Below are 55,587 nucleotides of genomic sequence, written 5' to 3' on the forward strand. Positions count from 1 at the left end.
GGATCATCGGCGATAAAAGCAGCCTCGAACACGCCATCATGGTCGGCGGGTCGACGGCCCCAGCAGGTGTTCGCAGTTTTGTACGCAAATGGCGCGCCAAATTTTCCCGATTATTTTCGGTAGTCGAATTATCGCCCGTTCCGCAGTGCGGTCGCTGCGCATCGGTGGTATTCGGCCGTGCGATCTCGATACCTGCCGCAAACGATATCCGCTTGCGGCCCATCGGGAGGTCCTGTCCACACCCGAGTGTCATTGCGATGCGGGATGCACGACCCCTGAAAACCCTCGCGATTTTAGCGATCCGTCCTCGCTCATCGCCATTCTTGTCGCAGTGCGGCGAAAGAAGTTCCGTGCACGACTTCCAGGCCGTCTTGCGTAGTCTGAACGTCGGGTTAACATCGCCTACGTAGTTCGGGTGAAGCGACTCAACGAACAGGCGGATTGACAGCCATGCCCAACATGATTCGCGTACGTCCGACGCAGGACGGCACCTACACGGTCTATCTTGGCACCACCGTGCTCATCAGCGGCCTGAGCCGGCTCCAGGCCGAACGTTACGAGGCAGCCTTCCCGATTCAGCGACCGGACTTCTCGGCCGACGCCGCGCAACCATAATCCGCCCGGACTCGATGGCCTCTCATGAGGTCGGCGCGCGATGAAGTCGGATCGCGCCGATCTCGCCAATGATCCCGGCAGGGGTCAATCCGCGCTCGTGCCCGGTGATCGCGTAGCCGTCGGAGGCTTTTGCGATCGTGTAGAGATTGTAGCTCGCACGATGATGCGAGAACCCATCCCTCGCCGAAGCGGACGGCGCTCCGATGATCGGGACGAAGCGGCCTGCCGGCCCGGCGATGAAGTTCACCATGCCGACATGGTTGTGGCCGTGCAGGATCAGGTCGGCGCCGGCACGCCCGATCATCGCGGTGAAGGCGGCTGCATCCTTCAATTCCCTGCCCGGCTTGGCGCCGCCGGGATGCGGTGGATGGTGGATCATCACCACGCGCGCGGGCGGCTCGGCTTCGGCGGCGAGGGTCGTCAGAAGCTGCTCCGCTGCCGCAATCTGCGCCGGGCCGAGGCGACCGCTCGCCACGAACGGCTTCGTGGGGATCGCCGAGGATAGCCCGATCAGCGCCACCGGTCCGCGCCGGCGCAGGTAGGGAAACACCCCCTCCGTACCGTCATCGCCTGCCGTCCAGGCGCCGCAGGCGGCGAGCAATCCTTCGAGGGAGCCGCGCACGTAGGCGTCGTGATTGCCCGGTACGAAGCTGACGGCCTCAGGGGCGCCGAGGGCCTCCAGAAAGACCTTCGATGTCGCCCACTCGCTCGGCAGGCCAATATTGCACAGGTCGCCGGTGCAGGCGATGTGGTCGTAGGATTGAGCGTGCAGGTCGGCGACGAGGGCGGCCAGCAGATCCATGTCGTGGGCATGCCTGCGGCCCCGGCGCCAATTCACGTAGCCGGTGGCCCGCTTGCTCAGGAGCTGGCGCAGGCGCGGGCGCGACAGGGGCCCAACGTGCGGGTCGGTGAGATGAACGAGGCGGAACATCGAGGTCCGTGGTGAGGCGGGCTTTGGCACCCGCCAATCGCAACAAGCCGGCCCGAGGGTCAACCCGGCTGTCGCGCCCGGCCTGAGAACCGCGCCCGTTCAGGCGTTGCCGATGACGATCCCGGCGATCAGGACGAGCGCGCCTCCGAGCACCACCTGCAGCGAGGCACGCCAGAACGGTGTCGCCATGTAGCGGGTGCGGATGGCCGAGATCACCAGCAGTTCGATGATGACAACCACGATGGCGATCCCGGTGGCGAGCGCGAAGGCGTTGGGCCAGGAATCGGGAATCGCATAGGGCAGTGTGTGGCCGAGGCCGCCCACCGTGGTCATCACGCCGCAGACGAGGCCGCGCATCCAGGGCGTTCCGCGTCCTGTGATCGATCCGTCGTCGGACAGGGCCTCGGTGAAGCCCATGCTGATGCCCGCCCCGATGGAGGCCGCGAGCCCGACGAGGAATGTCGCCCAATTGCTGTGCGTGGCGAACGCCGCGGCGAAAATGGGTGCCAAGGTCGACACAGACCCGTCGATCAGACCGGCGAGCGCCGGCTGGACATAGCGCAGCACGAAGGCGCGGTGCTCGTCGCTGGTGCGGTCCAGCGCGATTTTGGCGCCCAGAATTGGATTATCCATCATGTTTGATCCACCTTAGATTGATTCTAATTTATATATTGGAATTGATCTAAACAAGCGATTTTATGCGATTTCTCGAATGGCGTTGCCGGTTCGCCAGTTTGCTCGCCGTTGCGTCGCTGAGCCGATCGGAGCTAGACACCCGGCGGTACCGCCGACCTGCGCTCGGACGGCGGGCCGGGTCCGCGACGCGCCATTCGGTCGGTGTGCCTCAGCGGGCGGCCCGCGAAGCGAAAAGCGAAGATATGAGCCTCGTCAAAAGCATCGGCCGCTCGGCGGCTGTGCAGCAGAGCCTCGGATTCCTGGCGGGTCAGTACCTGCGCCTCGTGCGCCGGACCAATCGCTTCATCGTCGAGCCCGTGAACCCCGATCCGTGGCTCGACGAGATCGGGCCGTTCATCGCCGGCATGTGGCATGGCCAGCATACGATGATCTCGTTCATGCGCCGCCCGCACGACCGTATCGCGACGATCATCTCGCGATCGGCGGACGGAAACGTCAACACCATCGCGCTCGCGCGTATGGGGGTGCGGGTGATCCGTGCGTCGGGCGCGCGCGGACGCGCCGTGCGCGACATCCGCGCCAAGGGCGGGGCCGAGGGCCTGCGCGCCATGCTGCGGGCCCTGAAGGACGGGGAGACCGTGGCGTTCAGCGCCGACGTACCCAAGGTCTCCCGGCGCTGCGATGCAGGAATTCTCACCCTGGCCCGGTTCTCCGGGCGGCCGATCGTGCCGGTGGCCGTCGTGACGAGCCGCCACCTGCGCTTCGACAGCTGGGACCGCGCCTGCTTCGGCCTGCCCTTCGGCCGGGGCGCCATGGTGTTCGGGACCCCGACCTACGTACCGCGCGACATCGAGCCCGACGCGTTCGAGGCGCTGCGCCTCACCGTCGAGGCCGAGATGAACCGTATCCACGACCACGCCTACACGCTGGTCGGGCGTACCGACCGGGTGGGAAACCCGGCATGAAGGCGCCGCCTCTCACCGCGGCCTTGCGGGCCATCCGCTACGGGCTCTATCTCGGTGAGCCGGCTTTGGCCGGGCTTCTGGCCTGGCGTGCGCGCCGCGGTAAGGAAGATCCGGGCCGGCTCTCGGAGCGCCGCGGCCTGCCCGGCCGAGCCCGGCCCGTGGGCCGCCTGGTCTGGATGCACGGGGCCAGTGTCGGTGAGGCGTTGTCCCTGGTCGGCCTCATCGATGGCATGATCGCCCGCGGTTTCTCCGTCCTCGTCACCACGGGCACCCGCAGCGCGGCCGACCTGATCGGGCGCCGCCTGCAGGCCGGCGCGGTGCACCAGTACATGCCCCTCGATGCTCCGCGCTGGATCGGGCGCTTCCTCGATCATTGGCGGCCCGATCTCGCATTGGTGGCCGAGTCGGAGATCTGGCCCAACACCGTCGTCGCCTTGTACGAGCGCGGGATTCCCCTCCTGCTGGTGAACGGACGCATGTCGGAGCGGTCGTTCCGGGGTTGGGGGCGCACACCGCGCACCGCCGAGGCGTTGTTGTCCCGCTTCGCCATCTGCCTCGTCCAGACGCAGGACGATGCCGAGCGGTTCGCCAAGCTCGGTGCCCCGCGCGTCAGCCTCGCCGGAAACCTTAAATACGATTCCGAGGTGCCTCCGGCCGATCCGCAGCAGCTCGCGCATCTGCGCGACATCATCGGCGATCGTCCGGTCTGGGTCGCGGCGAGCACCCATGTCGGCGAGGATGCCCTGGTGGCGCGCGTCCATGCGGCGTTGAAGGGCCGCTGGCCGCGCCTCCTCACCATTGTCGTTCCGCGCCATCCCCATCGCGGCGGCGATGTTGCCGCCTGTGCGGCGGCCGAAGGCCTGCGCAGCGTGCGGCGCTCGCAGGGCGGGCGCCCGCACGGCGCCGTCGATGTCTACGTCGCCGATACCCTCGGCGAACTCGGGCTGTTCTATCGGTTGGCGCCGCTGGTCTATCTCGGCGGTTCGCTGGTGCCGCATGGCGGCCAGAACCCCATCGAGCCGACGCGGCTGCGGGCTGCCGTGCTGCACGGGCCGCACGTCCACAACTTCACGGAAGTCTATCGGGCCCTCGATGCCGCCGGTGGTGCGCTCGCCGTGGCCGATGCCGACGCTCTCGCAAGCGCCCTCGCCGATCTCCTCGCCGACCCGCCCCGCATCGCCGCCATGGCGCGGGCCGGCGAAGCCGCCCTGAAGCCGTTCGAGGGCGCCGTCGAGCGGACCCTTGCGGTGCTCGATCCGTTCATCGCTCAGATGCGGCTCGACGCCATGGCGGCATCGTGAGCGGCCGCTGATGCGGCCTCCGGCCTTCTGGGATGCGGCGCCGACCCATCCCGTCGCACGGGTGCTACGACCGCTCGGCGCCCTCTATGGCCGTCATACCGCCGGGCGGATGGACCGGGCCGGGCTGCGGGCGCCCTGCCCGGTCCTGTGCGTCGGGAACTTCACCCTTGGCGGTGCCGGCAAGACCCCGACCGCGCTGGCGCTGGCCGGGCTTTTGCGCGATCTCGGGGCCAACCCCGCCTTCCTCACCCGCGGCTATGGCGGGAGCCTCGCCGGCCCGGTGGTGGTCGACCCCGATCGGCACCGCGCTGGCGAGACCGGCGACGAACCGCTGCTTCTCGCGCGGCTCGCGCCGACTATTCTGGCGCGCGATCGGCTCGCCGGAGCGCGGCTCTGCGTCGCCCAAGGGGCGGATCCTGTCGTCATGGATGACGGCCTGCAGAACCCGAGCCTGACGAAGGACCTCTCGCTGGCGGTGGTCGATGCCGGCGTCGGTGTCGGCAATGGCCTGTCTTTCCCAGCCGGCCCCTTGCGGGTGCCGTTGGCTCGGCAATGGCGCCACGTGAACGGTCTCGTCCTCATCGGCGAAGGCGCAAAGGGCGAGGATGTGGCGAAAGAGGCGCACAGGCGCGGCTTGCCAATTCATCGTGCCCGTCTGATCGCCGCTGCAGGATTATCCAAGCGGCGCGTGATCGCCTTCGCGGGCATCGGCCGGCCGGAGAAGTTTTTTGTGAGCCTGCGTGAGACCGGCGCCGAGATCGTCGACACCCGCGCCTTTCCGGATCACCACCCGTATCGGGCCAGCGATCTCGAAGACCTCGCGGCGCGTGCGGCGCGGGCCGGAGCGGACCTCGTGACGACAGAGAAGGACCATGTCCGTCTGCCACAACTCTTTGCGGCCCGCGTCGGCGTGCTGCCCGTCACCCTGCGGTTCAACGATCCCGGCCCTCTGATCGCGCAGCTGAAGGCGCTGGTTTCGGGATCGCAGCTCTGAGGGTCGATGTTCGGATCACCCGGTTTTCGGTGTGATGCGCTAGCCGTTCGTGCGTGCCGCGTCGGCGAGTCGCCGGATCACCGCGTCGGGTGTGGCATAGGCTTCCTGGAAGGTGGCGCTCCAGTAGCGCAGCGCGTCGAGGGCGATGGGCTCGCCCGTCACGGCGCAGCGCACGAAACTGCCGGGCTTCACCACCCGCATGGTGCCGTCGCCGTATTCCACCGTCGCCTCGCCGGAGGCTCCGCGTTCCAATCGTCCCAGCATGGTCTTCGAAGCCTCCCGGCCCTCTCCATCCTCATCACCGTCGCGTCTTAGAAGGCCGATCCCGCCTTGTCGATGCATCCCGCCCCTCGACAGCCCCGAGCCCTTGGTGCCTATGCTGGATCGTGCCGATATGCCGGATACCCGCATGAGTTCCGAACTCGCCCGCCTGTTCGAGGCTGCCCGCGCGGCCCGCGACCGGGCCTATGCGCCCTACTCGGCGTTCCAAGTCGGGTCGGCCTTGCGCGACGAGCACGACCGCGTCCATGCCGGCTGCAACGTCGAGAACGCGGCCTATCCGGTCGGAACCTGCGCCGAGGCCGGAGCCATCGCGGCGATGGTGGCGACAGGCGGGCGCGCCATCCGCGAAATCCTCGTGCTCGGCCCTGGTCCCGGCCTGGTGACCCCGTGTGGTGCCTGCCGCCAGCGCATCCGCGAATTCGCGAGCCCGGATGTACTGGTCCACGTCGCCGACTTCGACGGGATACGCGCGAGTTTCACCCTCGGCACACTTCTGCCCGACTCCTTCGGCCCCGAAAACCTGGTTCACGATGCGTGATCCCGATCCGATGATCACGGCCGCCGCCGAGACCCTGCGCGCCCGCGGCCTTGGCGGGCCCTATGCCTGCGCCATCGTCACCGGGACCGGGCTCGGCGCCCTGGTCGACCGTCTCGATGGGGTGGTCTCGGTGCCCTATGGCGAGATCGCCGGCTTTCCCCCACCCGGCGTCAGTGGCCATCGCGGTCGGCTCCACGGCGGTACGCTCGCCGGGCGGCGCGTGCTGCTGTTCGAGGGGCGGGCCCATGCTTACGAGACCGGCAACGCCGCGGTGATGCGCGTGCCGGTAGGCGTGGCCCAGGCGCTCGGTGCCGGTGCGCTGCTGCTGACCAATGCGGCGGGCTCGCTGAGACCCGAGATCGGCCCTGGCCGCCTCGTGGCGCTCAACGACCACATCAACCTGTCGGGCCTCAATCCGCTCGTCGGCGAGACGAGCGACGCGCGCTTCGTGCCGATGGTCGGGGCCTATGACGCGATATTGCGGGCCCACCTCGCCGAGGCCGCAGCCGAATGCGGCATTTCGCTCGCAGACGGCGTCTACGCCTGGTTCTCCGGTCCGAGCTTCGAGACCCCCGCGGAGGTGCGGATGGCCGCGCGGCTCGGGGCCGATCTGGTCGGCATGTCGACGGTGCCGGAGACCATCCTCGCTCGCTTCTTCGGCCTGCGGGTGGCCTCCGTTTCGGTGGTGACGAATTTGGGCGCCGGTATCGGCGACGGCGATCCCCACCACGCCGAGACTAAGGCCGTCGCCGCCCGTGCGGCGGACGATCTCGCCCGTCTCGTCATCGCCTTCGTCCAACGTCTGTGAGAAGCCGCCGATGACACTTTCGTTCGATCCGGCCGCGATCGCCCGCCGCGCCCTGCCGCTCCTCGATCTCACCGATCTCGGCGATTCCTGCTCCGCCTCGGCGGTGGAGGCTTTGTGCGCGACGGCGCGCGCGCACCACGTCGCGGCGGTGTGTGTCTGGCCGCAATTCGTCACCGCCAGCGCCGCGGCGCTCGCCGGTAGCCCGGTCCGGGTCGCCACCGTGATCAACTTTCCTGCCGGTGGCGACGATGTCGAACGGGCCGTGGAGGATACCCGCGAGGCGCTCAACGACGGCGCGCACGAGATCGATCTGGTGCTGCCCTATCGCGCCTTTCTCGCTGGAGACGAGGCGACGCCGCGCGACATGCTCGCCGCCGTTCGCGAGGTCTGCGACCAGGGACGTCTCCTCAAGGTCATCCTGGAGACCGGCGCCCTGCCCTCGCCGGAGCGGATCGTACAGGCGAGCCGCCTCGCCATCGCGGCCGGCGCCGACTTCATCAAGACATCCACCGGCAAGAGCGCGATTTCGGCCACGCCGGAGGCCGCCGAGGCAATGCTGGTGGCGATCCGTGACCATTCCGGGCCCCATTCGGTAGGGCTCAAGGTCTCGGGCGGCCTGCGGACAGTGGCGGACGCCGCCCTCTATCTTGCCCTCGCCGACCGGATCATGGGGCCGGGTTGGGTGACGCCCCGGACCTTCCGCCTTGGGACGAGCAGCCTGCTCGCCGAACTCGTCGCTGCGCTGGAGCACAGCGCATGATGCTTCCGCAGGAACTGATCCGGGCCAAGCGCGATGGCGCCAGCCTCGACCCGGCGGAGATCGAACACTTCATCGCCGGTCTTACCCAGGGGCAGGTCACCGAGGGGCAGGCGGCGGCCTTCGCCATGGCGGTGTTCTTCCGCGGGCTCTCGCTCGATGAGCGCGTGGCGCTCACCCGCGCCATGACGCATTCGGGCACAGTGCTGCAATGGGATCTGCCCGGTCCGGTCCTCGACAAGCATTCGAGCGGTGGGGTCGGCGATGCCGTCAGCCTCGCTCTCGCACCGATGGTGGCGGCCTGCGGCGGCTACGTTCCGATGATTTCGGGGCGTGGGCTCGGCCATACCGGCGGCACCCTCGACAAGCTCGGCAGCATTCCCGGCTACGATGCCACGCCCGATCTCGACCGGTTCCGACGTGTCACCCGCGAGGTCGGTTGTGCCATCATCGGCCAGACGCCGGATCTGGCCCCGGCGGACCGGCGCCTCTATGCCATCCGCGACGTCACCGGCACGGTGGAATCCCTCGACCTGATCACGGCTTCGATCCTCTCGAAGAAGCTTGCGGCGGGTCTCGACGGTCTCGTCATGGACGTGAAGACCGGCGCGGGCGCCTTCATGGCGGACTTGGCCGATGCGCAGGGCCTGGCACGCAGCATCGTCGGCGTGGCGCAGGGCGCCGGCTTGAAGACCGTGGCGCTGGTGACCGACATGGATTCGCCGCTGGCCTCGGCCGCCGGCAACGCCATCGAGATCGCCTACACCATCGACTATCTCACCGGCCGGGCCCGCGAGCCGGCTTTCCACGCCATCACCGTCGAACTCGCCGCCGAGATGCTGGTGCTCGGTGGCCTCTCGCCCGACCTCGCGGCGGCACGTGGCCGCCTCGTCGAATGCCTCGAAACCGGGCGTGCCACCGAGGTTTTTTCGCGGATGGTCGCGGCGCTCGGTGGCCCGGCCGATCTGGTGGAGGTGCCGGAGCGCTATCTACCGACAGCGCCCGTGGTCCGGAGGATCGTCCCCGAGGAGAGCGGCTTCGTCGCGAGCGTGGCGACGCGGGAGATCGGCCTTGCGGTGATCGCCCTGGGGGGCGGCCGCACCCGACCCCAGGACGATATCGACCCGTGCGTCGGCTTCACCGGCCTGCCGAGAGTCGGCGATGCGGTCGGCCCGGATCGGCCGCTCGGCACGATCCACGCCCGCGACGAGGCGGCCGCCGATCACGCCGAGGCGGCTTTGCGGGTTGCCTATAGGATCACGTCCGGGTCGTGCGATACGGCGGCTTTCGTTCGCGACCGCATCGCCTGACGCAGTGGGCTCTGTCTGTGCGGAGTCGGCTTGTCGTTACGCGAGCCGGAAGCCGCCTCCCGGGAAACCTGCGTCAGTAGGGGTAATAGCCGCGATATCCGCCGCCGTGATGGCGATGGTGATGGTGGCCCCAGCCCTCGCGACGATGACCCCAGCCGTGGCGCTCGCCCCTGCCCGAGTGGTGATCCCAGCCGCGGTGTCCGCCGCCCCAGCCACGGTCATAGCCCCGGTCGCGGCCGCGATGGTGGCCGCCATATCCGTAATCGTCATGCACGCGGGTGATGACGGCGTCTGGCTGTCGGGCGAAGCCCTGTGCGAACGGAGCCGCCTGCGCATTGCTCGCAGACAGACCGCCCACGACCGCGGCAAACGCCGCCGCCAGGATGCGGCCGCGACGAGACGAGAATGCCGGACGAATAGCCATGGAAGTCTCCCGATCTGTGAGAGCCGAGGAAGCCTCGGCGCTTGATCGGGAACCTAGACAGGAGCCTCTGAATACCGGCCGCGGCGCCTATTCAGGTTGGCGTCAGGGAGATTTCGGGTCAGGGAAATTTTCGGTCAGGGCCTGCGATAGACCCAGACGCGGGCCGGGGGCAGGTTCAGCCAGACGCGGTTGGAGCGGCTCGCCGTGTAGGTGCCGGCATCGCAGCGCGCCGGGATCGGTGGCACCACCGCGTAGGTGAACTGCACGAACGGCGCATCCGCATGCATCATCGCGTGCGCGGCGTTGAGCAGGTCGAGGCGCTGCTCAAGCGGCTTGGTGAACAGCGGAAGGCTGGAGACCATCGCCGCCGCCTTCTCGGTGATCAGAGCACCGAGCGTCGTCGTAATATCGTAGGCGTCGCCCCGGACGATGGTGGCGCGCGGAAACCGCTTCTGGAGAAGCTTGCAGAAATCCGGGTTGTATTCGACGAGAACCAACCGCTCCTGCTCGATCCCGCGCCGGATCAGGGCTTCGGTGACGGGGCCGGTTCCGGGTCCGAGTTCGATCACCGGTCCGCTCACCCGCGGATCGACATACGACGCCATGGTGCGGGCGAGCATCTTGCCCGACGGGGTTACCGCGCCGGTGACGAGGGGGCGCTCGAACCAGGAGCGCAGGAAGCGCGCCTCGTCTTCCAGCGGGTCGCGCCGCTTGCGGAGGTCACCGAGTGCGACATCGGCCTTGGCGCTGGAGCGGCGTAGCGGCGGCAATACCCTATGTCCTCAGATCACGGGTTGGGAAGGAAAGGCTAGACGACGAAGCCTTGCCCCAGTCAAGAACGCATCCACGTTTCGGACCGGAGACCGGCGTGCAAACGGCGCAGCGATGCTGACCCGCCACATCATACGCCGGGTCGTCCGCCGAAGCGCTATCAAGAAAAATCACGTTCTGGCGGCTCCGCCGAGGCCGTCGAAGAACTCCCGGACCTTGGAAAAGAACCCGGCACTCTCCGGATGGTTCTCGTCCGAGGCCGATTGACCGAACTCCTGCAGCAATTCGCGTTGGCGCTTCGACAGGTTCTGCGGTGTCTCGACGAAAACCTGGATGTAGAGGTCACCGACATCGCGCGCGCGCAGCACCGGCATGCCTTTGCCTTTGATGCGGAACTGCTTGGCGGTCTGCGTGCCGGCTGGGATCCGCACCTGCGTCTGCGAGCCGTCGATCACCGGCACGGTGATCTCGCCCGAGAGGGCCGCCGTCACCATCGAGATCGGGACTCTGCAGAACAGGTCCGCCCCGTCGCGCTGGAAGAACTCGTGCGGCTTGATCGAAAGGAAGACGTAGAGGTCGCCGGCCGGCCCACCGCGCAGGCCGGTCTCCCCCTCGCCGGCGAGCCGGATGCGCAAGCCGTCATCGACGCCCGCCGGGACGTTGATCGAGAGCGTCCGTTCGCGGGTGACCCGTCCGGCGCCGCCGCACGAGCCGCACGGGTCGTCGATCACCTCACCGCGGCCGTGGCAGTTCGGACAGGTCCGCTCGATGGCGAAGAATCCCTGCGCCGCCCGAACCCGGCCATAGCCGCCGCAGGTCTGGCACGGCCGCGGCTTCGAGCCGGCCTTGGCGCCCGAGCCCGAGCAGGTCTCGCAAGCGACGGAGGTCGCCATCTTGATGGTCTCGGCCTTGCCGGCGAAAGCGTCCTCCAGCGATATTTCGAGATTGTAGCGCAGGTCGGCACCGCGTTCGCGGGCCGGACCGCCGCGCCCGCCACGGGCGCCAGCACCCGGTGCCGCACGGCCGTCGCCGAAGAAATTGTCGAAGATGTCCGACATGAAGTCGCCGAACTCGTTGCCGAATCCGGGACCGCCGGCGCCACCGCCCTGCTGGAAAGCCGCATGGCCGAAGCGGTCGTAGGCCGCGCGCTTCTGGCCGTCGGTGAGGGTCTGGTAGGCCTCGTTGACTTCCTTGAACTTGACCTCGGCCTCCGCATTCCCCGGGTTGCGATCGGGGTGGTAGGTCATGGCGAGCTTGCGGAAGGCGATCTTCATATCGCCGTCGGTCGCGGTCTTGGAGACGCCCAGGATCTCGTAATAGTCCCGCTTCGACATACCGCGTCCTTAAAAGTCCCTTGGCGCGCCGGCCTCCACCGAGGATCGCGCCGTCGTCACCCTGGAGAGCATCGCCGATCCGAAAACCGGTACCCACCGCCCGGGCCGATGCTCCCGACATGACACAGGGCCGGATTGCTCCGGCCCTGTGTTCGGAAGCAGGCTTTATGCCCGCTTCTTCTGGTCCTTGTCATCGACTTCCTGGAAGTCGGCGTCGATGACGTCGTCCTTCTTCGCCTCGTGGCCCTCGCCTGCCGCGGCACCGGCCTCACCGGCCTGGTTGGCGGCATACATCGCCTCGCCGAGCTTCATCGACGCCTGCATCACATCGGTGGTGCGGGACTTGATGACCTCCACATCCTCGCCCTCGAGGGCGGTGCGCAGGGCGGTGACGGCGGTTTCGATGGCGCCCTTGTCGTCGGCCGAGACCTTGTCGCCGTACTCCTTCACCGATTTCTCGGTGGCGTGGAGCAGGCTCTCGCCCTGGTTCTTTACCTCGACGAGCTCACGACGCTTCTTGTCGGCCTCGGCATTCGCCTCGGCGTCCTTCACCATCCGGTCGATGTCGGCGTCAGACAGACCGCCCGAAGCCTGAATGCGGATCTGGTGCTCCTTGTTCGTCGCCTTGTCCTTGGCCGTCACGTTGACGATGCCGTTGGCGTCGATGTCGAAGGTCACCTCGATCTGCGGCATGCCGCGCGGAGCCGGCGGGATGCCCATCAGGTCGAACTGGCCGAGCATCTTGTTGTCGGCCGCCATCTCGCGCTCACCCTGGAAGACCCGGATGGTGACCGCGTTCTGGTTGTCTTCCGCCGTCGAGAAGGTCTGCGACTTCTTGGTCGGGATGGTGGTGTTGCGGTCGATGAGCCGGGTGAACACGCCACCCAGGGTCTCGATGCCGAGCGACAGCGGGGTCACGTCGAGGAGCAGCACGTCCTTGACGTCGCCCTGGAGCACGCCGGCCTGAACCGCCGCACCGATAGCCACGACCTCATCGGGGTTGACGCCCTTGTGGGGCTCCTTGCCGAAGAACGACTTCACGACTTCCTGGATCTTCGGCATGCGGATCATACCGCCGACGAGCACGACCTCGTCGATCTCGGAAGCGGAGACGCCCGCATCCTTGAGCGCCTTGCGGCACGGCTCGATGGTGCGCTGGACGAGATCGTCGACCAGCGACTCGAACTTCGCCCGGCTGAGCTTGAGCGCGAGATGCTTCGGACCGGACGCGTCTGCCGTGATGTAGGGCAGGTTGATCTCGGTCTGGGTGGCCGAGGACAGCTCGATCTTGGCCTTCTCGGCAGCTTCCTTGAGGCGCTGGAGCGCGAGCTTGTCCTTGGTGAGGTCGATGCCCTGCTCGCGCTTGAACTCCGCCGCAAGGTACTCGACCACGCGGTTGTCGAAGTCCTCGCCGCCGAGGAAGGTGTCGCCGTTGGTGGACTTCACCTCAAACACGCCGTCACCGATCTCGAGGATCGAGACGTCGAAGGTGCCGCCGCCGAGATCGTAGACCGCGATGGTGCCGGCCTTCTTCTTGTCGAGGCCGTAAGCCAAAGCCGCGGCGGTGGGCTCGTTGATGATGCGCAGCACTTCAAGGCCGGCGATCTTGCCGGCATCCTTGGTCGCCTGGCGCTGGGCGTCGTTGAAGTAGGCCGGTACCGTGATGACGGCCTGCGTCACCGGCTGACCGAGATGAGCCTCGGCCGTCTCCTTCATCTTCTGCAGCGTGAAGGCGGAAATCTGGGACGGCGAATACTTCTTGCCGTCGGACTCGACCCAGGCGTCGCCGTTGTCGCCGCGGACGATGTTGTAGGGCACCAGGCCCTTGTCCTTCTGCGTCATCGGATCGTCGTAGGTGCGTCCGACCAGACGCTTGATCGCGAAGAAGGTGCGCTCCGGATTCGTCACGGCCTGGCGCTTGGCCGGCTGGCCGACGAGGCGCTCGCCCTCATCGGTGAAGGCGACGATGGACGGCGTGGTGCGCGCGCCTTCCGAATTCTCGATGACCTTAGGCTGCGTGCCTTCCATGACGGCCACGCACGAATTGGTGGTGCCAAGGTCGATACCGATAACCTTACCCATGGTGGGATCCCTCTGTTTTCGTTTGGTCAAGCAGACCGCCGAGCCCCGAAGCAGCTCGGCCCATGGCGGTGCAAAACTGAAAGTATGAGAACGGTGTCCGGCCCGGACCGAGCACCGGAAACGCGCTCATCCGGGTCTTAATCCCGCGTCCCGCCGGATATAAGAAGGCCGGTGCGGAGCCGCAAGACGATGCGGCCCGTATCCTCGGCGCCAGTGTTATCCCCTTCTCCCGATTGATGATCACGCCGTGATCCCTGGGAGATGCGCCGTCAACGCCTGCAACTATGTTGCATGGGAGCCACGCTCGCACCATCGATCGCATGATAGGTTTCGTCAAATTCAACCTGCCTCGCTCTCGCGAGCCCCGGTCCGGGGCCGCGGTCCGGGGTGCCACGCCGTCCGGCCTGAAAGTCTCGATGCGTCTGATCCGCGTCCTCCCGGTCCTGTCCGTTCTGTCCGCGGCGGCCTTCGCTCCGGTACCTGCGAACGCTCAGTCGTTCTTCGAGGAATTGTTCGGGATCGGTCGCGCGGCCAAACCCCCCGTGCCACCACGCGGCGTTCCCGGCGGCGTGCCGGCACCGGCTCCCGGCCTGCCGCTTCCCGGCGCACCGGGGGCGCCCGGCGAGCCGACGGTTGAGGCGCCCAAGCCGGTGGTTCCGCGCCAGCCCGTGGTTCTGAAGGCTCCGGCCGAAGACAACGTGATCGGCCAGGACCTGATGCTCAACGGTCTGACCGGGAGCCTGAAGCTCGAGAAGGGGGCGTCCGGCACCACGGCCCGCATCGTCCTGCCGGGGACCAAGGTGTCCCAGCCGAGCGAAAGCTGCAAAGTCCCGCTCGGCGGCGGTGGACCGCTGGCGGTGACCGCCGATGGGCGACCGGAGGGCGTCGGTCGCTTCGAAATCCCCGGGGGCGAGTGCCCTCTGCGCTTCGACGTGCTCGACGGTGCCGTATTGGTCACGCCGTTGTCCGGCAGCCCGCTCTGCACGTTCACGGCGGCCGATTGCGCCACCACCCCGTCTGGCCTGTGGGGGCCGCCCGCCGCCACGCTGATCCCGCGTGCGGCCGAGTTCGAGAGCGCGCGGGGCACCGCGGATCGGGCCGTCCGCGAAAACTACAAGCTGATGACGCAACGCCTGCGCGGGCAGGACGTGCGGCCGGTCGTGACCGAGCAGGCGGCCTTCTCCTCCGATCGCGAGCAACTCTGCCGGACCTATGCCCGCGAGGGCGCCCACGGCTTCTGCAATCTGCGCTTCACCGAAAACCGGGCGCTCGCCCTGGCGACGCGGCTCGGCGTCAACACCGCCACCGCGGCGCCCTCGGCCTCGGCGGCGCCGCGCCGTCGCAGGGCCCCCAGCGCGACCCCTTCCGTCGATGGGATGAACCCGGATGCCGGCGGAGCTCCACTCGCCGAGTGATCGCGATCAGGCGTGGCCTGCGCTGAACGAGAGCATCGCCGGATCGATGCCGTTGCTGCGCAGGGTGCGCTCGTATTTCGTGTCGAGGGCCGGGTGGAAGATCAGGGCCGGGTCGGCCGGGCAGGTCAACCAGCCATTGGCGAGGATCTCGCTTTCCAGCTGTCCCGCCTGCCAGCCGGCATAGCCGAGGGCCAGTACCGCGTTGGCCGGGCCGTCGCCGCTGGCGATCGCGCGCAGGATCTCGACGGTGGCGGTGAGGCAGATGCCGTCGTCGATGATCAGCGTGGAGTGGTCGATGTGGAAGTCGTCCGTGTGTAGCACGAAGCCGCGCTTGGCATCGACCGGCCCACCCATCAGCACCGGCATGTGGCCGACCCGCTCGCGCAGGCGGATGGCGTCGGTCTCTTCGGCGATGTCGAGCTGGATCAGCAGATCCGGCATGTCGAGGTCGGTCACCGCCTTGTTGAGGATGATTCCCATCGCCCCGTCCGCGGAATGCGCGCAAAGGTAGATTACCGATCGGGCGAAGCGCGAATCCGTCAGCCCCGGCATCGCCACCAGGAACTGACCTTCGAGATAGGCGGAATGCGCCGCGCGGTTCTGGGACATCTGCATCGCGCCATGCTACGCGCGCCGCCCGCCTTGTCCAGCATCCCGTGTCGGCAATGCACCTGCCAACGGTGGCGCCTGCACATCCGCATGTGCACGGTGTGAGGCGCCAACTCGACAGGTTCGACCCCGCGGGCTAGAGGCTTTTTCTTACGGCCGGCACAGGATGTCGGCCCGGAAAACCGCTTTGTGGCGCATGAACCGGGTTCGGGTTTTCGTCGCAGGCCCCGGCGATCGAGGACATCACGGATGACCATTCAGGTTGGCGACCACCTCCCCCAGGTGACCTTCCGCGTGAACGGCGCGGACGGGCCGGAGGCCAAGACCACCGACGACATCTTCAAGGGACGTCGCGTCGTCCTCGTCGGCGTGCCGGGCGCATTCACGCCGAGCTGCCACCGCAATCACCTTCCGGGCTTCGTCGAGAAGCAGGCTGACATCAAGGCGCGCGGCGTCGATGCCATCGCCATCACGGCGGTCAACGACGTGTTCGTGCTTGAGGCCTGGCAGAAGGCCAGCGGCGCCGAGAGCCTCGAGTTTCTCGCCGACGGCAATGCCGAATTCGCCAAGGCGATCGGCCTCGACATGGACGGTGCCGGCTTCGGCCTCGGCCCGCGTTCCAAGCGCTATGCCATGCTCGTCGACGACGGTGTGGTGCGGGTGCTGAACATCGAAGAATCCCCGGCCAAGACCGAGATTTCCGGTGTGGACGCTCTGCTCAAGGTGATCTGAGCAGCCCTCATAATTCGATGCAACGTTTCGAGCCCGGGGCCAGCCCCGGGCTTTTTTGGCGAACTGCCTTCGCTTTGATCGACACGCGTCAAGGATTTGCGGACGTACTATTGGTATTGCCGGGAGCCGGTATCCGAGTGGGGCTGTCCTCGAACAAAAACCGACTCTTTCGAAAGCGATGGCACCATTGCTGTGCCGCTTCGAAATCCGCGCAATAAGCCCAACGGCTTTGCCGACCACACCGTCGCGGTTCAACTAGCGACGGCGAAGGGCGACCTTGTGATCGCCGCCGGCCGCTGGGAGGCGAGCGGGTCCGGGGACGGTGGAACCAGGAAGACGTTCAGCGGGAACCGTGTGACCATCATGGACCGCCGAGGCGACGATTGGCGCAGCGTGCTGGACACCTCGAACTGAGCGCGGCGACCCGAACGGGATCAGGCGTTTCGCCCGTAATCCGCCGCCCGCGTCGCCGTGCGATGGAACGTCAGACGCCGATCGTATTCCAGCGGGTCCTTTGGCTGCACAAGGGCACCGGGCGGTACGTTCAGCCAGTCGACGAGGCGGGTCAGCAGGAAGCGCAGGGCTGCGCCCCGGCACAGGATCGGCAGGGCGGCGACTTCTCGCGGGTCGAGTGGCCGCACGGCCTCGTATCCGGCGATGAGGGCCGTGCCCATGTCGCGGTGATAGGTGCCATCGGCATCGAAACACCAGGCGTTGAGGCAGATGGCGAGATCGTACGCGAAGGCGTCTGTGCAGGCGAAGTAGAAGTCGATCAGCCCCGACAGCTCGTCGCCGATGAAGAACACATTGTCGGTGAACAGGTCGGCGTGGATCACGCCCGAGGGCAGGCCGCGCGGCCAGCCGGCCTGAAGCACCGCGAGATCGCCGCGGACACGCTCGGCGAGGCCCGGCGAGACGCTGTCGGCCTGGCCTTCCGCGATCCGGAACAGCGGCTCCCAGGCCTCCACCGAGAGGCTGTTGTCGCGCCGCATGCCGAAGTCGCTCCCGGCCGCATGCAGGCCGGCCAGGGCCTTCCCGAGTTCTCCGCAATGATGAATCCCGGGCCGCTTGACCGAGAAACCGTCCAGGAAGCTGACGATCACCGCCGGGCGTCCGCAAAGCTGGCCGAGGGCCGTGCCTTCTCGGTTGCGAATGGGCTGCGGGCAAGCGAGCCCGCGCATGGCGAGATGCTGCATCAGGTTGAGGAAGAACGGCAGGTCGTCGGCCCGCACCCGCTTCTCGTAGAGGGTGAGGATGTAGGAACCGGCGGTGGTGTGCAGAAAGAAATTGGTATTCTCGACGCCCTCGGCGATGCCCTTGTAGGACAGCAGCGTGCCGATCTCGTAGGCGGCGAGAAAGCTGGTCAGCGCCTCGTCGGAAACCTCGGTATAGACGGCCACTGGCTTTTCGCTCGATCGCTGGAGGTCGAAAACGACAAGGGCGCCGAAGGGCGCCCTTGCTGACGGCTCGAACGGGCGCCTTGGGTTACTCGGCGGCTTCGCTGCGCAGCTCGCGCGGCAGCGGGAAGGACATGTCCTCGACCACCGTGGAGATCGTGTCCACCGTCACCGTGTAGCGGGCGGCGAAGGCGTCGATGATCTCCTCCACCAGCACCTCGGGTGCCGAAGCGCCGGCGGTGAGGCCGAGCTTGCGGATGCCCTCGAAGGCCGGCCAGTCGATCTCCTCGGCACGCAGGACGAGGCGGGTGATCGGGCAACCGACGCGCTCGGCAACCTCGCGCAGGCGTTGCGAATTCGACGAGTTCGAGGAGCCGACCACGATCACGGCATCCACCAGTGGTGCCACCTGCTTGACCGCTTCCTGCCGGTTGGTGGTGGCGTAGCAGATATCGTCCTTGTGCGGCCCGGTAATGGTCGGGAACTTCTTCTTCAAAGCCTCGACAATGTGGTGGGTATCATCCACCGACAGGGTCGTCTGCGTGACCCAGGCGAGGTTGTCGCGGCTCGCGGGCTCGAGCGCCGCGATCTGCTCCAGATCCTCCACCAGGGTGATCGAGCCCTTGGGAAGCTGGCCCATGGTGCCGACCACCTCCGGGTGGCCGGAATGGCCGACCAGCAGCACGTGGCGGCCGCGCTTGTGATGAATCTCGGCCTCCCGGTGGACCTTCGTCACCAGCGGGCAGGTGGCGTCGATGGTCGTCAGGCCACGCGCATCGGCGTTGTTCGGCACGGTCTTGGCCACGCCATGCGCGGAGAAGATCACCGGTGCGGCACCATCCGGCACCTCGTCGAGTTCGCGCACGAACACCGCGCCTTTGCGCTTCAGGCTCTCGACCACGTATTTGTTGTGGACGATCTCGTGGCGCACGTAGACCGGAGGCCCGTAGATGGCGAGCGCCCGCTCGACCACGTCGATGGCTCGCACCACGCCGGCACAGAAGCCGCGCGGGGCGCAGAGCAAGATTTCGAGAGGCGGCTTGGCCGCGTCGGGAATGGTGGTCGGGGTCGTCGAGAGTGCTTCGCTCATGATAACCGGGATGTGGCGAGGCGGGGCCGCCCCTGTCAACCGCTCTTAGCCGAAAACTGCGTCGCCGGCACCGTCGTGTCATTCGAAACACCGGCACAGTGACATGAAGGACGGCCATTTCAGCCAGACATCGCGCTCGCCAGAACTGAGAAGATACGCGGATCGCCGCAATGGGCCACGTTGAAGCGCAGGAATTCCTGGCCCAGCGGAGAGGTGCTGAAGACCACGCCCGGCGCCAGCACCACCCCCTTGGCGAGGGCGCGGCGTGCCACGTCGGCCGAATCGAGTCCGCCCGGCAGGCGCGCCCACAGGAACATGCCGCCCCGAGGCTCGATCCAGGGTTTGAGCCCGCAGGCTTCGAGGTGCCGTGCCGCCTGTCCCATGTCGCGGGCGAGCTTGTCCCGGACGTCCGCGAGGTGGTGGCGATAGCTGCCGTCGGTGATGAGACGGTGCATCAGGACGGCGGCGAGATGGCCGCTGCCGAGGCTCATGGCCAACTTCAGGTCCACCAGAGGCTCGACCCAGTCGCCCCGCGCGGCGATGAAGCCGCAGCGGACGGCCGCCGACAGGGTCTTGGAGAAGCTGCCGACCTGAATAACCCGCTGGAGACCGTCGAAGCCGGCTAGCCTCGGCGCCGCTTCGGGTTCGAGATCGCCGAAGATATCGTCCTCGATGATCAGTGTATCGTGGGTCTCGGCGAGCCTGAGGACCCGGTGGGCCACCATCGGCGCCAGCGTCGCGCCGGTCGGGTTATGGAGCGCCGAATTGGTCAGATAGAAGCGCGGTCGGTGCGCGGCGAGGATCGCCTCGAACTGCACGAGGTCCGGACCCGTCGGGGTGTAGGGCACGCCCACGATCCGCACGTGATGCGAACGCAACAGGGCGTGGAAGTTGAAGTAGCAGGGGTCGTCCACCACCACCGTGTCGCCCGGGCTGAGCAGGAAACGGCCGAGAAGATCGACGGCCTGCGTCGCCGAATCGACCAGGATGATCTGGTCGGCATCCGCCGCCACGCCCTTCTCATCGAGCCGTCGCGCGATCTGGCTGCGCAACGGCGCAAAGCCGAGCGGCTGATCGTAGGATGTCAACTCGGCATGGGCAGTGCGGGCGAGCTGGCGCAGGTTCCGGCGGATGGCATCTTCCGGCAGCCACGTGGCCGGAAGCCAGCCGGAGCCCGGCATCAATAGGCCCGGCCCGGCCTGCATCGACTGTCGGGTGATCCAGAGCGGATCGACGGCGCGGTCGAGTTCCGGTCCGATCACCTTGAGGCAGAGCGGTCGGGTCTTGCCGGCGACGTAGAAGCCCGAGCCCCGGCGCGCGACGATCGCCCCCTCGGCGCCGAGCCGGTCATAGGCCTCCACCACCGTCGATTTCGACACGCCCATCGCCTCGGCGAAGGCGCGGACCGAGGGCAGCCTCGCGCCCGGAGCGAGCTGACGGCTGGCGATCCGATCGGCGATGGCGACGGTGACGGTCTCCACCAGGGTCGGTGCAGAAGATGCGGCGGCTTTCATCTGTACGGTCTTTCCGTCCGGACAATTCTGGTCAACCGTACTGCATTGTCCCTGTCGTCGCCAGCCGACGCTGGGCATCCTGACGCCATCGAAACCCACACCGAGGGCGCAGCGATGAACCGCACCGCGTTACCAGCAGCTGACCTGACGACGACGGCTCCGCTCTTTCAGACCCTGAAGCGATTCGTTCGTAGCGTCGTCGCACAGGCTGCCGCCGGGCTCTCGCGGCAGGCGATCAACCGGCGCGTGCTTTCTCAGCTCGACGGAATGTCGGACCGGGAACTGAAGGATATCGGCCTCATCCGGCAGGATGTGGCCGATGCCGCGCAGCTGTCGCCGGAGCAGGATGCGTCCTGCCTCCTCATCGCACGCCGCGACGAGCGGCGGGGATCACGGTGGCGCGGGTGCTGATTCGCACCGCAGGAACCGGAGCGGCCGTAGATGGGGCCGTGTCCGACGTGGCGGTCGGCGAAGGGCTGGTCTAAGAGAATCCGGTTCCCGACGTCCATGATCGCTGCGATCGGGCCCGGCCTCCTCCAGCCTGGATACTCATGGCGAGCGCCGCAACCCACGTCAGTTTCCTGCCGCCGGTGCTGACCTTCCTGTCGGCTGCGGTGATCGGCGTGCCGATCTTCCGGCTCATCGGCCAGAGCGCCGTGCTCGGCTACCTCGTAGCCGGCGTGGTGATCGGGCCATTCGGTTTTTCGCTCATCGCCGAACCCGAGACGGCGGCGAGCGTCGCCGAACTCGGCGTGGTGCTGCTGCTCTTCATCGTCGGCCTCGAACTCCAGATCTCGCGCCTTGTCTCGATGCGACGGGACATCTTCGGGCTCGGCACTACCCAACTTCTCGTCTGTTCCGCGGTCCTGGCCGGCGTCGGTGCGCTGATGGGGCTCAAGCCCTCGGCCGCCATCGTCATCGGCATCGCGCTGGCCTTGTCCGCGACGGCGGTGGCGCTCCAACTCCTCGAAGAGCGCGGCGATCTCGGCACGCCCTATGGTGGCCGCGCCTTCGCGGTCCTGCTGTTCCAGGACATCTCGGTGGTCGCCATCCTGGCGCTGATGCCGCTCCTCGCGTCCACCGGGGGTGGCGGCGGCGACGGCTGGCTCATGTCGGCGTTGCAGTCGACCGGTACGGTGGCGGCTGCGATCCTGGCGGTGGTGCTGGTGGGGCGCTACGGCCTGAACCCGTTCTTCGGCCTGCTCGCCGCCAGCGGCGCACGCGAGGTGATGACGGCCGCCGCTCTCTTGGTGGTGCTCGGCACCGCGATGCTGATGGAGCATGTCGGCCTGTCGATGGCGATGGGCGCCTTCCTGGCGGGCGTGCTGCTCGCCGAATCGAACTTCCGCCACCAGCTCGAGGCCGACATCGAGCCGTTCCGCGGCATGCTGCTCGGTCTGTTCTTCATGAGCGTGGGCATGTCCATCGACGGCGGCCTGCTCAAGGCCGAGTGGCCGCTGCTGCTCGGCGCCACCGCGGGGGCGATCCTGATCAAGGTCGGGATCGTCGCCTGCCTGTTCCGGCTGTTCGGTTCACCGTGGCTCGATGCCGTGCGTGGGGGCGCGATCCTGGCGCCCGCCGGCGAATTCGCCTTCGTGCTGTTGCCGGTGGGCGGCGAGCTTGGGCTGATCGACCAGCCGAGTACGCGGTTCGCCGTGGCGCTCGCGGCCCTCACCATGCTGGTCGGCCCGGTGGCGGCCAAAGCCCTCGACTCGGCGCTTGCCCGCCGCCGCAGCGAGCCTGATCAGGCCCCCGACACCGTGGAGACTACAGAAGCCCGGGTCCTGGTGATCGGATTCGGCCGCTTCGGCCAGATCCTGACGCAGGTGCTGCTTGCGGAAGGCATCAGCGTCACGGTGATCGACAAGGACGTGGAGCAGATCCGCAGTGCCTCGCGCTTCGGCTTCCGGATCTATTACGGCGACGGCACCCGCCTCGACGTGCTGCGCGCCGCCGGCATCGGCCGCGCCGAACTCCTCTGTGTCTGCGTCGACGATGCCGAGGCCGCGCTGAAGATCGTCGACATCGTCCACGAGGAATTCTCCTCCGTGCGGACCTATGTCCGGGCCTATGACCGCATGCACGCGGTCGAACTCATGAACCGCGACGTGGATTATCAATTGCGCGAAACGGTGGATTCGGCCCTCTCCTTCGGGCGCGCGACCCTCGAAGGCCTCGGCCTCAGCGCCGCTACCGCCGCTGCCACGGCCGAGGATGTGCGCAAGCGCGACATCGCCCGCCTCGTGCTGCAGCAGGCCGGTGCCTTGCCCGAAGCGAGCACCTGGATGCGCGGTGGCTCGGAGATCAAGCCGGAGCCGCTCACCGCGCCGCAGACCCCCTCGCGCGCGTTAAACGCAGAGACCCGCGGCATCATCGGGAGGAAGAGCCGCGAGGCCGCGACCCGGACCCTCGAGGCCCGAGACGCCCAGCAGGACGCGCATTCCGATGCGTGAGCCGCGTGCGGAATCCGCGCGCTTCGTTCGCGGATCGATCCTGCGCCACGTCGTGGTGATGAGCGGCACCGGCTCCATCGGCCTGATGGCGATCTTCGTCGTCGACCTGTTGTCGCTGCTCTACGTCTCGAAGCTCGGCGACCCGAAGCTGACGGCGGCGGTGGGCTTTGCCACCATCGTCCAGTTCTTCGCCATCGCCATCAACATCGGCCTGATGATCGCTGCCGGCGCCTTGGTCTCGCGGGCGATCGGGGCCGGGGACGAGGCCGGCGCCCGGCGCATCGCCACCTCGGGCACCATCCACGGCCTCGTGGTCTCGGCGGTCCTCGTCCTGGCGATGCTGCCCTTCCTCGGCCCATTCCTGAGTTTCATCGGCGCCGATGCCGAAACCCTGCCGGTGGCCGAGCGCTTCCTCTGGATCGCCCTGCCGTCGAACCTCCTGATGGGGCCCGGCATGATGTTCTCGGGGCTGCTGCGCGCCGTGGGCGCCGCCCGCCAAGCCATGTACGTGACGCTCGGCGGCGCCATCGTCACTGCCGGACTCGATCCATTGCTGATCTTCGGCGCCGGTCTGGGCGTCGACGGGGCGGCGATTACTACCTGCGTGGCGCGCGCCACCTTCGCCCTCGTCGGCCTGTGGGGCGTGCGCCAGCACCGTATGCTCGCACGGCCCCGGATCGCCGACATCGTCTCCGACGCGCCGATCGTCCTGCGGATCGCCCTGCCGGCGGTCCTCACCAACCTCGCGCCCTCGGTGGCGAGCGCCTTCATCGCCCATGCGCTGGCGCAGTTCGGCACCGCCGCGGTGGCCGGCAACGTGGTGATCGACCGCCTGACGCCCGTGGCCTTCGGTGGTCTGTTCGCCATGTCGGGCTCCATCGGCCCGATCCTCGGACAGAATTGGGGCGCGGCTCGGTTCGATCGGATGCGCGGTGTCCTGCGCAGCGGCGCCCTCGTTACCGCGGTCTACGTGGTCGTGGTCTGGCTCGCGCTGATCGTGTTTCGCGAGCCGCTTCTCCATCTTTTCACGCTGGAAGGGATGGCCGCCGACCTGTTCGAATTCTTTTGCGTCGTCAGTGGTGCGGTCTGGTTCTTCACCGGGCTGTTGTTCCTGGCCAACGCGGCATTCAACAACCTCGGCTTTCCGTTCTACTCCACCGCCCTCAACTGGGGCCGGGCGACGCTCGGCACCGTCCCCCCTGCCCTGATCGGCGCACATTTCTACGGGCCGCGTGGCGTCATCGCCGGCATTGGACTCGGCTCCATCCTGTTCGGGATTGCCGGAATACTCCTGGCGTTCCGCACCGTCGCGACCCTTGAGCGACGCGGACGGGCGAAGAGCGTCGCAGCCGCGGCAGAAACCGAAATGCCGAATGTCGGTGCCGATGCTGCGCGCGCCGCGGCCCCGGCCCCGTCCGGCGCATTGGTCTAGCGCGCTTTCGCTTTGTCGCTGTGGTCAGCGGTCGCCGCCGCGCTACCTCGGTGACATCGCACTGCACCAAGTCCGGAATCCGATGACAGATCCAGCCGCCATCACCGCCGCCATCCTTGTCATCGGCGACGAGATCCTGTCCGGGCGCACCAAGGACAAGAACATCGGCACCATCGCCGATTACTGCACGGCCGTCGGCATCGACCTCCGCGAAGTCCGCATCGTGCCCGACGAAGCCGACAAGATCGTCGCCGCGGTGAATGCGCTGCGGGCGGACCACACTTACGTCTTTACCACCGGCGGCATCGGCCCGACCCACGACGACATCACCGCCGATTGCGTGGCCGCCGCCTTCGGGGTCTCCATCGACGTCGATCCGCGCGCCAAGGCGATGCTGCTCGAGCGCCACAAGCCCGAAGACCTCAACGAGGCTCGCCTGCGCATGGCGCGCATTCCGGCGGGCGCCGACCTCATCGCCAACCCGATCTCGAAGGCCCCGGGCTTTCGCATCGGCAACGTCTTCGTCATGGCTGGCGTGCCGGCGATCATGCAGGCGATGCTCGACGCCATCGGCCCGACCCTCGAAACCGGCGCCCGCGTCCTGTCGGAGACCATCGAAGCCGGCAATCTGCCCGAGGGCCAGTACGCTGCGGGCTTGAGCGCCCTCGCCAAGGCGCACGCAGCGGTCTCGATCGGTTCCTATCCGTCGATGACGCAGAACGGCTTTGCCAACCGGATCGTGGTGCGGGGCAAGGATGCCGCGGCCGTCGAGGCGGCGCGTAGCGCCGTCGCGGCTCTCGTGACGGAGCTGCGCGACGGAACCGCCGGCTGATGCGGCGTCTTGTCCCCCTCGCCGCCCTCTTCGGTCGGTAAGGGAAGGATGCGGAGATGAGCCGACGGGACGAGGCCGAGAAGCGCGAGGACGAGGAGAGCGTAGCCGCGCTCGGAAGGCCGGACGCGTTCGTCCTTCATGAAGCGATCCGCCGGGAGGGCGACGAGGAGCTGCGCCGCCACGGAGGCGCGTTGCTGATCTCGGCCATCGCCGCCGGCCTCACCATGGGCTTCTCGCTCATCGTTCCGGGGGTGCTCAAGGCACATCTTCCCGAAGCGCCCTGGAGCGAACTCATCACGAGCATGGGCTACGCCACCGGCTTCCTCATCGTCGTGCTCGGCCGCCAGCAACTCTTCACCGAAAATACGCTGACGCCGATCCTGCCGCTGCTGCACGACCGCAACCTCACGACCCTGTGGCGCGTGTTGCGCCTGTGGGGGATCGTGCTCGCCGGAAACGTGGCGGCGACCGCGATGATCGCCGCCGTGCTGGTCTCCAGCGATGCGTTCGAGCCGCAGGTCCACGAGGCTTTCGCCAAGATCAGCCAGCACGCCGTCGCCGCCGCGTTCACGACGACGGTGATCAAGGCCGTGTTCGCCGGTTGGCTGATCGCCCTCATGGTGTGGGTTCTGCCAGCGACCGGGGCCGCCGCGCCCTTCATCATCATTCTCTTCACGTGGCTGGTCTCGATGTGCGGCCTGTCCCACATCGTCGCCGGCTCGGTCGATACGTTCTACCTCGTCTTCTCCGGAGACCTGACCATGGCCGACTACGTCTGGCGCTTCTTCGTACCCACCCTCATCGGCAACGTCTTTGGCGGAACCGCTCTCGTGGCGGTACTCAATTACGGGCAGGTCGCGACGGAGGTCGAAGAACAGAAGGCCAATGACGGCGAGGGCTGAAGTGCCGATCGGCGTGCTTGGAACCGATCGCTTGGTTCAGGCGCGCACGACCGGCTTTGCCTTCACGGCTGCGGCCAAGGCCTTGAGGTTGCGGTTGAGATCCGCGATCTCGTTCAGCGCGATGGTCTTGTGGCCGTCCTTCACCGCCCGCTCGATGTCGCTGACCTGATCGGTGGCGATGCGCTTCAGCTCTGCGGCGAGTTGGTCCCGGGTCATCGTCGCTCCTGTCACGGCTCGGGGTTGCGCGACCCTGTTAAGCGATCGTGCTTAACCGCCCGTTGTCGGAGCAAGCCGGCCACCGGATCACGGGAAGCCCTCCCGCCCGACCTGTGCGTAATCCAGACGGCGTTGGAATGAACCGTCTCTGTTTGGCGGTGCAGGCGATCCGGTCGCCAGACGTCATTCCGACGGTGTGTGTTGCATCGCGGTCATAGGGGGCGGCCTCAACCAGCGATACGCTCTGCGCAAGCTCAATCCGTTCGGGAATACCCAACCCATGTTCGCCAAGTCCCTTCTGGCCGGCGCCGTCTCGTTCGCCCTCGCCGGTGTGGCCGTCGCCGCCGATCTTCCGCGCCGCGCTGTGCCGCCGGTCTTCACCGCTGTGCCGGTGTTCACCTGGACCGGCATTTATGCCGGCACCCACAGCTCGTATGCCTTCAGCGACAGCCAGCGGATCACCACCGTCGGCAACAACAACGGTACGGGCGGCATCACCAACACCGCTCTCAACGTCGCGCAGCTGCGTCGCCCGCCGAGCCTGCGCTCGGAGCAGGACGGCATCGGTAATGTCGGTGGCGGCATCGGCTACAACTATCAGTTCACCCCGGGCTCGGGCTTCGTCGTCGGCGTCGAGACCGACGTGACCTGGACCGCCATCGCCAAGAAGTACGCCTATTTCGGTCCGGTGATCCCGGGTGTGAACACCGTCCCGGACCCGAGCGCCTTCCGTCAGCGTCTCGACTACCTCGGCACCGTGCAGGGCCGCCTCGGCTACGCCTTCGACCGGTTCCTCGTCTACGGGACCGGCGGTTTCGCCTACGGTAACGTCAACTACGGCGCCTACTTCGCCAACGGCGCCAACGTGACGGCCTATGCTGGCCGCTACAATCAGATCGAGACCGGCTACGTCTACGGCGGTGGCGTCGAGTACGCGATCCCCACCGACAGCTTCCTCAACCGCTTCAACTTCATCGGCAGCTTCCTCGGCGCCAGCGCCATCACGCTGAAGGCCGAGTACCTGCGCTACGACCTCGGCAGCCGCAACGTGACCGTCGCCGCCACCGGCCTCACCGCCGCCACCGGCTCGTACACCACGCGCTTCAACACCGAGGGCAGCATCGTCCGCGCTGGCTTCAACTACAAGTTCGGCGGTCTCTGAGGCGTCTCCCCGAAAAGTGGACCTCACTTTTCGGGGATGCCGATGGTGTAGGCCCTGCCAGCCATTCGAATACGCAAAACGAAAGGCCCCGTTCGGAAGAACGGGGCCTTTCGTTTTTTGCGGTGATTCGCAACGCGTGTTCCGACAGGGCCGTTGCCCGAAGTCGCTCTTGCGGGTTCGAGCGGGATCGGTCGGACGGTCAGGTGCGCCAGGGGTGGGCGGGCAGTTCCGTGGAGCCGACGGCACTGGCACCCGCGAGGGCCACGGCGTGGTCGTTCTCCACCGTCGAGCCGCTGACGCCGATGGCGCCGGACATCACGCCGTCCTTATCGACGATCGGGATGCCGCCGGGGAAGGTGATCAGCCCGTCATTCGAATGCTCGATGCCGTAGAGCGGGCCGCCCGGCTGGGAAAGCTGTCCGATCTGCCCGGTCATCATGCCGAAGAACAGCGAGGTCTTGGCCTTCTTCTGCGAGATGTCGATGGAGCCGACCCAGGCATCGTCCATCCGGTAGAAGGCCTTGAGATTGCCGCCTGAATCGACGACGGCGATGCACATCTGCGTGCCGAGCTCCACGGCCTTGGCGCGGGCGGCCTCGATGGCCTTGTGGGCGTCTTCGATGGTCACGTGCATGGTCGTGTCTCCCTTTGGCCCGCCCATTCAGGGTGCGGGCGCGCGAAAGCTTCAGGGGTGGCGGATCGGTCCGCCGTCGGCGCGGTGCTTCAGCCACGTCACCGACGCGAAGGCGCCGATCCAGGAGCCGAGCGCCGCAAACAGCACGTAGAGCGCGTTCTGGGTATAGCTGATCACCGCGAAGGCGGAGAGCAGGTACCAGATCGCGCTCCAGTTGGCCGCGCGCACGCGCTGGCGGGCGCCCACGGCCGCATTGAAGAAGACGTAGGCCGCATCCGTCACCGCCGTGGCCAGAACCACGCCGAGTGCGACCAGAGGATCGATGGACGTGACCAGCATCGGCCGCCTTCCCCCATCGTAAAGCGGCCGCTCCGGAAGGGAGCGGCCGTTCGTGTCGTTCAGTTGGCGGCCATCGCGTTGGCCTTCTCGATCAGCGCTTCCGCCATGCGGATCGACGCAATGTCGATGAGGCGCCCGTCGAGCGACACCGCGCCCTTGCCGGCCTTGGCGGCCTCTTCCATCGCGACCAGGATGCGGCGGGCCTTATCGACCTCGGCGGCCGACGGCGTGAACACGTCGTTGGCGAGGTCGATCTGGCTCGGGTGGATCGCCCACTTGCCTTCGAAGCCGAGGGCCGCACAGCGGCGGGCGGCGGAGGTGTAGCCGTCCGGATCGGAGAAGTCGCCGAACGGGCCGTCGATCGGGCGCAGGCCGTAGGCGCGGCAGGCGACCATCATGCGGGCCTGGGCGAACAGCCACGGGTCCTGCCAATGGGTCTGGCGGTTGCCGGCTTCGTCCTTGTCGGTGAGCACGCTGTAATCGTGGTTCACGCCGCCGATGACGGTGGAGCGGGCGCGGGTGGAGGCGGCATAGTCGGCGACGCCGAACGACATGGCTTCCAGGCGCTTCGACGAGGTGGCGATCGCCTCGACGTTGGCCATGCCGAGCGCGGTCTCGATCAGAACCTCGAAGCCGATCTTCTTCTCGCGCTTCTTGGCCTGCTCGATCTGCGTCACCATCACGTCGATGGCGTAGACGTCGGCCGGCACGCCGACCTTGGGGATCAGGATCATGTCGAGGCGCGGACAGGCCTCCACGATGTCGACCACGTCACGGTACATGTAGTGGGTGTCGAGACCGTTGATGCGGATCATCATGGTCTTGGTGCCCCAGTCGATCTCGTTGAGCGCCTGGATGATGTTCTTGCGGGCCTGCTCCTTGTCGTCGGGAGCCACCGCGTCCTCGAGGTCGAGGAAGATCACGTCGGCCTTCGAGGAGGCCGACTTCTCCATGAAGGTCGGGTTGGAGCCGGGGACGGCGAGTTCCGAGCGGTGGAGGCGCGGGGTGGCCTGTTGGATCAGGGTAAAGCTCATGGGGAAATCCTTCCTTGGGTTCGTGTCCGGGTCGCTGGCGAGACCATAAAACCGGCCTGCCATACGGTTCGAGATGCGCCTTGGCGCGAGGCCCAGGACCGTCGCCGGTCCTCGGTATCCTTAAAGAACGGTCAGCCCGTCGCGCCGAAGCCGACGGCGATGCAATTGATCGAGAGCAGCAGGGCGGATTTCACCGCCTCGCGCTTGTCCTCGTCCTCTTCCGCCCGGAATCGGCGCAGCAACTCGACCTGCTCCCGACTGACCTGATTGATCGTGGGCAGGCGCCCGTTGAGCCGGTCGCGGAACAGGGGGAAGCGCTCGGCCAATTCCCGGCCGCCGCTGACCCGCAGGGCCATCTCGCGGGTGAGGTCGTATTCGGCCTCGATCAGCGGGAAGATGGTCTCGCGGACGGATTCGTCGGGCACCAGGCCGGCATAGTCGCGGGCGATTTCGAGATCGACCATCAGAAGGGTCTTCTCGACCTCGTCGAGGATCAGGCGGAACGCCTTGGATTCGGCGAACAGCCGCTTCAACTGCGCTTCGCCCTGGGCACCGCGCACGTCGAGGAAGCTCTTGAGACCGGACCCGACGCCGTACCAGCCGGTGATGACGTGCCGGTTCTGCGACCAGGCGAAGACCCACGGGATGGCGCGGAGATCCGACAGCGAGCGGGCGCCGAAGCGGCGGGCCGGCCGCGAACCGATGTTCAGCAGCGCGATCTCATCGAGGGGGCTCGCCGCGCCGAAATAGGTCACGAGATCGGGGTGCTGGATCAGGTTGACATAGGCCGCCCGCGAGGCGCCCGACAGCGCCTCCAGGCTGTCGTCGAACTCGTTACGGGGAATCTTCGCGGCTTCGCGCTCGGATTTCAGCGCATGCTCGAACACCGACGAGGCCAGCAATTCCATCTGGTAGGCCGCGGTACCGCGGTTGGCGTATTTGAACGAGACGACCTCGCCCTGCTCCGTGGTGCGGAAGCGGCCGTTGATCGAGCCCGGCGGCTGGGCCGCGATGGCACGTGCGGTCGGCGCCCCTCCCCGGCTCACCGAACCGCCGCGGCCATGGAAGAAGGCGATGGGCACGCCCGAGGTCTTGCCGAGTTCGGTGAGCTTGCTCTGCGCCTTATAGAGCTCCCAGTTCGAGGCGACGAAGCCGCCATCCTTGTTGGAATCCGAATACCCGATCATCACCTCCTGCACCCCGCCCTGCCAGCGGGTCGAGCGGCGCACCACGGGGATCGTGAAGAGCTCCTTCATGATCGCCGGCGCCGCGCGAAGGTCGTCGATGGTCTCGAACAGCGGAACGATCGGCAGGCAGCAGATCTCGGTGCCCGATGCATCGAGGAAGTTGCCGGCTTCCTTGGCGAGCAGGTAGGCGCCGAGGATGTCGGGGACGGACCGGGTCATCGACAGGACGAACGAGCCGAAGGCCTCGCGGTCGAGCTGCTCGCGCATCTCGCCCACCAGCGCGAAGGTCTCCAGAGTCTCGCGGGCATCGTCGGGTAGATCCTCGAAGCTGCGCTCGCCCTTGCGGGGCTTGGCGAGTTCGTCGAGCAGCCACTTCTTCCACTCGGGGGATTCGAGATCGGGCGGAGTCCGGTTGGCGCCGTTGGCCTGATTCCACAGGGCGTGCAGGGTTTTGGTGGTGCGGGTGGTGTTTTCGCGCAAGTCGAGTCGAACGGTGGAGAAGCGGAAGATCTCCACCATGCGCCGCACCGGGCGCACCAGGTCGGTGGCCAAAGACGGGCATTTGGCGTCGGCCAGTCCCTGCTCGAGGGTGCGCAGGTCGTGGATGAGACCATCGGCACTCGGGTAGTCCGGGTCGGTGGAGCGCTGCCCCTTGTTGCGTAGGATCGTCGCCTCGATCTTGCGCAGGATGCAGGTGAGGAACTGGCGATACGCCTCGCCGGGGTTGCGGCTGGCGATGGCGCGGCCATCGCCGCTCTCCACCAGCATATGCGCCAGAGCGTCCTTGAACGACGGCGGCACCGGCAGCGAGCGCTCGGTGAGCGACAGGGTGCGGCCGAGCGCCGTGACGCCGCTGCGATAGCGCCGGAGCGACGCGAGCGCGTTGCGTTGCAGCGTTGTCCGCGTCACCGACGAGGTGACGTAGGGATTGCCATCGCGATCGCCGCCGATCCACGAGCCGAACTGGAAGAACGGCGGCACTTCGAACTTCTCGTCCGGGTAATACTGCGCGAGGCTTTCCTCGAGCGAGTACAGCACCTCGGGCAGCATCTCGAACAGGGTCTCGTCGAAGAAGTGCAGCCCCCAGGCGACCTCGCGCTCGACGGTGGCTTTTTCCAGATGCAGCTCGCCGGTCATCCAGACGAGCTCGATTTGATCCCGCAGCTCGTTCATCAGGCCGTTGCGCTCGCGCTCGGTCCAGCGCGGCAGTTCGAGCTCGCGCAGGACGAGATAGATGCGGCGGAACTTTTCGAGCACCGTGACGCGCTTGCCCTCGGTGGGGTGCGCGGTGATCGTCGGGCGGATGCGCAGGTCTTTCAACAGCGCGTGGATTTCCGGCGCCTTGATGCCGCTGGCCGCGGCATCGGCCAGAACCGCACTGAAGCTGCCGCTCAGGGCCTCGCGGCCCTTGGTGCGCTCGACCTGACGACGGCGGCGCATCGCGGCGTTCTGCTCGGCGATGGAGAGGAGCTGGAACCAGATGCCCTGGACCTGTAGCGCGCGGGCGAGCAATTCGGGCGAGAACCCGGAAATGTTCGCGCGACCGAGGAGGACGTCCTCCAGCTCGGGCTCGTGACGGCGCGCCACTTCGAGCAGCGCACGAAACAGGATATCGAGTGCTTCCTTCGACGACGTGCCCGTGATCACCGGGGGGGCGAAGGTGTGGTCGATGGCCCCGACTGGGGCGTGAAGGGTATCCGTCATCGGATGGGCCACCTCGAACAGAGTTGAGCCGATGACCGCGAGCGTCCGCGGACAACGGTGAGAAGCGGCGGCGTCGGCAGCATGGAACGCACTGCCGTGACGATCAAGCGCTTGGTGTGTGGGTACGAGGCCGGTGCGTCTCCCTCTCTCCCTCCGCGGAAGAGGGGCGACCTGTCAGGACATCGCGTCGCCCTCGTCCTGGTCGCTGCGCGACCGCCCTCCCCCGCGGGGGGGAGGGTTTGGCGCGACTATGCCGCGAGTTGGCGCATGACCTGCGCCACCGTCGAGCCAAACTCGCCGGGGCTCGGGGCGACCGTCAGGCCGTAGGAGCGCATGATCTCCGCCTTCTCGGCGGCGCTGTCACCGGTGGCCGAGATGATGGCACCGGCATGGCCCATGCGGCGGCCCTTCGGCGCGGTGAGACCGGCGACGAAGCCGATGACGGGCTTCGTCATGTTCTCCTTGATCCAGGCCGAGGCCTCGGCTTCCTGCGGGCCACCGATCTCGCCGATCATCAGCACCGCCTTGGTGTCCGGGTCCTGCTCGAACAGAGCCAGATGGTCGAGGAAGGACGAACCGTTGATCGGGTCGCCGCCGATCCCCACTGAGGTGGTGATGCCGATGCCCTCTTCCATCATCTGCGCGGCAGCCTCGTACCCGAGAGTGCCCGAGCGCGAGATCACGCCGACATTGCCCTTGAGGTAGATGTGACCGGGCATGATACCGAGCATCGACTTGCCGGGCGAGATGATGCCGGCACAGTTCGGGCCCACCACCATGGTGCGCTTGTCCTTGGGGTAGCGCCGCAGATAGCGCTTAACCCGCATCATGTCCTGGGCCGGGATGCCGTCGGTGATCGAGCAGATCAGGGCGAGGCCGGCATCGGCCCCCTCCATGATCGCATCGGCCGCGAAGGGCGGAGCCACGAAGGTGATGGAGGTGGTCGCACCGGTAGCCTCCACGGCCTCCTTGACGGTGTTGAACACCGGCACCCCGAGATGGGTCTTGCCGCCCTTGCCGGGAGTGACGCCGCCGACGATGTTGGAGCCGTACTCCATCATCTCCTTGGCGTGGAACGTACCTTTGTCGCCGGTGATCCCCTGGATGATGATCGGGGTCTTCTCGTCGATCAGAATGCTCATGACGTATCCTCCCCGTTCTTAGTGTTTGCGCTTTGCGGCGTCGCAAGCCTCGACGGCCTTTGCGGCGGCGTCCGACAGGCTGTGGGCGGTGATCAGATCGAGGCCGCTCTCGGCCAGGATCTTCTGCCCGGCCTCGACGTTCGTGCCGGCGAGCCGGACGATGAGCGGCACATCGATCTTCACTTCCCGTGCGGCCTGGATCACGCCTTGGGCGACCCAGTCGCAGCGGTTGATGCCGGCGAAGATGTTGACCAGGATCGCCTTCACGTTCCGGTCCGACAGGACAAGGCGGAAGGCGGTCGCGACGCGGTCCGGGCTGGCGCCGCCGCCGACATCGAGGAAGTTCGCCGGCTCGCCGCCCGCATGCTTGATCATGTCCATGGTCGCCATAGCCAGACCGGCGCCATTGACGATGCAGCCGATTTCGCCTTCGAGGCCGATATAGCTGAGGTTGTGCTCGGCCGCCTGGGCTTCGCGCGGATCGCCCTGCGAGGGATCGTGCATTTCGGCGATGTTGCGACGACGGAACATCGCGTTGTCGTCGAAGCTCATCTTGGCGTCGAGTGCAAGGACGCGGTCGTCCTTGGTGACGACGAGAGGGTTGATCTCCAGCATGGTGCCGTCGCAATCGCGGAACGCACGGTAGGCGTTCATGATCGTCTTCACGGCGGCCGAGACCTGCTTGATGTTGAGGCCAAGCTGGAACGCGATCTCGCGCGCCTGGAACTGTTGCAGGCCGACGGCGGGTTCGACCACCACCTGGATCAGGGCCTCGGGCTCGTTGGCGGCGATTTCCTCGATATCCATGCCGCCGCGCTGCGAGGCGATGACCCGCACCCGCTCGGCCTTACGATCCAGCACGTAGCCGAGGTAAAGTTCGCGCTCGAACGGATCTGCGGTCTCGATGTAGACGCGCTGGACCGGCTTGCCCTCGGGCCCGGTCTGCAGCGTGACGAGGCGCTTACCGAGGAGCTCCTTGGCCGCATCGCGAACCTCGTTATAGGTCCGGCACAGCTTGATGCCGCCGGCCTTGCCGCGCGCGCCGGCATGGATCTGCGCCTTGACGGCCCAGAACGAGCCGCCGAGCTCGGTCGCTGCGTAGACGGCCTGATCGGGGCTGAAAGCCACCGCGCCCTTGGGAACCGCCACGCCGAAGCCAGCGAGCAGTTCCTTGGCTTGGTACTCGTGAACGTCCATGTGCGATCTCCTCGACGTTTCCTGGCCGGGACCTTCTCGTAAATTTCACTTCGCGAAAAGGGTCTTGGCGTTTATATTTTTTTACATTCTCGTTGAGTCTGCCTTGAGGCAGTCGGAATGCTTTTTGAATTCAATGAACCTGTGCGGTTCACCTTGGCGTCAGGGACTATTCCATGATCTTGGCGTCATGGTCACCAGCTTTCGTCTTATACTTCACGCGAGGCGGCGTCCGCCTCGCGTGAGACAGTGCTAATTCACCTTGGCCTTGACGATCTCGTAGATCGACTCGTTCAGCGGTCCGGCCGCACCGAGCAGGGATTCGAGTTCCTTCAGACGCTCGTCCGCAAACGCGCGATCGTCCAGGCCCTTGGCATTGACGTAGACATTGAGTGCCGCGCTGCGCAGGCCCGCATGGGCTGACAGGACCGCGACGCCAGCATCCGAGATGACGTTCAGGTTGCCCTTCTCGGCCACCGGCTCGGCCAGGTCGATGACCTTGCGGCAGGCGCGGCAACAGTCGAGCGGGACGTCGGTGGCGACCTTGAGCGCCTCCTGGATCGTCTCCGCCCGGGCGGCCTTCTCGTCGTCGGTGCCCTTCGGCAGACCGTAAGCCGCCATGACGGCATCGAACGCCGCCACGTCGTCGGCGATCATCCCGGTGAGTTCAGCCCGCAGGGCTTCGGATTGAGCGAGGATGTCCTTCAGCTCGCCCTCGACCGCGACGTACTTCTTCTTCCCGATGGTGAGGTTGCAGACCATGCTGAGGAGAGCCGCACCCATCGCCCCGTGGATGGCGGCAGCGCCGCCGCCCCCGGGGGTGGGCGCCGCGCTCGCCAATCCGTCGAGGAAGACGGCGATGGTGGTGTCGGCGGCGGTGTCGTTCGTCGCCATGGCTCAGGCCATCTTCTTGGCGAGGGCGTAGATCTCCTCGGCGTCGAGCACCTGCTCGGTGCTGTCGAAGAGCTGGCCGACGCAGGCACGGTGGAGCTTCAGCTTGAGGCCGCCGATGCCGAGCGCGCCGAACACCTTCTTGCCGTGGCGCTCCTTGCCCTTGTCCATGGCCTCGATGCCGCCGAAGCCGAGCGGCGGCTGGGCGTTGTAATCAGCGACGAACTCGATGCTGGCCTCGTCCTTCCAGTCGGCTTCCGACAGAAGTTCGATGCCGATGGCGCCGGCCGAGAAGATCAGATTCTGGCCCTTGACGATGGCGGCACGGGATGCGGCGTCCGGCGTGGCGGCGGCGGAGATCTCGACCTTGAAGCGCGCGTTGATGGCGTCGGCCGCGGCCTGGGCCTTGTCGAGGGAGCGACCGCAGAGGATCACGGTGGCGCCTTCCTGGGCGAGCAGAGCGGCGGAGCGCATGCCCACCGGACCGGTGCCGGCGAGCACGACGGCCTTCTTGCCGCTGAGAGAACCGGCGGCCTTCTGCACCAGGGCGACGCCAGCGGCGGCGGTGGTGTTCGAGCCGTTGGAATCGAGCATGATCGAGACGCGGAACGGACCGAAGAAGCGCTTCTTGACCGCCTCGAACACCGCCTCGCCGGCCGCCATGTTACCGCCGCCGACGAAGATCGCCGTCGACTTCTTCTCTGAGCCGCCACGGGTGTAGATCGTACCGTCGACCAGCGCGCCGACAGTGTCGGGGGTCACGTTGCCGTAGCCTGTGATGTGGTCCGCACCGCCATCGTAGCCGACGACCACGTCGAACACGCTCGGAACGGCATCGGTGTCGAATTGGAACAGCAGTTTTTTCATTTTTCTTGATCCCTATTGGTCCCGCGCCTTGGCGCGGTTGGCGTTCGATCTCGATTGAACCATCCGCCACGGGCCGGTTCGGCAGGCTCCTCCCCTATGACGGTCGGCGAGCCCGCGTCCTATCCTCAGGCGGTGGTGTCCGACACCACGTTCTGCGGCTTGCCGGCGACGAATGCCTCGACGTTGTCCACCAGCTGGTCGGCGAGGATTTGCATCGCCTCCTTGCTCGCCCAGGCCACGTGCGGCGTGACGATGAGGTTGGGCAGGTCGAGCTCGCACAGGATGTTGCCGTTCTTGGGCGGCTCGGTCATCACCACGTCGAAGCCGGCGCCGCCGATGGTACCGTTCTGAAGGGCCTCGGCCAGGGCCTCCTCGTCGACGAGACCGCCGCGCGCGGTGTTGATGAGGAGCGCATGCGGCTTCATCTTCGCGAGCTGTTCGCGACCGATCATGTTGCGGGTCTCGGGGGTCAGCGGTGCGTGCAACGTAATGACATCAGACTGCGTCAGAATCGTATCAAAATCGACGAGGCCGTCCTGCGGGAACACGTCGTAGGCGATGACCTTCATGCCGAGCGCTTCCGCGCGCTTGCCGATGGACTTGCCGAGGGCACCGTAGCCGACGATGCCGAGGGTCGAGCCGGCAATGTCGTGGATCGGGTAGTCGAAGTAGCAGAACTGGGTCGACTTCGCCCAATCGCCCCTGCGCACCGAGTTGGCGTAGGGCACGATGGCCCGGCGCAGCGCGAAGATCAGGCCGATCACGTGCTCGGGTACGGTGTTGAAGGCGTAGTTGCGGATGTTGACGACCGTGATGCCGAGGTCCTTGGCGGCGGCCTTGTCGACCACGTCGGTGCCGGTGGCGGCGACCGCGATCAGCTTGAGGTCGGGCAATTGCTTCAACGTGTCGGCGCGCATCGGCACCTTGTTGATCAACGCGATCTCGGCGCCCTTCAGGCGCTCCACGATCTCGTCGGGCGTCCAGGTCGAATCGTATTCGACGTATTCGTGCGGGAAGCTGAACTCCCGAACCTTGGCATCGAGGGATTCACGGTCGAGGAAAACGATCTTCTTCGTCATGGAACCCTCTGGCCGACTGGGCCGGATCGCTGATGCTGCGATGGTCTGGAAAGTCTCCGGGGCCGTTGGGCCCCGGAGATCGATAATCGCCCTAGGGCGTGGAGTCTCAGGACTTGGAGAGCGGGTTCTCGCGCAGGTAGCTCGACGCGGCGGCGACGCCAGAGCCGGGCTGCACCTTCACGCCGTTGTCGAGCATCGACATTTCGGCGCCGGCGATCGCGCCGAGCAGCGAGAGCTCGTTCATGTCGCCGACGTGGCCGATGCGGAACACCTTGCCGGCCACCTTGCTCAGACCAGCGCCGAGGGCGAGGTTGTAGCGGACATAGGCGTGCTTGATGATCGCCGCACCGTCGACGCCCTCAGGCACCAGGATGGTGGTGACGGTGTCGGAGTTCCACTTGGGCTCCTTGGCGCAGGTCTTGAGACCCCAGGCCGCAACCGCCTGGCGGGTGGCCTCGGCGAGCACATGGTGGCGGTGGTAGACGTTCTCGAGGCCTTCCTCGTTAAGGCAGGCAAGCGCCTCGCGCAGGCCGTAGAGCAGCGGCAGTGGCGGGGTGTAGGGGAAGTAGCCGGCGCCGTTCTGCTTCTGGTGGTCGGCCCAGTCGAAGTACACGTGGGCGAGACGGTCGTTCTTGCCGGCCGAATCCTCGGCGGCCTTGAGACCCTTGGGGCTGACGCAGATCACGCCGAGGCCGGCGGGCAGCATCAGGCCCTTCTGGGAGCCGGCGATGGCGCAATCGACGCCCCACTCGTCCATCTTGTAGGGAAGCGAGCCCACCGAGGACACGCCGTCGACGAACAGCAGTGCCGGGTGGCCGGCGGCATCCATCGCCTTGCGCACGGCGCCGATATCCGAGGTCACGCCGGTGGCGGTCTCGTTATGGACGACCATGACGGCCTTGATCTCGTGGTTCTTGTCGGCGCGCAGGGCCTCGCCGATCCGCTCCGGGCTCGCGCCGGTGCCCCACTCCTCGTCCTGGACGATGACGTTGAGGCCGAGACGTTCGGCCATGTCGACCCAGAGATGGCTGAACTGGCCGAAGCGCGCGGTCAGCACCTTGTCGCCGCGGGCCAGCGTGTTGGTGAGCGCGGATTCCCAGATGCCGGTGCCCGAAGCCGGGAACAGGAAGATGGTGCCCTCGGTCGAACCGAACACCGCCTTGGTGTCTTGGAACAGCGGCTTCGTCAGCGCGGGGAAGTCGACCGAACGGTGGTCCTCGGACTGCACCAGCATCGCGCGCAAGACGCGGTCGGGGATGTTGGTCGGACCGGGAACGAACAGGTGGTTCCGGCCGGGCCGTCGCGTTGCCGCCATGGTGTTGTCTCCGTTTTAACGTTGTGCGCGCACGGTTTCGTGCAACGCTTCGATATCGGTGATGAGAAGCGGACGGTGCATCCCGGCGATACTACTCACCGGATTGGTCCCTACGCATGGGTGGTCTGGTCGGAGTGTCGGTGGCACCGGCCTGCCCGCAGGAACCCGACAGGCGCCGGACCGGCACCGTCCGGCCACGGGGCATGGTCCCGAAAGCCCAATGGCCCGAACGCGTCCGAATTCCTCAAGCCTCTCTCCATAGGCCGGGCCGCGCATCTGAGCGCGCGCCGCTTGGCCGTCTCAGCGTGTCATCCCGTGGACGGCACCCTTGGTTCGCCTCGATGGGCTCCGGCCACGTGCAAGCGCACGGGGACCGGTGGGGTACCTTGGGTCGAACTATGCCCACCTTCGCACCGAAAGGAAAACCCGAAATACTTGCATGCAAATCAAAATTTTTTTCGTGCACGGCAGGCTCGTGCGGCACTGCCGCACGTAATGCGCGACCGATCCGACCGAATCGGCCGACGTCATCAAACTGATACGGGAATCCGGTTTGGCTCCGGGACAGTAAGAACGCTCGGAGATGATTGTGAGCGAAGAAACAGAGAAGACGATCCGCGTCCGGACCCTCTTCCTGTCGGACATGCATCTCGGTACCAAGGGCTGTCAGGCGGAATTGTTGCTGGAGTTCCTGCGCGACTATGATGCTGACGAGATCTATCTCGTCGGTGACATCGTCGACGGGTGGCAGCTGAAGTCCGGCTGGTACTGGCCGCAGAGCCACAACGACGTCGTGCAAAAGCTCATGCGCAAGGTGCGCAAGGGCTCGAACCTGGTCTATGTGCCGGGAAACCACGACGAATTCCTGCGCGATTATATCGGCATGACCTTCGGCGGGATCGAGATCGCCGACCAGCGCCTTCACGAGGCCGCCGATGGCAAGCGCTACCTCGTCATCCATGGCGATCAGTTCGACATGGTGGTGCGCCACGCCAAATGGCTCGCCTATCTGGGCGACGGTGCCTACACGTTCGCCCTCTTCATCAACACCTACGTCAACACCGTGCGCCGCCGCCTCGGCCTCGCGTATTGGTCGCTCTCGGCCTGGGCCAAGCTCCGGGTGAAGAACGCCGTCAACTTCATCGGAAAGTTCGAGGAACTGCTCAGCGCCGAAGCGCGGCGGGTCGGCGCCGACGGGGTCATCTGCGGACACATCCACCATGCCGCTAACCGCCAGATCGGCGGCCTGACCTACCTCAACACCGGGGATTGGGTAGAATCCTGCACCGCCATCGTCGAGCATTACGACGGCACCATGGAAGTCCTGCATTATCCGAGCCTCAAGCGCGCGCAAGCGGCGCAGCAGGACGTGCTCGACGTCCGGCAGGACGGGACACGGGCTGTCGCGTGAGGCTCCTCATCGCCTCCGACGCGTGGCACCCGCAGGTCAACGGCGTCGTCCGCTCCCTCGAGCACATGGCCGCCGCCGGGCCGGGCCTCGGCTTCGACACCGTGATGCTGACGCATCAGGACTTCGCCTCGATTCCGTTGCCGGGCTACCCCGAGATCCGTCTGTCCTACGCCACGAAGGCGAAGGTGGCGCGGCGCTGGGCCGGGCTCGCGCCGACCCATGTCCACATCGCCACCGAGGGTACGGTGGGCTACGCCACACGACGGTACTGCCTCGCGCACCGGCGACCGTTCACCACGAGCTATCACACCCGTTTTCCCGAATACCTCGCGGCGCGTGCCCCCATGCCGGAGGCGTGGAGCTACGCCTGGCTGCGGCGGTTCCATGGCGCCTCGAGCGGGACGATGGTGAGCACGCCGTCATTGGAGCGCGACCTGTCCGCGCGTGGCTTCACCAACCTGATGCGCTGGACCCGCGGCGTCGACACCGACCTGTTTCGGCCGCAGGCGTCGGAGGCGCTCGCCGGCCTGCCCCGGCCGATCTTCCTGTTCGTCGGCCGGCTCGCGGTGGAGAAGAACGTCGAGGCCTTTCTCCGCTTGGCCTTGCCCGGCACCAAGGTCGTGGTCGGTGACGGACCCGACCGGGCGCGTCTGGCCGCGATCGACCCGAAGGCGCGCTTCCTCGGCACCCAGACCGGACCGACCCTCGCGGCGACCTACGCGGCCGCTGACGTGTTCGTGTTTCCGAGCCTCACCGACACGTTCGGCATCGTGCTTCTGGAAGCCCTCGCCTGCGGCGTGCCGGTGGCGGCCTATCCGGTGACCGGGCCCCTCGACGTGATCGGTGGCACGGGGGCCGGCGTGCTCGACCACGATCTGCGCCAGGCGGCGTTCGGTGCCCTCGCGATCCCCCGGGCGCGATGCCGCGAGGAGGCCCTGCGCTACACCTGGGGTGAGAGCGCCCGGCAATTCTACGACAACATCGCCCTGGCCCACGGCACGGTCTCGGCACGCACGCGAGTGCGGCCGGGCTCGGTGACCGGGGCGGTGACGCTGGGTTGAGGATCGGACGATCGACGAGGTGACGTGGGCCGGCCCAGCTGCCAAGGTCCGACCCCGCCACTCACACGCCCCGTGACCGATGCGCCCTTTCGATCCGAATGCCGCTGCGGAGTATCCGGTCGCGATCGGCTGCGACGAGGTCGGGCGCGGGGCCTTGAGCGGGCCGGTGGTGGTGGCCGCCGTCTGGTTCGACCCCGCGCTGATCCCCCCTGCCCTGCTCGCCCGTCTCGACGACAGCAAGCGTCTCAAGCGGGCCGAGCGCGAGAGCCTGACGCCGCTGATCCGCGCGCATGGTCGCGTCGCGCTCGCCGCCGGATCGCGCGCGCTGGTCGATCGGATCAATGTCCGCGGCGCCACCCTGGACGCCATGGCCCGCGCGGTGACCAAGCTCGGCCTCGATGCGACGGTGCTGGTCGATGGCCGCGACTGCATTCCGGGGATCGCGCAGCCCTGCCGCGCCGTGATCGGCGGGGACCGGCTCGTGCCGCAGATCGCCGCCGCCTCCATCGTCGCCAAGACCGTGCGCGACGCGGTGATGCGGGTGCTGGCCCGGCGCCATCCCGATTACGGCTGGGACAGCAATGTCGGCTACGGCACCCGTGCCCATCTGGCCGGGCTGGCGAGCCTCGGCCGCTCGGCCCACCACCGGGTCAGTTTCACCCGCCGTTACGGGCCTGCGGACGATCTCAGAACAGCGTCAGTTGCGCGCCCAGTGCCGCGCCCCGCGTGAACAGGTCGGTGCGCAAGGTCAGCCGCTCGGTAGCATAGCCGAGACGTCGTTTCGCGAGGCGCATGCGACGCGTGACGAGGTCGGCATAGGCGCCCGATCCCGTCATCCGGGTGCGATAGCTGGAATCGTAGGCCTTTCCGCCCCGGGCCTGTCGCACCAGCGACATCACGTGGCTTTGCCGGCCGGGATAATGCTCGGCGAACCAGTCGTTGACGAGGTCGTCGAGCTCATGCGGCAGGCGCAGCAGCACGTGGTTGGCCTCGCGGGCACCGCAATCGCGCGCGCGTTCCAGGATCGTCTCGATCTCGTGGTCGTTGAGCGACGGGATGATCGGCGCCACGATCACCATCACGGGAATGCCCGCCGCGCTCAAGGACCGGATCGCCTCCAAGCGCTTCTCTGGGTGCGGCGCGCGCGGATCCATCCGTCGGGCGAGGACCGGATCGAGGGTCGCCACCGAGACCGCGACCTTGACGAGTCCGTCTGCCGCCATGGGGCCGAGAACGTCGATGTCTCGGGTGACGAGGTTCGATTTCGTCACGATCCCCACCGGATGGCGGAACCGCGCCAGAACCTCCAGCACCCCGCGGGTGATGCGATACCGGCGCTCGATCGGCTGGTAGGGATCCGTGGCGGTGCCGAGCGCGATCGTCCCCGGCGTGTAGGCGCGCGCCGACAATTCGCGCTCCAGCAGGGCCGCCGCCTCCGGCTTGTGAAACAGCTTCGTCTCGAAATCGAGGCCCGGCGACAAGCCGACATAACCGTGGTTCGGCCGCGCGAAACAGTAGATGCAGCCGTGCTCGCAGCCGCGATAAGGGTTGATCGAACGGTCGAACGCGATGTCCGGCGAGGTATTGCGGGAGATGATGGTGCGGGCACGCTCCGCACTCACCTCGGTGCGCGGCTGCGTCGGGCCGGCCTCCGATTCCCAGCCATCGTCGAGGATCTCGCGCCGCGTCGTCTCGAAACGGCCGTCGGGGTTGGCGGTGGCGCCCCGCCCCCGCCGCGCTTCCGGGGCGATCGTCGTGGCGGACAGGCGGCGTTCGCCCAGTCCCGCAGCGGAATCAGTCACCCGACCCGTCGCGTGCCTCCGTGCCATGATGATCCCCACGTCCCGACCGCCATCGTGACGGAAAAGAACGTATCATGAACAAACGGGTGCTGTACTGCGTATATTTCAGGCAAGTCGGCGAGGGGTTGCGTCGGTACGTAGACTTGTGCGGAAACGTTGCGGATCGGCGCCTTCTCGCGCCGCAAAAATACGCTATGCGCGCGCATGATTTCTGCTCTGATCCACGTGGCGAGGCCGGCCGACCCTGATGCGGTCGATCAGCTTGCCGATACCCTCGGTGCGTTGGTGGCCGGTGTGGCCGCCGGCCTGATCGGCGATGCCGTGATCATCGCGCCGTCACACCATGCCGCGATCGACGCCGTGGCCGAGGCCACCGGGGCCACTCTGGTGATCCGCGCGCGGGGGGCGACCCCCTGGTCGGCCGGGGCGAAGGCGGCCCGTCGCGAATGGGTGTTGTGTCTCGATGCCGGCGATGTGCCGGCGGAGGGTTGGATCCGCATCCTGGACCGGTTCATCGGTACCGCTCGGCCCGACCTCGCCCTCGGTCGTCTGCGCCGCCCGCACGCGGGAATCCCGGCCCGGCTTGCGGCGCGCGGTGAAAGCGTCATCGGAGTAACGGCGCCGCGGACCGGCGATCTCGTCCGCCGCGACCGCCTGCTCGCCGGCCCCAGCTTTTCGCGGCGGCTTAAGGTGCGCCGACTCGCGGCGCGCCTCGAACGGAGCTAGGCCTGGATCGAAGCGCCCCGGCGCAGGTGCTCGTCGAGGCGCGGCATGATCTCGACGAAGTTGCACGGCCGGTGGCGGTAATCGAGCTGGGCGGCCAGGATGCCGTCCCAGGCGTCACGGCAGGCGCCGGGAGAGCCCGGCAAGACGAAAACGTAGGTGGCATTCACCACCCCGGCGGTGGCGCGCGACTGCAGCGTCGACGTGCCGATCTTGTCGTAGGAGATGCGGTGGAAGACCGCCGAGAAGCCGTCCATGCGCTTCTCGAACAATGGCTCGATCGCCTCCGGGGTCACGTCACGGCCGGTGAAGCCGGTGCCGCCGGTGGTGATGACCACGTCCACCGCCGGATCGCGGGTCCAGGCCTCGACCTGACCCCGAATGGCCTCGACATCGTCCGGGACGATGGTACGCGCCGCGAGCGTATGGCCGGCGGCACTCAGGCGGTCGGCCAAGGTGTCGCCCGAGCGGTCCTCCTCCAGCGTTCGGGTATCCGATACGGTGAGAACCGCGATGGCCAGCGGGACGAAGCTGCGGGTCTTGTCGGATGCGACCATGAATGTGCTGCCTTCGGCTGATCCGCGCGGGCGTTCGATCGCGATCCTACGGCAAACCGCGACCTGCCGACAGCGCCGGTCTCAATTGCCGGTGGCGCGGAAGGTGTCGCAGGATTTGGTCTGGCCGCTCTTGTAGCCGGTCATGAACCAGCGCTGGCGCTGCGCCGACGAACCGTGCGTGAACGAATCCGGCACGGCATAGCCCTGCGACTGCTTCTGCAACTTGTCATCGCCGATGGCGCTGGCCGCGTTCATCGCCTCTTCGATATCGCCGGGTTCGAGCGAATTGTACTTGTCGTTGGAATTCTTCGCCCACACGCCGGCGAGGCAATCGGCCATCAGTTCGATGCGCACCGAAAGCTGGTTCGACTCGACCTTGCTCGACGCGTTCTGCTGGCGACCCTGCACCTTGCCCAGGATGCCGAGTTCGTCCTGGACGTGGTGCCCGACTTCGTGGGCGATGACGTATGCATAGGCGAAGTCACCCTTCACGCCGAACTTCTGCTCCATCTCCTTGAAGAACGACGTGTCGAGATAAACTTTCTTGTCGATCGGGCAGTAGAACGGCCCCATGGCGGCCTGGGCCGAGCCGCAACCGCTGCGGGTGCCGCCCTGGTAAAGCACCATCGTCGTCGGCCGGTATTGGCGCCCGGTCTGGTTCGGCAGCACCGTGCTCCAGACATCCTCGGTATTGCCGAGGATCGCGGCGGCGAACTTGCCGTTCTCGTCGGTGGGCTTGGATTTGCGCTGGGACTGGGTCTGCGGGTCGGCCTGCTCTTGGCGCGGGCGTCCGCCGCCGGACATCTGCTCGGCGCCCCCGATCAGGACCGCCGGATTGATCCCGGTGACCCAGCCGATGATGCACAGAATGACGATGGTCCCGATGCCGAGACTGCCGGCGCCGCCGCCCGGAAAGCCGCCACCGCCGCCACCGCCTTCACCACGCCGGTCTTCGACGTTGTCGGAACTGCGGAAATCATCCCAGCGCATGTGCTCGTTCCACCTGTCCCGGAATGCGGCACCGATGCCGACCACCCGAAGTAATTCCCCTGAGCGAGATACGGTTCCGGCTGGTCGCCTGCCCGGGGTCTCGGCACCGGCCTTAGCGGGCTCAGGCCTTGCCGTCGAGGGCGGCGCGCAAGGTGCGGAAGTCCCGCCAGGCCAGGCGCTTCTGCAGCGGCTGGCGCAGGAGATAGGCGGGATGGAGCGTCGCCAGCGCCCGGATTTCGCGGCCGGCGACGTGGTAGGGATAGAAGCGGCCGCGCGCTTTCAGAATGCCGTCCTTGGTGCCGGTGATCGCCTGCGTCGCCGGGCTGCCGAGGCAGACGATGAGGTCGGGGTCGGCGAGCTCGATCTGCCGCTCGATGAACGGCTTGCAGATCGAGACCTCCTGCGGGGTCGGATTGCGGTTTCCCGGCGGGCGCCAGGGCACGATGTTGGTGACATAGGCGCTGGTCCGGTCGAGGCCCACCGCGGCCATCATCCGGTCGAGGAGCTTGCCGGAGCGGCCCATGAACGGCTTGCCGATCCGGTCTTCGTCGGCGCCGGGGGCCTCGCCGATGAACATCAGCTTTGCTGTCGGATCGCCGTCGGCGAAGACGAGGTTCTTGGCCGTGAACTTCAGGGGGCAACCATCGAAGCCCGCGAGCAGGGCCTCCAACTCTTCCAGAGAGGTCACGTCCTTGGCCCGCGCCCGCGCGTCGCCGGCCGCTTCGCCGGGCTTGGCGGCGGCCGATTGGCCGTAGGTCCGGGTCGGCACCTGGGTCGCGACCTCGCCGCGTGGCGGTAATTCGAGACGCGGGCGGGTCTCGGCTATCGCCGGCTGCGTTTCCAGCCGCGGCGCCTCCGCCCTGACCGGGGCGTCCGCTTCGTTGAAGCGGTCGTGCGGATGCTCGTCGAGCATGACGTCGACGCCCGCCGCGACGTGGAAATCGAGGGTCGCAATCAGGTCGCGCTGCCGGTCGTCGCTCGCACTCATGACTAAGGATGTGGCCCGTCCAGGCGTGCGGGACAACTGCCGTCATCGTCCTGCCCGGATTTCCGTCGGCGCGACGCTTCACCACGAGCGGTTTTGCATGGCTTGGGGTTTTCCGGGGCTTGGCCGCTTGCGTTCCAAGGTTGGAATGGGTTGAGAGTGGATCAAAGCAATCGTTCACGCCCTACCCGCCCAGCGGCGAGGCGTGACAGGAGGATGATGGTATGGCGCTGCCCGAACGCGAGGGGATGGATTTCGACGTCGTGATCGTGGGGGCCGGGCCGGCCGGGCTCGCCGCCGCCATCCGCCTCAAGCAATTGTCCTCCGACATCAGCATCGTCGTCGTCGAGAAGGGCTCCGAGGTCGGCGCCCACATCCTGTCCGGTGCCGTCATCGATCCGTCGGGCCTCGATCTGCTGGTTCCGGATTGGCGTGAAGATCCGGCCCGTCCGCTGAAGACGGCGGTGGAGCGCGACGAATTCATGTTCCTGACGAAGAACAGCGGCGTAACGATGCCGAACCTGTTCTTCCCGAAGTTCATGTCGAACCACGGCAACTTCGTCGGCTCGCTCTCGAACGTGACCAAGTATCTCGGCGCCAAGGCCGAGGAGATCGGCGTCGAGATCTATCCCGGTTTTCCGGCCGCGGAAGTGCTCTACGACGACATGGGCGTTGTGGTCGGCGTCGCCACCGGCGACCTCGGCATCGGCAAGTCCGGCGAACCGCGCGAAGACTACACCCGCGGCATGGAGCTGCGCGGAAAGTACACGATCTTCGGCGAGGGCGCGCGCGGCTCGCTCACCAAGACGCTGATCGAGCGGTTCAAGCTCAACGCCCATAGCGATCATCAGAAGTACGGTCTCGGCGTCAAGGAGTTGTGGCAGCTCGCTCCCGACAGGTTCGAGGCCGGGCTCGTGCGGCATACCATGGGCTGGCCGTTGCCGAACAAGGCCGGCGGCGGTTCGTGGCTCTACCACTTCGACGACAACCTGCTCTCGGTGGGCTTCGTCACGCACCTGAACTACGAGAACCCGACCCTGTCGCCGTTCGACGAGTTCCAGCGCTTCAAGACTCACCCGATGATCGCCGAGACCTTCGAGGGGGCCAAGCGCATCGGCTACGGCGCCCGTGCGATCATGGAAGGCGGCTGGCAATCGGTGCCCAAGCTCGTCTTCCCCGGCGGCTGTCTGGTGGGCGATTCCGCCGGCTTCGTGAACGTGCCGCGCATCAAGGGCTCGCACAACGCGGTGCTGTCGGGGATGCAGGCGGCCGAGGCCATCGCGCAGGCGCTCGAATCCGGCCGTCACGGCGACGAACTCGCCGCCTATGAGAATGGATGGCGTGCCAGCGCCGTCGGCCAGGATCTCAAGCGCGTGCGCAACGTGAAGCCGCTCTGGTCGCGCTACGGAACCCTGATGGGCGTCGGCCTCGGCGGTCTCGACATGTGGGCCAACACCCTCCTCGATGCTTCGCCGTTCGGCACGTTGACGCACGGCAAGCCGGATTACGCCTGCACCAAGCCGCTCAGCGAGGTGACGCCGATCGTCTACCCCAAGCCCGACGGCAAGCTGACCTTCGACCGGCTCTCCTCGGTGTATCTCTCGAACACCAACCATGAGGAGGACCAGCCGCCCCACCTCAACGTGAAGAACCTCGATCTGCAGAAGGCGTCCGAGCACGACGTCTACGGCGGTCCGTCCGCACGCTACTGCCCGGCCGGCGTCTACGAATGGGTCGCGGATGCGGCCGCGAGTGATGGGCTGCGCTACCAGATCAACGCGCAGAACTGCGTCCACTGCAAGACGTGCGATATCAAGGACCCGAACCAGAACATCAACTGGGTGACCCCCGAGGGACCGGGCGGGCCGAACTACCCGAACATGTGAGGCGTGCGCTGCCGGATATAGCGGGCTCCGACGCGTTTTCGCACGCGGCGGCGCCGGCTAACGTTCGGGAAACGCGACCATGCAAGACCCGACCAGCCGATTCCGTCCCGACGGAAGCGGCACTTTCGCCGCCATCCTTATGCCTTGCGGGGATGGTGGGAAGGGTTCAGTGTCACGCCCGATCAAAGCCCGGCTCCATGAGAAAGCCGGAGCGCAGGAGCCGTGAACGGTGCTCATGAACGGAAACGCAGCGACCCGCCGGGCCCTCTCGGCTCTCGCTCTCTACCTGGCTGCGACCCTTCCGGGCCAGGCCGCGCAGCCGCGCGAGTCGACCCCGCTCTCCGATTACGAGCCCGCGGAATCGCTCGAAGGAAACTTTCTCTCCGCCTACATCGCCGGCGCATCGAAGGACACGGCCGCGGCCGCGAGCTTCTACCGCGAGGCGGTCAAGGCCGATCCGCGCAATGCGGAGCTTCTCGAACGCGCCTTCGTGTCGCTGCTGGCCGACGGCGCTCTGCCCGACGCGTTCCGCGCCGCCGAGCGCCTGACCACCCGCGACGGCTCGAACGGCCTCGCCCAGCTCGCCCTGGGGGTGCGCCAGATCAAGGCCGGACAATTCGCGCAGGCGCGCCAGAACTTTGCCCGCAGCGGTCGTGGGGCGGCGGCCGATCTCACCGCGACGCTGCTCACCGCCTGGGCCTTTGCGGGTGCCAACGACGGCAAGCGCGCCCTCGAGACGATCAACAAGCTCAAGGGTGAGCGCTACTACAACACCTTCCGGGATTTCCATGCGGGATTGATCGCCAATCTGGTGGGTGATCAGGCCGAGGCCGAGCGCCGCCTCAAGGCGGCCTACGAGGCCGACCACAACACGTTGCGCATCGTCGACGCCTATGCCCGCTTCGAGGCGCAGCAGGGCCGTACCGATCTGGCGATCCAGGCCTATACCGATTTCGACAAGCTGCTGCCGCGCCATCCCATCGTCCGTGATGCCCTGACCAAGCTGAAGGAGGGCAAGCCCCTCTCGCGCCTGATCAACACCGCGCAGGAAGGCGCTGGTGAAGTGCTGTACGGGCTCGGCTCCGCCGGCTCGACTCAGGGCGACGAGTTGCCGGCGGTGGTCTACCTCCGGCTCGCCCTCTACCTCGCCCCCGAGCATGCGCTCGCCCGCCTCACCCTCGCCGACATCCTCGACCGGATGAAGCAGACCGATCGCGCCAACGAGGCCTACGCGCAGATTCCCACCTCGTCGCCGCTGCGGCTCAATGCCGACGTGCAGGTCGGGCTCAACCTGGAGCAGATGGGCAAGGGCGACGAGGCGATCAAGCACCTCGACGCGGCGATGAAGGCGCATCCCGACGACATCGACGTGATCACGGCGCTCGGTAATGTCCAGCGCTCGCGCAAGATGTACGAAGAGGCGGCGGCAACCTACAGCCGTGCCATTGCGCTCATCGGCGATCAGCCGGCGTCGAATTACTGGACGACGTTCTACTTCCGCGGGACCGCCTACGAGCGCGCCAAGCAATGGGGCAAGGCCGAGGCCGATCTGAAGAAGGCCCTCGAACTGGTCCCCGCGACCCAGCCCGGCGCCCGGGCCCAGGTGTTGAACTACCTCGCCTATTCGTGGGTCGACCAGAACATCAACATCGACGAAGCCTTCACGATGCTCAAGCAGGCGGTGGATGCGAGCCCGCGCGACGGCATGATCATCGACAGCCTCGGCTGGGCTTATTTCCGCCTCGGCCGCTACGACGATGCCGTGCGTGAGCTCGAGAAGGCGATCGAACTGAAGCCCGGCGACCCGACCATCAACGACCACCTCGGAGATGCCTATTGGCGCTCGGGCCGGCGGTTGGAGGGCAAGTTCCAGTGGCAGCACGCCAAGGACCTCAACCCCGAGCCGGACGATCTCGAGAAGATCAACGTCAAGCTCAAGGACGGGCTGCCCGAGTTGGAGAAGCCGGCGGCCACCGCCGAGAACCCGCCCGAGACGAAGGTGAACCCGGAACTGCCCAAGGGCGCCCCCGCTCCGAACGAGCCGCCGGGTGCGGCCGACAAGAAGAGTGGCGGCTGATCGCCCTCTGGACTTGACGGGCACGGCGATGCGGGGCCAGACCGGCCCCGCATCCTGACGCATCAGCCCCGAGAGCCCGTGCTGCCCCTCTTCACCCGCGCTCCGGCGAAGATCAATCTGACGCTCCACGTGCGCGGACGCCGCGCTGGGGACGGGTATCACGAGCTCGAAAGCCTCGTGGCCTTCAGCGGCGCCGGCGACGGTCTGTCCCTGGTGCCGGGTGCCGAGCTGTCGCTGACGGTGTCGGGCCCGACCGCCGGTCCGGCCGGTCCCCTCGACGACAATCTCGTGATCCGGGCGGCCCGGCATCTCGCAGCGGCAAAGCCCGGCCTGACGCTCGGCGCGTTCCATCTCGTGAAGCGCCTGCCGGTGGCTGCCGGGATCGGTGGCGGGTCGTCGGATGCCGCCGCGGCTCTGCGCTTGCTCGCCCGCCTCAACCACCTCGATGCGGACGATCCGGCCGTCCTTGCCGCGGCACGGGCCACGGGCGCCGACGTTCCGGTCTGTCTCGATCCCCGTGCGCGGATGATGACCGGCGCGGGCGAAAGCGTCGGCGCGCCGTTGCACCTCGCGCCGTTGCCGGTGGTGCTGATCAACCCCGGCGTACCCGTCGCCACCGCACCGGTGTTCCGCGCCCTCGGTCTTGCTGTCGGCGAGCGCCATATTCCCGGCGACCATCCTGTCGTGCCGGCAGGAGCGGACCCGGAGCGCGTCCTCGACATCATCGGCCCTGCGCGCAACGACCTGCAAGGCCCGGCCCTGACTGTCGCCCCGGTGATCGAGACCGTGTTGACCGCCTTGCGCGGCGAGCCGGGCTGTCGCCTCGCCCGCATGTCGGGATCGGGGGCGACGGTTTACGCGCTGTTCTCCGACCGCTCGGCCGCAGCGCGCGCGGCGCGTCGGCTCGGGATGAGCCACCCGGCCTGGTGGGTGAAGTCTGCCCTGCTTCGATGATAGAGCGTGACATAGTCCGAGTATCGTCGACCCGGGATGTCTTGCGCACGGTAAGCATCGATTCAGCTTGACTGACCCGACATGCCTGCGAGGTGCGATATCGGGGTGAATCGGCAGTCTCCGGTGCCTGAAGTTTACCCGAGGGAAAGACTCCTCCGCACAGGGTCAGGGTGCAGAGGGATGCCGAATGGACAATCCGCGACAGACATCATGGGGCGAGGGAGAGCGCCGCGAACTCCTGTGCCTGATGATGATCGGCACCTGCATCTGGATCGCCGGCACCCAACTCGGCCTGTTCGCGGTGCTGCTCGATATGACGGCCACGCATCAGCTGCAGGATCTCCTGATGCTGGCATTGTGCATGAGCCTCGGCGTGGTCGCCGCTGCGGTGCGCAAGTCCTTGCAGTTGCGCAAGGCGATGCTCGCCCGCGACGGTGCCCAGGCCCGAGCCGAATCCGTCGCGCGCCATGACGCCCTGACCGGCCTCGCCAATCGCCGCCTGTTTCAGGAGCGGCTGGACGCGCGACTTTCGCAGGGTCCCGACGTACCGCCGCTGGCGGTGATGCTGATCGATCTCGATCGGTTCAAGCCGGTGAACGACGTTCACGGCCACGCCGCTGGCGACATCGTCCTGTGTGCAATGGCCGACCGGCTGCGCGCCCTCGTGCCGACGGGAAGCGTGATCGCGCGCCTGGGCGGCGACGAATTCGCGGTCCTGTTCGATTTTCGCGACGATGCGGAGGCCGTCGCCCGCCTCGCGCAGCAGGTGATCACGGCGCTGGCTCAGCCGGTGACGTGCGCGCACGGCCGCGTCGAAGTCGGGGCGACCATCGGCATTGCCATCGCCTCCCCTCAGACCCGGACGTCCGAGGCGCTTCTGCACGCCGCCGACGTGGCGATGTACCAGGGCAAGCGGGACGGTCGCGGCAATTACCGGTTCTTCCAGCTCGAGATGGGGCACGCCCTCAAGGTGCGTGCCCGCCTGGAGCAGGACCTGCGGCTCGGCATCGAGCGCGGTGAGATCGAGCCGTTCTACCAGCCCGTCGTGTCCCTACCGGGACGCGCGCTGATCGGCTTCGAAGTCCTGGCCCGCTGGCGTCACCCGGACCAGGGCCTCCTCAACCCGGTGGACTTCATCACCCTCGCCGAAGAGACCGGCATGATCGCCGACATGACCTGGTCGCTGATGCGCCAGGCTTGCGGTGATGCCCGGTCCTGGCCGGCCCACCTGCAGCTCGCGATCAACATCTCACCGCTCCAGCTGCAGGACCGGCAGCTGCCCGAGCGCATTCTCGCGATTCTCACAGAGACCGGGTTCTCCCCGAATCGGCTCGAGATCGAGATCACCGAGACGGCTCTGGTGATCGATCTGGAAGCGGCGCGCGTGGCGCTCAAGTCGCTGCAGAATCTCGGCGTACGGATCGCGCTCGACGATTTCGGGACCGGCTATTCCAGCCTCTACCACCTGCGCGAGCTGCAATTCGACAAGCTGAAGATCGATCGCAGCTACGTCGCCTCGATCCCGCAGGGTGAAGAGCGGGCCAAACTCGTCGATGCGATCATCGCCTTGGGCGCGAGCCTCGGTCTTCTCACCACCGCCGAAGGCATCGAGACCGCATCGAGCGTGGAATGGCTCGCCGGCCAGGGCTGTACCTACGGCCAGGGCTTCCTGTTTGGACGGCCGGTGGACAAGACGACCACCGACGGACTTCTGGAGACGTGGTCCGATACCGACGGGAACATCGTGCTCAGCCCCACCGAGATCACTGCGTTCGATGCGGCGAAAGCCGCCTGACCGGCGTTCCGTCCGGCAGCAATCAGTGCGCCCGCGCGATGCAGAAATCCACGACCTGCAGCAGCGCATGCTTCATCGGGCTCGGCGGGAACCCGGCGAGGGAGTGGCGGGCCATGTCGCCGTAATGGCGCGCCCGGTCCATCGTGTCCTCGAGCGCCCCGTGGCGGCGCAGGATCTCCAGGGCGGTGGCGAGATCGGCGTCCGACACGTCGCCCTCCTCCAGGGTCCGCCTCCAGAAGGCGCGCTCCCCGTCGTCGCCGCGCCGCACCGCGAGGACGATCGGCAGGGTGATCTTGCCCTCGCGAAAATCGTCGCCGACGTTCTTGCCGAGGCTAGCGCTGGTTCCGCCATAATCGAGCACGTCGTCGATGAGCTGGAAGGCGATGCCGAGGTTCATCCCGTAATCGCGGCAGGCGGCCTGATCGGCGCCGTTGCGCCCGGCGAGGACGGGCCCGACCTCACAGGCGGCGGCGAAAAGTTCGGCGGTCTTGGCGCGGATCACGGCGAGATACTCGTCCTCGCTCGTGCCGGTGTTCTTGGCGGCGGTGAGCTGCATCACCTCGCCCTCGGCGATGATGGTGGCGGCAGCCGACAGAATGTCGAGCGCCTTCAGCGAGCCGACTTCGACCATCATCCGGAAGGCCTGGCCCAGCAGGAAGTCGCCGACGAGGACGCTCGCCTCGTTGCCCCACTTGATGCGGGCGGCCACCTTGCCCCGCCGCATGTCGCTCCCGTCGACCACGTCGTCGTGCAGCAGGGTGGCGGTGTGCATGAACTCGACGCTGGCGGCGAGCTTCACCGCGCCCTCTCCCGAATAGGCGCAGAGATCGGCGGTGGCGAGGGTCAGGATCGGGCGAAGGCGCTTGCCGCCGGATGAGATGAGGTGATTGGCCACCTCCGGGATCATCTGTACGTCCGAGCCGGTCCGCGACAGGATGGTCGCGTTGACGCGCTCCATGTCGCTGGAGACCAGGGCGACGAGGTCTGCCAAGCTCGCCTCCGGATCGGGGCGGCTCTCATCGATGGGAACTACCACGCCCAAAACCCCGGTGCCTCCAACCCAATGCGCCGATGGCACCGAGCGCACGGCCGCGAGGATCGGCCGGCTCGGGCCGGCGATGTCCCGCGACCAAATTCCGTGCCGACCCCATCGCATGCGCTCGGAGTCGCTGCAACACGCACCATGCCGCAAGGTATAGGTTCCGCTGTGGAGGCCGCGATCCGGACGGCCAATGGGAAGACCCATGACGGAACTGATCCGTAGCAACGACATCGTTCTCATGGGCTTCGCCCAGTCCCTTCTGGAGGGCGCCGACATTCCCGTATTCGTGGCCGACAATCATATGAGCTTCCTCGAAGGTTCGATCGGAGCCTTCGCCCGCCGCCTCCTCGTTCCCGAAGATCGGGCCACGGAGGCACGGCGACTGCTCGTCGACGCCGGCCTTGCCGACGAGCTGCGCGATGCCTGAGGCGGACGAAACCGATATCGATGTCTGGCTCGGGGGCGCCCTGCGCTTGGCTCAGCCCGCACGCGGCGGGCATCGCGCCGGGACGGATGCCGTGCTGCTCGGTGGTCTCATCGCGCCGCATGCCGGAGAGGTCGTCTACGACATCGGTGCCGGAACCGGCGCTGTGGGGCTCGCCGTCGCGTCTCGCGTGCCGGAGTGTCGGATCGTCCTGGTGGAGCGGGATCCGGGCTTTGCCGACCTCGCCCGCCGCAACATCGAACGGAATGGCTTTGCGGCGCGCGCCGCGGTGATCGAAGCCGACGTTCTGGCCAGCGGCACCCGGCGGAAGGCGGACGGCCTCGTCGGAGGTCTCGCCGATCTCGTGCTGACCAACCCACCGTTCTTCGAGGCCGGCGCGCACCGGCCCTCCCCCGTCGCCGCAAAGGCCTCCGCCCATACCTTCGAGGGCGGCGGTCTCGATGCTTGGCTGCGCACCTGTGTCGATCTTCTCAAACCGAATGGGCGGCTCGGACTGATCCACCGGGCGGACGCGTTGCCCGCCTGCCTCGACGGATTGCGCGGCCGATTTGGTTCGATCGTCGTGCGCCCGGTCCAGGCTCGCATCGAGCGCCCGGCCATCCGTATTCTGATCACGGCGGTGAAGGGCAGCCGCGGGCCGTTCGCGTTACGGCCGCCGCTCGTGCTCCAGACAGCGGATGGGAGCTTCACACCGCAGGTCGCGGCGCTGAATGAAGGGCGCGGCTGGATCGAGCCCTAGCACCGACAGGATCGTGAAAGGGCGCCGTCTCCGGCGCCCTGCCCAATCTCTGCGATGGCCGGATCGGCGCTTCAGAAATAGAACCGGCGGTGATGGTGGTGGCGATGCCAGCCGTAATGGGGGCGCCAGCCATGGTGACGCCGCCAGCCATAGGCCGGGCGGTAGTGGCGCCGGTGCCAGTAGTGACGGCGGTAGCCGTAATGTCTCCGATGCCAATGATGGCGGCGGTAGC

General features: G+C 67.1%; 54 protein-coding genes and 1 pseudogene (1 of these 55 only partly in view). 26 read left to right on the plus strand and 29 right to left on the minus strand.

From position 1 onward, the window contains the following. The coding region (locus G3T14_RS24660) for a hypothetical protein (protein WP_204262706.1) at positions 1-223 on the minus strand (223 nt) is incomplete at its 3' end. 227 nt (positions 224-450) lie between these two features. Here G3T14_RS24660 and G3T14_RS24665 point away from each other — a divergent pair. Further along, positions 451-615 carry a hypothetical protein gene (locus G3T14_RS24665; RefSeq protein ID WP_204262707.1) on the plus strand — a complete coding sequence of 55 codons (165 nt, stop codon included), beginning with the start codon at positions 451-453 and terminating at the stop codon, positions 613-615. Between the two features lie 22 nt (positions 616-637). On the opposite strand, the gene G3T14_RS07515 is transcribed toward G3T14_RS24665, so the two are convergent. After that, positions 638-1,546, minus strand: coding sequence for a metallophosphoesterase (locus G3T14_RS07515; RefSeq protein ID WP_163641663.1), 909 nt, complete (start codon positions 1,544-1,546; stop codon positions 638-640). 99 nt (positions 1,547-1,645) lie between these two features. Then, positions 1,646-2,116 (minus strand): annotated as a pseudogene (locus tag G3T14_RS07520) (VIT1/CCC1 transporter family protein); the annotation flags it as partial. A 308-nt stretch (positions 2,117-2,424) separates the two neighbouring features. Between G3T14_RS07520 and G3T14_RS07525 the strand changes: the two are divergent. From G3T14_RS07525 to lpxK, 3 genes are read left to right on the plus strand one after another with little or no spacing between them, the layout of a single operon-like run. Next, complete coding sequence (locus G3T14_RS07525) at positions 2,425-3,147, plus strand: lysophospholipid acyltransferase family protein (RefSeq protein ID WP_163641664.1); 723 nt, start codon at positions 2,425-2,427, stop codon at positions 3,145-3,147. Next, entirely contained in the window at positions 3,144-4,448 is a 1,305-nt protein-coding gene (locus G3T14_RS07530; protein WP_163641665.1) for a 3-deoxy-D-manno-octulosonic acid transferase, read from the plus strand. The genes G3T14_RS07525 and G3T14_RS07530 overlap by 4 nt, the downstream gene beginning before the upstream one ends. 10 nt (positions 4,449-4,458) lie before the next feature. Continuing rightward, positions 4,459-5,442 (plus strand): tetraacyldisaccharide 4'-kinase, encoded by a 984-nt coding sequence (gene lpxK, locus G3T14_RS07535; RefSeq protein ID WP_163641666.1) that lies wholly within the window; start codon positions 4,459-4,461, stop codon positions 5,440-5,442. 39 nt (positions 5,443-5,481) lie between these two features. Here the strand turns inward: lpxK and G3T14_RS07540 are convergent, their stop codons facing one another. Beyond that, positions 5,482-5,706, minus strand: coding sequence for a DUF2093 domain-containing protein (locus G3T14_RS07540; RefSeq protein ID WP_163641667.1), 225 nt, complete (start codon positions 5,704-5,706; stop codon positions 5,482-5,484). A 145-nt stretch (positions 5,707-5,851) separates the two neighbouring features. On the opposite strand from G3T14_RS07540, the gene G3T14_RS07545 reads away from it, so the two are divergent. From G3T14_RS07545 to deoA, 4 genes are read left to right on the plus strand one after another with little or no spacing between them, the layout of a single operon-like run. Further along, a complete protein-coding gene (locus G3T14_RS07545; protein ID WP_246733048.1) occupies positions 5,852-6,262 on the plus strand; it encodes a cytidine deaminase in 411 nt (136 codons plus the stop codon). A gap of 10 nt (positions 6,263-6,272) precedes the next feature. Then, complete coding sequence (locus G3T14_RS07550) at positions 6,273-7,070, plus strand: purine-nucleoside phosphorylase (protein ID WP_163641777.1); 798 nt, start codon at positions 6,273-6,275, stop codon at positions 7,068-7,070. A gap of 10 nt (positions 7,071-7,080) precedes the next feature. Next, positions 7,081-7,830 (plus strand): deoxyribose-phosphate aldolase, encoded by a 750-nt coding sequence (gene deoC / locus G3T14_RS07555; protein ID WP_163641669.1) that lies wholly within the window; start codon positions 7,081-7,083, stop codon positions 7,828-7,830. After that, positions 7,827-9,137, plus strand: coding sequence for a thymidine phosphorylase (gene deoA, locus G3T14_RS07560; RefSeq protein ID WP_163641670.1), 1,311 nt, complete (start codon positions 7,827-7,829; stop codon positions 9,135-9,137). Before deoC ends, deoA begins: the two co-directional genes overlap by 4 nt. Positions 9,138-9,210: 73 nt before the next feature. Here deoA and G3T14_RS07565 read toward each other — a convergent pair whose 3' ends face one another. The 4 genes from G3T14_RS07565 to dnaK form a co-directional block, all read right to left on the minus strand. Further along, entirely contained in the window at positions 9,211-9,561 is a 351-nt protein-coding gene (locus G3T14_RS07565) for a hypothetical protein (RefSeq protein ID WP_163641671.1), read from the minus strand. 134 nt (positions 9,562-9,695) lie between these two features. Beyond that, complete coding sequence (locus G3T14_RS07570) at positions 9,696-10,331, minus strand: rRNA adenine N-6-methyltransferase family protein (RefSeq protein ID WP_163641672.1); 636 nt, start codon at positions 10,329-10,331, stop codon at positions 9,696-9,698. 171 nt (positions 10,332-10,502) lie between these two features. After that, the gene (gene dnaJ / locus G3T14_RS07575) at positions 10,503-11,666 is read right to left on the minus strand and encodes a molecular chaperone DnaJ (RefSeq protein WP_163641673.1); all 1,164 of its coding nucleotides are present in this window, start codon (positions 11,664-11,666) and stop codon (positions 10,503-10,505) included. Between the two features lie 165 nt (positions 11,667-11,831). Beyond that, positions 11,832-13,748 carry a molecular chaperone DnaK gene (dnaK, locus tag G3T14_RS07580; protein WP_163641674.1) on the minus strand — a complete coding sequence of 639 codons (1,917 nt, stop codon included), beginning with the start codon at positions 13,746-13,748 and terminating at the stop codon, positions 11,832-11,834. 416 nt (positions 13,749-14,164) lie between these two features. On the opposite strand from dnaK, the gene G3T14_RS07585 reads away from it, so the two are divergent. Beyond that, entirely contained in the window at positions 14,165-15,163 is a 999-nt protein-coding gene (locus tag G3T14_RS07585) for a hypothetical protein (RefSeq protein WP_163641675.1), read from the plus strand. Positions 15,164-15,169: 6 nt separating this feature from the next. On the opposite strand, the gene G3T14_RS07590 is transcribed toward G3T14_RS07585, so the two are convergent. Further along, positions 15,170-15,772, minus strand: coding sequence for a YqgE/AlgH family protein (locus tag G3T14_RS07590; protein ID WP_163641676.1), 603 nt, complete (start codon positions 15,770-15,772; stop codon positions 15,170-15,172). A gap of 249 nt (positions 15,773-16,021) precedes the next feature. Between G3T14_RS07590 and G3T14_RS07595 the strand changes: the two genes are divergently transcribed. Further along, a complete protein-coding gene (locus tag G3T14_RS07595; RefSeq protein ID WP_163641677.1) occupies positions 16,022-16,504 on the plus strand; it encodes a peroxiredoxin in 483 nt (160 codons plus the stop codon). Positions 16,505-16,938: 434 nt separating this feature from the next. Here G3T14_RS07595 and thrB read toward each other — a convergent pair whose 3' ends face one another. The 3 genes from thrB to G3T14_RS07610 all read right to left on the minus strand — a co-directional run bounded on the left by thrB (position 16,939) and on the right by G3T14_RS07610 (position 20,505). After that, complete coding sequence (gene thrB / locus G3T14_RS07600) at positions 16,939-17,904, minus strand: homoserine kinase (protein WP_163641678.1); 966 nt, start codon at positions 17,902-17,904, stop codon at positions 16,939-16,941. 85 nt (positions 17,905-17,989) lie between these two features. Further along, entirely contained in the window at positions 17,990-18,991 is a 1,002-nt protein-coding gene (gene ispH / locus G3T14_RS07605) for a 4-hydroxy-3-methylbut-2-enyl diphosphate reductase (protein ID WP_163641679.1), read from the minus strand. Positions 18,992-19,110: 119 nt separating this feature from the next. After that, complete coding sequence (locus tag G3T14_RS07610; RefSeq protein ID WP_163641680.1) at positions 19,111-20,505, minus strand: PLP-dependent aminotransferase family protein; 1,395 nt, start codon at positions 20,503-20,505, stop codon at positions 19,111-19,113. A gap of 114 nt (positions 20,506-20,619) precedes the next feature. Here G3T14_RS07610 and G3T14_RS07615 point away from each other — a divergent pair, with 114 nt between their 5' ends. The 5 genes from G3T14_RS07615 to G3T14_RS07635 all read left to right on the plus strand — a co-directional run bounded on the left by G3T14_RS07615 (position 20,620) and on the right by G3T14_RS07635 (position 26,124). Further along, positions 20,620-20,916 (plus strand): DUF1127 domain-containing protein, encoded by a 297-nt coding sequence (locus G3T14_RS07615; protein ID WP_163641681.1) that lies wholly within the window; start codon positions 20,620-20,622, stop codon positions 20,914-20,916. Positions 20,917-21,056: 140 nt separating this feature from the next. Beyond that, positions 21,057-22,958, plus strand: coding sequence for a monovalent cation:proton antiporter-2 (CPA2) family protein (locus G3T14_RS07620; protein WP_163641682.1), 1,902 nt, complete (start codon positions 21,057-21,059; stop codon positions 22,956-22,958). Beyond that, the gene (locus G3T14_RS07625; RefSeq protein ID WP_163641683.1) at positions 22,951-24,390 is read left to right on the plus strand and encodes an MATE family efflux transporter; all 1,440 of its coding nucleotides are present in this window, start codon (positions 22,951-22,953) and stop codon (positions 24,388-24,390) included. The genes G3T14_RS07620 and G3T14_RS07625 overlap by 8 nt, the downstream gene beginning before the upstream one ends. A gap of 82 nt (positions 24,391-24,472) precedes the next feature. Beyond that, positions 24,473-25,222, plus strand: a complete 750-nt coding sequence (locus tag G3T14_RS07630) for a molybdopterin-binding protein (RefSeq protein ID WP_163641684.1) — start codon at positions 24,473-24,475, stop codon at positions 25,220-25,222. Between the two features lie 56 nt (positions 25,223-25,278). Further along, complete coding sequence (locus G3T14_RS07635) at positions 25,279-26,124, plus strand: formate/nitrite transporter family protein (protein WP_163641685.1); 846 nt, start codon at positions 25,279-25,281, stop codon at positions 26,122-26,124. Positions 26,125-26,160: 36 nt separating this feature from the next. On the opposite strand, the gene G3T14_RS07640 is transcribed toward G3T14_RS07635, so the two are convergent. Further along, positions 26,161-26,340 carry a hypothetical protein gene (locus G3T14_RS07640; protein WP_163641686.1) on the minus strand — a complete coding sequence of 60 codons (180 nt, stop codon included), beginning with the start codon at positions 26,338-26,340 and terminating at the stop codon, positions 26,161-26,163. A gap of 280 nt (positions 26,341-26,620) precedes the next feature. On the opposite strand from G3T14_RS07640, the gene G3T14_RS07645 reads away from it, so the two are divergent. Further along, entirely contained in the window at positions 26,621-27,502 is an 882-nt protein-coding gene (locus tag G3T14_RS07645; RefSeq protein WP_163641687.1) for a porin family protein, read from the plus strand. A 199-nt stretch (positions 27,503-27,701) separates the two neighbouring features. Here G3T14_RS07645 and G3T14_RS07650 read toward each other — a convergent pair whose 3' ends face one another. The 10 genes from G3T14_RS07650 to G3T14_RS07695 all read right to left on the minus strand — a co-directional run bounded on the left by G3T14_RS07650 (position 27,702) and on the right by G3T14_RS07695 (position 38,888). Further along, positions 27,702-28,136 (minus strand): heme-binding protein, encoded by a 435-nt coding sequence (locus G3T14_RS07650; RefSeq protein ID WP_163641688.1) that lies wholly within the window; start codon positions 28,134-28,136, stop codon positions 27,702-27,704. Between the two features lie 51 nt (positions 28,137-28,187). Then, on the minus strand, positions 28,188-28,475 hold the full coding sequence (locus G3T14_RS07655) for a hypothetical protein (RefSeq protein WP_163641689.1): 288 nt from the start codon (positions 28,473-28,475) through the stop codon (positions 28,188-28,190). Between the two features lie 59 nt (positions 28,476-28,534). Next, positions 28,535-29,509, minus strand: a complete 975-nt coding sequence (locus G3T14_RS07660; protein ID WP_163641690.1) for a CoA ester lyase — start codon at positions 29,507-29,509, stop codon at positions 28,535-28,537. A 131-nt stretch (positions 29,510-29,640) separates the two neighbouring features. After that, on the minus strand, positions 29,641-32,400 hold the full coding sequence (locus G3T14_RS07665) for a phosphoenolpyruvate carboxylase (protein WP_163641691.1): 2,760 nt from the start codon (positions 32,398-32,400) through the stop codon (positions 29,641-29,643). Positions 32,401-32,648: 248 nt separating this feature from the next. Continuing rightward, positions 32,649-33,542: a succinate--CoA ligase subunit alpha gene (sucD, locus tag G3T14_RS07670; protein ID WP_163641692.1), complete on the minus strand. Its 894-nt coding sequence runs from the start codon at positions 33,540-33,542 to the stop codon at positions 32,649-32,651. An 18-nt stretch (positions 33,543-33,560) separates the two neighbouring features. Next, entirely contained in the window at positions 33,561-34,739 is a 1,179-nt protein-coding gene (locus G3T14_RS07675) for a malate--CoA ligase subunit beta (protein ID WP_163641693.1), read from the minus strand. A 249-nt stretch (positions 34,740-34,988) separates the two neighbouring features. After that, positions 34,989-35,630: a methenyltetrahydrofolate cyclohydrolase gene (fchA, locus tag G3T14_RS07680; RefSeq protein WP_163641694.1), complete on the minus strand. Its 642-nt coding sequence runs from the start codon at positions 35,628-35,630 to the stop codon at positions 34,989-34,991. A gap of 3 nt (positions 35,631-35,633) precedes the next feature. Next, positions 35,634-36,494 carry an NADP-dependent methylenetetrahydromethanopterin/methylenetetrahydrofolate dehydrogenase gene (locus G3T14_RS07685; protein ID WP_163641695.1) on the minus strand — a complete coding sequence of 287 codons (861 nt, stop codon included), beginning with the start codon at positions 36,492-36,494 and terminating at the stop codon, positions 35,634-35,636. 125 nt (positions 36,495-36,619) lie between these two features. Beyond that, entirely contained in the window at positions 36,620-37,573 is a 954-nt protein-coding gene (locus G3T14_RS07690; RefSeq protein ID WP_163641696.1) for a D-2-hydroxyacid dehydrogenase, read from the minus strand. A 106-nt stretch (positions 37,574-37,679) separates the two neighbouring features. Beyond that, entirely contained in the window at positions 37,680-38,888 is a 1,209-nt protein-coding gene (locus tag G3T14_RS07695) for an aminotransferase class V-fold PLP-dependent enzyme (protein WP_163641697.1), read from the minus strand. A gap of 589 nt (positions 38,889-39,477) precedes the next feature. On the opposite strand from G3T14_RS07695, the gene G3T14_RS07700 reads away from it, so the two are divergent. The 3 genes from G3T14_RS07700 (at position 39,478) to G3T14_RS07710 (ending at position 42,090) form a co-directional block, all read left to right on the plus strand. Next, on the plus strand, positions 39,478-40,299 hold the full coding sequence (locus tag G3T14_RS07700) for a UDP-2,3-diacylglucosamine diphosphatase (RefSeq protein WP_163641698.1): 822 nt from the start codon (positions 39,478-39,480) through the stop codon (positions 40,297-40,299). Further along, positions 40,296-41,360, plus strand: a complete 1,065-nt coding sequence (locus G3T14_RS07705; RefSeq protein ID WP_163641699.1) for a glycosyltransferase family 1 protein — start codon at positions 40,296-40,298, stop codon at positions 41,358-41,360. The genes G3T14_RS07700 and G3T14_RS07705 overlap by 4 nt, the downstream gene beginning before the upstream one ends. Before the next feature lie 79 nt (positions 41,361-41,439). Further along, the gene (locus G3T14_RS07710; protein ID WP_163641700.1) at positions 41,440-42,090 is read left to right on the plus strand and encodes a ribonuclease HII; all 651 of its coding nucleotides are present in this window, start codon (positions 41,440-41,442) and stop codon (positions 42,088-42,090) included. On the opposite strand, the gene G3T14_RS07715 is transcribed toward G3T14_RS07710, so the two are convergent. Next, a complete protein-coding gene (locus G3T14_RS07715; protein ID WP_348645231.1) occupies positions 42,047-43,162 on the minus strand; it encodes a PA0069 family radical SAM protein in 1,116 nt (371 codons plus the stop codon). The two genes, G3T14_RS07710 and G3T14_RS07715, sit on opposite strands and share 44 nt — an antisense overlap. Before the next feature lie 204 nt (positions 43,163-43,366). On the opposite strand from G3T14_RS07715, the gene G3T14_RS07720 reads away from it, so the two are divergent. Further along, a complete protein-coding gene (locus G3T14_RS07720) occupies positions 43,367-43,888 on the plus strand; it encodes a hypothetical protein (protein ID WP_163641702.1) in 522 nt (173 codons plus the stop codon). On the opposite strand, the gene moaB is transcribed toward G3T14_RS07720, so the two are convergent. The 3 genes from moaB to G3T14_RS07735 form a co-directional block, all read right to left on the minus strand. After that, positions 43,885-44,442 (minus strand): molybdenum cofactor biosynthesis protein B, encoded by a 558-nt coding sequence (moaB, locus tag G3T14_RS07725; protein ID WP_163641703.1) that lies wholly within the window; start codon positions 44,440-44,442, stop codon positions 43,885-43,887. The two genes, G3T14_RS07720 and moaB, sit on opposite strands and share 4 nt — an antisense overlap. Positions 44,443-44,523: 81 nt before the next feature. Continuing rightward, positions 44,524-45,432, minus strand: coding sequence for a neutral zinc metallopeptidase (locus G3T14_RS07730; protein ID WP_163641704.1), 909 nt, complete (start codon positions 45,430-45,432; stop codon positions 44,524-44,526). 121 nt (positions 45,433-45,553) lie between these two features. Beyond that, entirely contained in the window at positions 45,554-46,420 is an 867-nt protein-coding gene (locus tag G3T14_RS07735; protein ID WP_163641705.1) for a uracil-DNA glycosylase, read from the minus strand. A gap of 221 nt (positions 46,421-46,641) precedes the next feature. Here G3T14_RS07735 and G3T14_RS07740 point away from each other — a divergent pair, with 221 nt between their 5' ends. From G3T14_RS07740 to G3T14_RS07755, 4 genes are all read left to right on the plus strand, one after another. After that, on the plus strand, positions 46,642-48,303 hold the full coding sequence (locus tag G3T14_RS07740; RefSeq protein WP_163641706.1) for an electron transfer flavoprotein-ubiquinone oxidoreductase: 1,662 nt from the start codon (positions 46,642-46,644) through the stop codon (positions 48,301-48,303). 235 nt (positions 48,304-48,538) lie between these two features. Next, the gene (locus tag G3T14_RS07745; protein ID WP_163641778.1) at positions 48,539-50,380 is read left to right on the plus strand and encodes a tetratricopeptide repeat protein; all 1,842 of its coding nucleotides are present in this window, start codon (positions 48,539-48,541) and stop codon (positions 50,378-50,380) included. Positions 50,381-50,458: 78 nt separating this feature from the next. After that, on the plus strand, positions 50,459-51,334 hold the full coding sequence (locus tag G3T14_RS07750) for a 4-(cytidine 5'-diphospho)-2-C-methyl-D-erythritol kinase (RefSeq protein WP_163641707.1): 876 nt from the start codon (positions 50,459-50,461) through the stop codon (positions 51,332-51,334). A 187-nt stretch (positions 51,335-51,521) separates the two neighbouring features. Then, the gene (locus G3T14_RS07755) at positions 51,522-53,129 is read left to right on the plus strand and encodes an EAL domain-containing protein (RefSeq protein WP_163641708.1); all 1,608 of its coding nucleotides are present in this window, start codon (positions 51,522-51,524) and stop codon (positions 53,127-53,129) included. A 22-nt stretch (positions 53,130-53,151) separates the two neighbouring features. Here the strand turns inward: G3T14_RS07755 and G3T14_RS07760 are convergent, their stop codons facing one another. Next, positions 53,152-54,171 (minus strand): polyprenyl synthetase family protein, encoded by a 1,020-nt coding sequence (locus G3T14_RS07760; RefSeq protein ID WP_163641779.1) that lies wholly within the window; start codon positions 54,169-54,171, stop codon positions 53,152-53,154. A 202-nt stretch (positions 54,172-54,373) separates the two neighbouring features. Here G3T14_RS07760 and G3T14_RS07765 point away from each other — a divergent pair, with 202 nt between their 5' ends. Continuing rightward, positions 54,374-54,598: a DUF2007 domain-containing protein gene (locus tag G3T14_RS07765; protein ID WP_163641709.1), complete on the plus strand. Its 225-nt coding sequence runs from the start codon at positions 54,374-54,376 to the stop codon at positions 54,596-54,598. Further along, positions 54,591-55,355 carry a methyltransferase gene (locus G3T14_RS07770; protein WP_163641710.1) on the plus strand — a complete coding sequence of 255 codons (765 nt, stop codon included), beginning with the start codon at positions 54,591-54,593 and terminating at the stop codon, positions 55,353-55,355. Before G3T14_RS07765 ends, G3T14_RS07770 begins: the two co-directional genes overlap by 8 nt. Positions 55,356-55,426: 71 nt before the next feature. Here G3T14_RS07770 and G3T14_RS07775 read toward each other — a convergent pair whose 3' ends face one another. Beyond that, positions 55,427-55,587, minus strand: the 3' portion of a protein-coding gene (locus G3T14_RS07775; RefSeq protein WP_163641711.1) for a hypothetical protein. The gene runs 151 nt beyond the window's last position; 161 of the gene's 312 nt are visible here — the last part of the coding sequence; its start codon lies off the right edge, out of view — the gene reads right to left on this strand; its stop codon occupies positions 55,427-55,429.

This window comes from Methylobacterium sp. BTF04 (genome assembly GCF_010692745.1).
Taxonomy (GTDB): domain Bacteria; phylum Pseudomonadota; class Alphaproteobacteria; order Rhizobiales; family Beijerinckiaceae; genus Methylobacterium.

Coding starts and splice junctions, on each gene's coding strand:
- G3T14_RS24665 (WP_204262707.1), top strand. CDS start 451: ATGCCCAACATGATTCGCGTACGTCCGACGCAGGACGGCACCTACACG.
- G3T14_RS07515 (WP_163641663.1), bottom strand. CDS start 1,546: ATGTTCCGCCTCGTTCATCTCACCGACCCGCACGTTGGGCCCCTGTCG.
- G3T14_RS07525 (WP_163641664.1), top strand. CDS start 2,425: ATGAGCCTCGTCAAAAGCATCGGCCGCTCGGCGGCTGTGCAGCAGAGC.
- G3T14_RS07530 (WP_163641665.1), top strand. CDS start 3,144: ATGAAGGCGCCGCCTCTCACCGCGGCCTTGCGGGCCATCCGCTACGGG.
- lpxK (WP_163641666.1), top strand. CDS start 4,459: ATGCGGCCTCCGGCCTTCTGGGATGCGGCGCCGACCCATCCCGTCGCA.
- G3T14_RS07540 (WP_163641667.1), bottom strand. CDS start 5,706: ATGCTGGGACGATTGGAACGCGGAGCCTCCGGCGAGGCGACGGTGGAA.
- G3T14_RS07545 (WP_246733048.1), top strand. CDS start 5,852: ATGAGTTCCGAACTCGCCCGCCTGTTCGAGGCTGCCCGCGCGGCCCGC.
- G3T14_RS07550 (WP_163641777.1), top strand. CDS start 6,273: ATGATCACGGCCGCCGCCGAGACCCTGCGCGCCCGCGGCCTTGGCGGG.
- deoC (WP_163641669.1), top strand. CDS start 7,081: ATGACACTTTCGTTCGATCCGGCCGCGATCGCCCGCCGCGCCCTGCCG.
- deoA (WP_163641670.1), top strand. CDS start 7,827: ATGATGCTTCCGCAGGAACTGATCCGGGCCAAGCGCGATGGCGCCAGC.
- G3T14_RS07565 (WP_163641671.1), bottom strand. CDS start 9,561: ATGGCTATTCGTCCGGCATTCTCGTCTCGTCGCGGCCGCATCCTGGCG.
- dnaJ (WP_163641673.1), bottom strand. CDS start 11,666: ATGTCGAAGCGGGACTATTACGAGATCCTGGGCGTCTCCAAGACCGCG.
- dnaK (WP_163641674.1), bottom strand. CDS start 13,748: ATGGGTAAGGTTATCGGTATCGACCTTGGCACCACCAATTCGTGCGTG.
- G3T14_RS07585 (WP_163641675.1), top strand. CDS start 14,165: ATGCGTCTGATCCGCGTCCTCCCGGTCCTGTCCGTTCTGTCCGCGGCG.
- G3T14_RS07590 (WP_163641676.1), bottom strand. CDS start 15,772: ATGTCCCAGAACCGCGCGGCGCATTCCGCCTATCTCGAAGGTCAGTTC.
- G3T14_RS07595 (WP_163641677.1), top strand. CDS start 16,022: ATGACCATTCAGGTTGGCGACCACCTCCCCCAGGTGACCTTCCGCGTG.
- ispH (WP_163641679.1), bottom strand. CDS start 18,991: ATGAGCGAAGCACTCTCGACGACCCCGACCACCATTCCCGACGCGGCC.
- G3T14_RS07610 (WP_163641680.1), bottom strand. CDS start 20,505: ATGAAAGCCGCCGCATCTTCTGCACCGACCCTGGTGGAGACCGTCACC.
- G3T14_RS07615 (WP_163641681.1), top strand. CDS start 20,620: ATGAACCGCACCGCGTTACCAGCAGCTGACCTGACGACGACGGCTCCG.
- G3T14_RS07620 (WP_163641682.1), top strand. CDS start 21,057: ATGGCGAGCGCCGCAACCCACGTCAGTTTCCTGCCGCCGGTGCTGACC.
- G3T14_RS07625 (WP_163641683.1), top strand. CDS start 22,951: ATGCGTGAGCCGCGTGCGGAATCCGCGCGCTTCGTTCGCGGATCGATC.
- G3T14_RS07630 (WP_163641684.1), top strand. CDS start 24,473: ATGACAGATCCAGCCGCCATCACCGCCGCCATCCTTGTCATCGGCGAC.
- G3T14_RS07635 (WP_163641685.1), top strand. CDS start 25,279: ATGAGCCGACGGGACGAGGCCGAGAAGCGCGAGGACGAGGAGAGCGTA.
- G3T14_RS07640 (WP_163641686.1), bottom strand. CDS start 26,340: ATGACCCGGGACCAACTCGCCGCAGAGCTGAAGCGCATCGCCACCGAT.
- G3T14_RS07645 (WP_163641687.1), top strand. CDS start 26,621: ATGTTCGCCAAGTCCCTTCTGGCCGGCGCCGTCTCGTTCGCCCTCGCC.
- G3T14_RS07650 (WP_163641688.1), bottom strand. CDS start 28,136: ATGCACGTGACCATCGAAGACGCCCACAAGGCCATCGAGGCCGCCCGC.
- G3T14_RS07655 (WP_163641689.1), bottom strand. CDS start 28,475: ATGCTGGTCACGTCCATCGATCCTCTGGTCGCACTCGGCGTGGTTCTG.
- G3T14_RS07660 (WP_163641690.1), bottom strand. CDS start 29,509: ATGAGCTTTACCCTGATCCAACAGGCCACCCCGCGCCTCCACCGCTCG.
- G3T14_RS07665 (WP_163641691.1), bottom strand. CDS start 32,400: ATGACGGATACCCTTCACGCCCCAGTCGGGGCCATCGACCACACCTTC.
- sucD (WP_163641692.1), bottom strand. CDS start 33,542: ATGAGCATTCTGATCGACGAGAAGACCCCGATCATCATCCAGGGGATC.
- G3T14_RS07675 (WP_163641693.1), bottom strand. CDS start 34,739: ATGGACGTTCACGAGTACCAAGCCAAGGAACTGCTCGCTGGCTTCGGC.
- fchA (WP_163641694.1), bottom strand. CDS start 35,630: ATGGCGACGAACGACACCGCCGCCGACACCACCATCGCCGTCTTCCTC.
- G3T14_RS07685 (WP_163641695.1), bottom strand. CDS start 36,494: ATGAAAAAACTGCTGTTCCAATTCGACACCGATGCCGTTCCGAGCGTG.
- G3T14_RS07690 (WP_163641696.1), bottom strand. CDS start 37,573: ATGACGAAGAAGATCGTTTTCCTCGACCGTGAATCCCTCGATGCCAAG.
- G3T14_RS07695 (WP_163641697.1), bottom strand. CDS start 38,888: ATGGCGGCAACGCGACGGCCCGGCCGGAACCACCTGTTCGTTCCCGGT.
- G3T14_RS07710 (WP_163641700.1), top strand. CDS start 41,440: ATGCGCCCTTTCGATCCGAATGCCGCTGCGGAGTATCCGGTCGCGATC.
- G3T14_RS07720 (WP_163641702.1), top strand. CDS start 43,367: ATGATTTCTGCTCTGATCCACGTGGCGAGGCCGGCCGACCCTGATGCG.
- moaB (WP_163641703.1), bottom strand. CDS start 44,442: ATGGTCGCATCCGACAAGACCCGCAGCTTCGTCCCGCTGGCCATCGCG.
- G3T14_RS07730 (WP_163641704.1), bottom strand. CDS start 45,432: ATGCGCTGGGATGATTTCCGCAGTTCCGACAACGTCGAAGACCGGCGT.
- G3T14_RS07735 (WP_163641705.1), bottom strand. CDS start 46,420: ATGAGTGCGAGCGACGACCGGCAGCGCGACCTGATTGCGACCCTCGAT.
- G3T14_RS07740 (WP_163641706.1), top strand. CDS start 46,642: ATGGCGCTGCCCGAACGCGAGGGGATGGATTTCGACGTCGTGATCGTG.
- G3T14_RS07745 (WP_163641778.1), top strand. CDS start 48,539: ATGAACGGAAACGCAGCGACCCGCCGGGCCCTCTCGGCTCTCGCTCTC.
- G3T14_RS07755 (WP_163641708.1), top strand. CDS start 51,522: ATGGACAATCCGCGACAGACATCATGGGGCGAGGGAGAGCGCCGCGAA.
- G3T14_RS07765 (WP_163641709.1), top strand. CDS start 54,374: ATGACGGAACTGATCCGTAGCAACGACATCGTTCTCATGGGCTTCGCC.
- G3T14_RS07770 (WP_163641710.1), top strand. CDS start 54,591: ATGCCTGAGGCGGACGAAACCGATATCGATGTCTGGCTCGGGGGCGCC.